Source organism: Burkholderia sp. Ac-20384, from assembly GCF_017104605.1.
GTDB classification, from domain to species: Bacteria; Pseudomonadota; Gammaproteobacteria; order Burkholderiales; family Burkholderiaceae; genus Burkholderia; species Burkholderia lata.
In genome coordinates this window covers 1-46,486 of the sequence record NZ_JAAGPE010000051.1, presented here as the reverse complement: position 1 = coordinate 46,486, position 46,486 = coordinate 1, and the positions used below count along the sequence as shown (strand labels likewise).

Here is a 46,486-nt window from a genome sequence, read left to right as displayed (position 1 = left end):
TCGGCAAGGTGTTCGCGACGCCGCGCGGCCAGGCCGCCGCGCTGCGCGACGTGACGCTCGACGTGCGGCGCGGCGAGGTCTTCGGGATCATCGGCCGCAGCGGCGCCGGGAAGTCGACGTTGCTGCGGCTCGTGAACGGCCTCGAACGGCCGAGCTCGGGCCGCGTGTGCGTGCAGGGCGTCGACGTCGGCGCGCTCGACGAGGACGGGCTCGTCGCGCTGCGGCGTCGCACCGGCATGGTGTTCCAGCATTTCAACCTGCTGTCCGCGAAGACGGTGTTCGAGAACGTCGCGCTGCCGCTGAAAATCGCCGGCGTGCCGAAGGCCGAGCGCGTGCGCAAGGTCGAGGCGCTGCTCGAGCTCGTCGGGCTCGCCGCGAAGCGCGACGCGTATCCGGCGAGTCTGTCGGGCGGACAGAAGCAGCGCGTCGGCATTGCCCGCGCGCTCGTGCACGATCCGGAGGTGCTGCTGTGCGACGAGGCGACGTCGGCGCTCGATCCCGAGACGACGCAGTCGATCCTCGCGCTGCTCGCCGACATCAACCGCCGCCTCGGGCTGACGATCGTGCTGATCACACACGAGATGGAAGTGATCCGCGCGGTGTGCGACACGGTCGCGGTGATCGAACAGGGCGAAGTCGTCGAAACGGGCCCCGTGTGGCGCGTGTTCGGCGATCCGCGCCACGGCGCGACGCGCGCGCTGCTCAGCACGCTCGTGCACGACCTGCCGGCCGAACTGGCCGCGCGCGTGCAGCCGCTGCCCGAGCAGGCCGCGTTGCCTGAAGGCGCACAGGTCGTGCTCGACGTCCGTTATACGGGCGAGAGCGGCGGCGAGCCGGATGTCGGCGCGCTCGCGGCGGCGCTGGGCGGCTCGGTGCGCTTCCTGCACGGCGGGATCGAGCGCATCCAGGGGCATGCACAGGGGCGGCTCGTGATCGCGGCAGCACCGCGCGCGGAAGATGCTGGCCAATCGACGGCCCGCGGTGGTGCGGTGGCGGCGCTGCTCGAACGTGCGCGCCGCCACGCGAATCACGCGGAGGTGCTCGGCTATGTTTGACCTCTGGTGGCCCGAACTGCTCGATGCGATCCGCGACACGCTGTCGATGGTCGCCGCGTCGGCCGCGATCGCCGCGCTGATCGGCATCCCGCTCGCGGTGATCCTCGTGACGACCGCGCCCGGTGGCATCTACGAGCGGCGCGGCGTGAACGCGGTGCTCGGTGCGCTCGTCAACGTGTTCCGCTCGACGCCGTTCATCATCCTGCTCGTCGCGCTGCTGCCGTTCACGCGCGTGCTGATCGGCACGACGATCGGCGTCTGGGCGGCCGTGGTACCGCTGTCGATCGCTGCGATCCCGTTCTTCGCGCGGATCGCCGAGGTGAGCCTGCGCGAGGTCGATCGCGGGCTGATCGAGGCCGCGCTCGCGATGGGCGCGAAGCGCCGCCACATCGTCTGGCACGTGCTGCTGCCCGAAGCGCTGCCGGGCATGCTCGGCGGCTTCACCATTACCGTCGTCGCGCTGATCGGCTCGACCGCGATGGCGGGCGCCGTCGGCGCGGGCGGGCTCGGCGATCTCGCGATCCGCTACGGCTACCAGCGTTTCGACACCACCGTCATGGCGACCGTGATCGTGATCCTGATCGTGCTCGTCTCGGCCGTGCAAATCACGGGCGACCGCCTGGTCCGACGCGTGACCCGGCGTACCTGAGCGACGCCACGAGCGTCCGCTCGCTTCATTCATGATCCTGAGAGAAAGAACCCTATGACCTTGCCCATCGGCGCACCGCGCGAATGGAACGGACAATTCGAGGAAGCGCTGTTTCTCGACGTGGCGCGACGCCATCGTCCTGACTTCCCGGCGAAGCTCGCCACGCCGCCGCGCGAGCCGCGCAACGACGACGAGCGGGCCGCCGTCGCCGATTACTACACGAAGATGGCATCGCACGACCTGTTCATCGTGCAGGTCGTCGCGAAGGCGATCGACACGTTGTTCTGCGACGATCCGCATTTCCAGCTGATCCTGTCGCGCCAGCTCGGCGACGACGGCGCGCATGCGGTGATCGGCCGCGAACGCGTGACCGAACTGACGGGCCGTGATCCGCTGCCGGAAGTCGACCGGCTCGTCGCCGCGCACTGGGCGCGCATCGGCGACATCGCGGTGCGCGACGTCGCGGGCTTCCTCGCGTTCGAATGGCATTACGAGCTGCACATCCTCGCGAAGCTGTGGATCCAGCGCAAGACCGGCCGCATTGGCGATGCCGCGATGCGCGAGCACGGCGAGAACCGGATCCGGCCGGACGAGGAGTGGCATCGCGTGCAGATCGTCCAGTGGTGGTTCGACACGTTGAAGGCGCTGCCGGCAGCCGAGCGTGACGCGCTGATCGATCGCGTGATCGCGGCCGACGAGGAAACGCAGGCGCGGCTCGACGACTATCTGCACGACGAGTACGCGCACACCGCGCACGTGTTCGGTGCGGATGTCGCCGAATACCGCGCGATCTACGACGACTGGCGGCGCGAGATCCTGTCGCGGCTGACCGGCCGCACGCTCGACGCGCTCGTGCCGATATCGGGTGAAGCGGTTGCGCAGGACGCCGTCGCATGAACGATCCACGTGGCCCGGCGACCTTCGCGCCGGATACCGATGCACCCGCCTTCGACCGCGCCGCGCTGGCCCGGACGATCGACGCGTTGCGCGCCACTGCCGCCGCGCGCGACCGCGCGGGCGGTCATGCGGCGCAGGAGAAGCAGTGGCTCGCCGATGCGGGGCTGCTGACGCTCGCGGTGCCGCGTGCGTTCGGCGGGCAGGCAGCCGCGTGGCCGGAGATCTACGACGCGATCCGGCAGGTCGCGCGCGTCGACAGCGCGCTTGCGCATCTCGTCGGGTTCCAGTGCCTGCAGGTGGTGAGCGTCGACGTGTGGGGCAACGCCGCGCAGCGCGAACGCTATCTGCGCGGTACGGTCGAGCAGCACTGGTGGTGGGGCAATGCGGTCAATCCGCTGGACACGCGGCTCGTGGCCACGGCGACGCCTGACGGCGGCTACCGGCTCGATGGCGTGAAGGGCTTCTGTTCCGGTACGCGCGGCTCGCAGCGCATGACGGTGTCCGCGCACGATCCGGACACCGGCCGCACGGTGTTCGGCGTGGTGCCGACCGATCGCGCGGGGATCACGGTCAACGAAGACTGGGATCCGATCGGCCAGCGCCAGACCGACAGCGGCAGCGTGCGCTTCGACGGCGTGGCGCTCGCGGCGGACGAGGTGCTGCATCGTTCCGAGGCACCGCCGACCCCGCGCGCGACGCTGCGCACGCTCGTGTCGCAGCTCGTGCTGACCAACCTGTTCGTCGGGCTCGCGGAAGGCGCGCTGGTGGAAGCGCGCGACTACGTGCTGAAGCATGGCCGCCCGTGGATTCAGTCGGAGGTCGCGCAGGCGAGCGACGATCCGTACACGCTGCAGCGCTTCGGCGACATGCGCGTGCGGGCGATCGCCGCGGCGGCGCTGGCCGATCGTGCGGCTGCCGCGTTGCAGCGTGCGTGGGCGCGGCAGGATGCGCTGACGGCGGACGAGCGCGCCGAGGTGGCGCTCGCGGTATCCGAGGCGAAGATCGTCGCGCAGCGCGCGGCGCTCGAGAATGGCGAGGCGCTGTTCGACGCCTGCGGCGCACGCGCGACGGCCGCGTCGCTCGGCCTTGACCGTTTCTGGCGGAATGCGCGCACGCATACGCTGCATGATCCGCTCGACTACCGGCTGCGTGACGTGGGCCGGTTTGCACTGGCGGGGGAATTGCCGCCGGCGTCGCTCTATACCTGACGGATCGACACCGGAGCGGGCGCGGCCTGCTCCGGGCAAAACCCGACCGGCCTGCTGGACGTCCGAAATGATATGTTATATCGTTGCGATACAATATATCATCCTCTCCTCAACGTCCTCGACCGGAATCGCCCGATGAGCACCGCAACCCACCCGTCCACGCGGCTTCCCGTGACCGTCCTGTCCGGCTTCCTCGGCGCCGGCAAGACGACCCTGCTCAACCACATCCTGAACAATCGCGAAGGCCGGCGCGTCGCGGTCATCGTCAACGACATGTCCGAAGTCAACATCGACGCCGCGCTCGTGCGCGACGGCGGCGCGGGGCTGTCGCGCACCGACGAGAAGCTGGTCGAGATGAGCAACGGCTGCATCTGCTGCACGCTGCGCGAGGATCTGCTGATCGAGGTCGACCGGCTGGCGCGCGAAGGGCGCTTCGACCAGCTCGTGATCGAATCGACCGGCATCTCGGAGCCGCTGCCGGTGGCCGAGACGTTCACGTTCGAAGGCGAGGACGGCCGCAGCCTCGGCGAAGTCGCGCGGCTCGACACGATGGTGACGGTGGTCGATGCATTCAATTTCCTGCGCGACTACGCGTCGCGCGACAGCCTGCAGTCGCGCGGCGAATCGATGGGCGAGGAAGATGCGCGCACGGTCGTCGATCTGCTGATCGACCAGATCGAGTTCTGCGACGTGATCGTGATCAACAAGATCGACCTGATCGACGCAAGCGCGCGCGAGCGGCTCGTCGCGCTGCTGCGCGGCTTGAACCCGCGCGCACGGATCGAGATCGCCGAATTCGGCAAGGTGCCGCTCGAGCGTGTGCTCGACACGGGCCTGTTCGATTTCGACGCGGCGTCGCGCGCGCCGGGCTGGCTGCAGGAGATGCGCGGCACGCACACGCCGGAGACCGACGAGTACGGCATCCGCAGCTTCGTCTATCGCGCGCGTCGGCCGTTCCATCCGCAGCGCTTCTTCGATCTCGTCGAAAGCGAATGGCCGGGCGTCGTCCGCTCGAAGGGGTTCTTCTGGCTTGCCACCCACCCGACCGTCGCCGGTTCGTGGTCGCAGGCCGGCGCGGTCGCACGGCACGGTCCGGCCGGCCATTGGTGGGCGGCCGTGCCGCCCGAGCGCTGGCCGCAGGACGCGGAAGCCGTCGCGCAGATCCGCGCGCGCTGGGACGAACACGTCGGCGATGCGCGGCAGGAGCTCGTGCTGATCGGCATGGACATGGACGAGCCCGCGCTGCGCGCGCGCTTCGACGCGTGTCTGCTGACCGACGCCGAGATGGCCACCGGCCCCGAACACTGGACCACGTGGGACAACCCGTTTCGCGACTGGCCCTGACCTGAACGCGCTTCCTGCATCGATCCGGATGGAGAAGGCGCTCCACCGGATTTCGAGCATGAACGCACCCCTTCCCGATATTTCCCTGACCGATGCCGCGCCGGGCGGCCACCCGCTCGAATGGGTCGGCATGCAGGGCATCGACCTGCCCGTCGCGGTAGTCGAGCCCGGCTGCCGGCGTGACGTGCATGCGCGCGCCGACGTGCAGGTCGATCTGCCTGCGCCGCACGTGAAGGGCATCCACATGTCGCGGCTGTACCGGCTGCTCGACGGGCTCGGCGACGGCGCGGCGCTGTCGCCGGCCGGCCTGCAGCGTGTGCTGCACGCGATGGTCGACAGCCATCGCGACTGCGATACGCGCAGTGCGCGGCTGCGGCTGCGCTTCGACCTGCTGGCGCGTCGCGCCGCGCTGGTGACCGACGGGCTGGCCGGGTGGAAGGCCTATCCGGTCCGGATCGACGCGACGCTGGGCGGCGCCGGGTTCGAACTGCGCGCGCAGGTGACGGTCGTTTATTCGTCGACGTGCCCGTGCTCGGCCGCGCTGTCGCGGCACTGGGTCTAGCAGGCCTTCCTGGCGGCGTTCGGCCGCGACGAGCGCGTGGAACCGGCGGCAGTCGCCGCGTGGCTGAGACGGCACGCGACGGCGGCCACGCCGCATAGCCAGCGCAGCGAAGCCGTCGTCAGCGTGGCGTTGCCCGTCGATGGCGCGACGCTGGGGCTGATCGACCTGATCGATCGCATCGAGCACGCACTCGGCACGCCGGTGCAGACGGCCGTCAAGCGCGCTGACGAGCAGGCATTCGCGGTGCTGAACGGCGGAAACCTGATGTTCGTCGAGGATGCCGCGCGCCGGGTCCAGGCTGCGCTGGACGGCCACCATGCGAACCCGAGCGTGCACGTCCGCCATCTGGAAAGCCTGCATCCGCACGATGCGGTGGCCTGGGCCGCGCCGGTTCGCGAAGGCGCCGACGCATGCTGATCCGCAAGCTGTTCCGGTTCGAGAACGCGCACATCGTGCGCGGCTGCAGCACGCGGCGCTGCTCGCATTCGATCCACGGCCATTCGTACCGCGTCGAACTGCTGCTCGAAGCGCATGCGCTGGATCACGGGCAGATGATCTACGACTTCGGGCTGCTCAAGGGCGACGTGCGCGACCTGATCGATGCGTTCGACCACGCAGTGACGCTGTGGTCGGATGACGACCCGTGCTATGTCGAGAGCATGCGCCGGCATTCCGAGCGCTGGGTGCTGCTGCCCGTGTCGCCGAGCGCCGAGCAGTTCTCGCGCGTGTTCTTCCGACTCGTCGATGCGGCGCTCTCCTGCACGCGCATGGCGAACGGCGAAGCCGACGTGCGACTGCATTCGATCATCGTTCACGAGACCGAGACCGGTTACGCGCAGTGTTTTCGCGACGATGCGTTCAACCCGCGTATGGGCCGCATCGACCTGGACGACATCGTGTTCGCGCCGGCCATCGCCGGACAGTGGCGCGATCCGGGCCTGTTCGAGCGGATCAAGCGCGGCCGTCCCATTTCAAGGCAGGAATCCTGATGATCAGAAAGAACCCGCGCGGCGACCTGCCGCAGATTCACCCGAGCGCCTTCGTCGATCCGACCGCCATTCTGTGCGGGCTCGTGATCGTCGAGGAGAATGTGTTCATCGGTCCGTACGCAGTGATCCGCGCCGACGAAACGGATGCCGGCGGCCGGATCGCGCCGATCGTGATCGGTGCGCATTCGAATATCCAGGACGGCGTGGTGATCCATTCGAAGTCGGGCGCGAGCGTCACCATCGGCCAGCACACGTCGATCGCGCATCGCGCGATCGTCCACGGGCCGTGCAAGGTCGGCAACGGCGTGTTCGTCGGCTTCAACAGCGTGCTGTTCAACTGCACCATCGACGACGGCTGCGTGGTGCGCTACAACGCGGTCGTCGACGGCTGCCACCTGCCACCGGGTTTCTACGTGCGCTCGACCGAGCGCATCGGGCCGGAAACCGATCTCGCCGCATTGCCGCAGGTGACGGCCGACGCGAGCGATTTCTCCGAGGACGTCGCACGCACGAACAATGCGCTGGTGCTGGGCTACAAGCACATCCAGAACGAGTTCTGAGTCATGGACGAGCCCATCCGAAGCGAAGGGGGCGCGAGCGACGCGCTGAAGCGACGTCACGCCGACCTGCTCGTGCACGGCGGCATGGCGATGACGCCCAACGGTGCCGAGCGGATCGACGTTGCGTGCGTGAACGGCCGCGTCGTCGCGCTCGGCGCGTTGCACGGCAACTGGAGCGCCGACGTCGTGCTCGATGCGGGCGGGCTGCACGTGCTGCCGGGCGTCGTCGACAGCCAGGTGCATTTCCGCGAACCGGGCCTCACGCACAAGGAGACCCTCGAGGCCGGCACGCGCGGCGCGGTGCTCGGCGGCGTCACGACGATCTTCGAGATGCCCAACACGCATCCGCTGACGCTGACCGCGCAGGATCTGCAGGCCAAGCTGGATCTCGCGCACGGCCGTGCGTGGTGCGACTACGCGTTCTACATCGGCGGCTCGGCCGCGAACGCGGAACGGCTGCCGGCGCTCGAAAACCTGCCGGGCTGCGCGGGCGTGAAGGTCTTCATGGGCAGTTCGTTCGGCGATCTGCTGGCGGACGACGAAGCGGTGCTGCGCAGGATCGTGCGCAACGGGCGGCGGCGCATGGCCGTCCACGCGGAGGACGAGGCGCGGCTGCGCGAACGCCGGGCGCTCGTCGAAGCGAGCGGCGACGTGCGTGATCACCATCGCTGGCGCGACGAGGAAAGCGCGCTGGCTGCAACGCGGCGCATCGTCGGGCTGGCTGCCGAAGCGGGCCGCCGGCTGCATGTGCTGCACGTGTCCACCGCCGGGGAAATGGCGTTCCTCGCGCGGCACCGGCAGCGCGTGTCGGTCGAGGTCACGCCGCACCACCTGAGCCTGCACGCGCCCGATTGCTACGAGCGGCTCGGCACGTTCGCGCAGATGAATCCGCCGGTACGTGAACGACATCATCAGGATGCGCTGTGGCAGGCCGTTCGCAATGGCGTGGTCGACGTGATCGGCAGCGATCACGCGCCGCATACGCGCGATGAAAAACGCCGGCCCTATCCGCAATCGCCGAGCGGGATGACCGGCGTGCAGACGCTGCTGCCGCTGATGCTCGATCACGTGCATGCGGGCCGCCTGAGCCTCGCACGGCTGGTCGACCTGACCAGTGCCGGGCCGGCGCGGATCTTCGGTATCGCGGGGAAAGGGCGGATCGCGGCGGGCTACGACGCCGATTTCAGCATCGTCGACTTGCGCGCGCGCCGCGTCATCCGGGATGAGTGGATCGCCAGCGTGAGCGGCTGGACGCCTTATGACGGGTGCGCGGTGACGGGCTGGCCCGTGCACACGGTCGTGCGTGGGCGGGTCGTGGTGCGCGACGGCGCGCTGAACGGGGAGCCTGAAGGGCAGGCCGTGACGTTTCTGGACGCCTAGATCGGCAGGCGAACCGTCTGCTTGATGCGCTTCAGGGGAATTTCGGTTTCGACGTTGCGGACGCCTTCGATCTGCGTGAGCGTCTCCATCTGAAAGCGCTGGTAGTCGTCGAGATCGCGCGCGATCACGCGCAGCAGATAGTCGTAGCTGCCGGCCATCAGATGACATTCGAGCACTTCCGGCGCTTGCTCCATTTCGCGCGCGAAGCGTTCGACGGTTGTCTTGTCCTGGCGTTCCAGTGTGACGCGCACGAACGCGGTGAATCGCAGGTCGACCGCAGCCGGGTTCAATAGCGCGACATAAGCGTCGATCACGCCTTGTTCCTCGAGCAGATGAACGCGGCGCAGGCATGGCGTGGCCGACAGCCCGGCCTGTTGCGCGAGTTCGGCATTCGTCTGGTTCGAATTCCGTTGCAATGCACGCAGAATGCGCCGGTCGATCGCGTCCAGTTTGATTGGCATTTTTGACTACCAAAATCCTGAAAGCTAGAGATTAACTCCAAATCGCCGATTTCACGTAGCCAAATACGCATCCAATCTCCACGGAAGGGCACCGATAATCTGACGACCGGCCGGGTGATTCTCGTCCGCCGGCTATCCCTTCAGGAGCTCTCCCATGTCACATCTATCCTGGCTGCCATTCATCGCAACGTCGCTTCTGATCATCGTCACGCCGGGTCAGGACATGGTGCTCGTGATGTCGCGCACGCTGTCCGGCGGCACGCGCGCGGGCCTCGTCACGGCCGCGGGCGTCAGCGTCGGGCTGCTCGTTCATACGATGCTCGCGACGCTCGGCCTGGGCGCGCTTCTTCAGGCATCCGCATGGCTGTTCACGGCGCTGAAGGTGATCGGCGCGCTGTATCTGCTGTACCTGGGCATCGCGTTGCTGCGGTCGTCGGGCGAACTGACGCTCGCGAGCGGCCGCGACGGTGCGCAGGCATCGCGGCTTCGCACGTTCGCGCAAGGCGCGCTTTCCAACGTGTCGAATCCCAAGGTCGCGCTCTTCTATCTGGCGTTCCTGCCGCAATTCGTGCCGGCGGGCACCGCGCATCCGATGCTGTCGCTGTTCGTGCTGGGCGCGACGTTTGCCGGCCTGACGTTTCTCGTCAAGGGGCCCGTCGCACTGTTCGCCGGTCTGCTGTCGGCGTCGATTCGCCGCAACCCGAGCATCCTGACGCGCATGCATCGCGTCAGCGGCGTGGTCCTGCTGGGGCTGGGCGTGAAGCTGGCGCTCGAGCGTCGCTGATCGCGGTGACCTCGTACGCGTGCCGTCGACGCGATTGCGCCGACGGCACGCTTCCCGGCGTCGGGTAAAGCCGCCCGACGCTTCACGGCCCACGTCGATTACCAGCGATAGCCGACGCCCGCACCCGCGCCGAACGAGCCGTGGCCCGACACGGCCGTCGTCACCGAGCCCTTGACCAGCCATTTCGTCGTCGCGAAGGAAAGGCCGACCGCCATCGCGCTCTGACCGCCGTACGTGCCGCCGCCGAGCGCGACGACCTTCTCGCCGGGCAGCACGGCTTGCGGCATGTTGGCCATTGCGATCGCGCTCGCGGTGCCCGCATCCGCATCCTTGCGGTACTTCGACATTTCGTCGCGGACCGAGTTGATCGCGCCGTTCAACTGGCGCAGGTTCACGCCGTCCGTCGGCGCGGTGCCGTCGGCCACGTTGGTCAGCTGGCGCTCGGCGCCCGGGGCACCGATCGACACCGTGTTGTCGCGCGACGCGACCGAATTCGCACCCAGCGCGACCGCATTATTTGCCGGTGCCTGGCTGTTCGCGCCGATCGCCGTCGAATTGTTGCCGGAGACATTCGAGCCGGACCCGATCGCGGTGCCGTTCGTCCCCGTGACTTTCGAGTTCGTGCCGGTGGCGGTGCCGTTCGCCGCGGCGACGGTCGCGTTCACGCCGATCCCCGTGCCGTTGTCGCCCGACACATTCGCGCCGTTGCCGAGCGCCGTGCCGTTTGTCGCGCTGACTGACGTGTTCTTGCCGATCGCGGTGCTCGTGCTGTCCGTCACCGTGCCGCTCGGGACGCTCGACGAAATCTTGCCGACGGTGTTCGTCAGCGTGGCCAGATTATTCGTCAGCGTGGACACCTGGCTGGCGATCGAGAAGAGCTGCGAGCCGTTGACCGCGTCCGTGCTGGTCGCGCTGATGGCGCCGGCCGCGACGTTGACGATCTGGCGTTCCGCGCCGGTGCTGCCCACGCTGACCACGCCGACCGGCGTACCCGCGAAGCCGCTGTAGCCGACGCCGTTCAGCGTCACGCTGCTGACGGTGGTCGCCGCACGCGTGGCCGAATTCGAGCCGAGTGCCACGGAGTTCGCATTGGACGCGTTGGCACCTTCGCCGATCGCGACCGCATTCACCGCCGATGCCGTCGCACGGGCGATCGCGACGCTGCCGGTCGCGGATGCCGAGCTGTCGACGCCGAGCGCGACCGCATCGGCTGCACCGGCGTTGGCCTGGAAGCCGAGCGCCGTGCCGCCGGCCGCGCTGCTGCCTTTGCCGATCGCGGTCGAAAACGTCGTGGTGGCGCTGGCGCCCTGGCCGACTGCCGTCGACTGGTCCACGGCGAATGCGCCCTGGCCGAATGCCGCAGCCGTGGCGCCGTTCGCGACCGCGCCCTCGCCGACTGCCGTCGCGTTGAGGCCGGTCGCAGTAGCAAACGCGCCAACCGCCGTTGCATGATCGCCGGTCGCGACGGAATTGCCGCCGAGCGTCGTCGCTTGCGTACCGGTTGCGACGGACTGCCGCCCGATCGCGATGGTTTCGCTGTACGCGCCGGTCGACGAACCCGAATCGGCGACGGCCGACGGGCCGATTGCGATGTTGTCACAGCCCCGTGCCGTGGCCTGATACGTGTTGGTGCCCGAAATCGCGATGTTGTCCGAGCAACCTGCCACGGTATCGATCGAATTCCCGTTCTGCACGTAGGAGGCCCGCGCCGGTGCGGAAGCCGTGAAGGCGACGACTGCTGCGCTGACGGCGATGGCCAGCGCCGCTTTCGACTTCGCCGGCACGCGCTGCGCCGGGTTCCCCAACCCTCGATGATTCTTGTTCATGTTGTTCCTAGGCTCGATATGAAATTGTGTTGTGGCTAGCGTGTCCGTCTCACGATTTCCCTATCGCATTGGTTCGAGTACGATCCGATTGAAAAGATGTACTAAACAAATTTGACATTCGGCGGAGTGAATCCGAGGGGGAAACGGCGCAGGTGCGGCTGCGTTGCTTGACGTGACCCGGCACGCTCGCGCGTTCCGGATCGGCAACCTGAGATGCGACGACGCATTCTGATCGGCCGCGCCGGCGCCCAGGTTTGCCGTAGCGGTCGATCTCTATGCTTCAGGGGAAATTGTCTGGAGAAATGCGCCGGCGACCGGCGTGGCCGTAGTCGGCCCGGAAGCCGGCGTTCGCGTGCCGGCTTCCGTCAGGCGGGGTGGCGCACGCGCTACTGCGCCGGCAATGCGTCCGCCAGCGCCCGCATCGCCTCTACCGTCTCCGGGTTGGCCGGAAAGAACGCCTCGATCGCGAGTTCAGACAGCGTCACGTCGACCGGCGTGCCGAACACCGTCGTCGTGCTGAAAAACGTCAGTTCGCCGGCTGCCGTGCGCAGCCGCAGCGGCACGGCGATATCCGCGAAGTCGGTGCGCGCATGCGTGTCGTCGGGCTGGCCAGCCGGCGCCGGATATGCGGCGAGTTCGTCGCGCAGCGTGTGCAGCGTGCGGGCGCCGCTCGCATCGATCTGCCGCTGCAGCCGATGCAGGATATGCGCGCGCCATTCGTGCCAGTTGACGATCTGCGACGCGAGCCCGTCCGGATGCAGGCTCAGCCGCAGCACGTTGACGGGCGGCTGAAGCAGCGCCGGGTCGGCCTGCGCGACCAGCGCGCCGAGCATCCGGTTCGCGGCGAGCAGCGTCCAGTGGCGATCGACGGCGAGCGCCGGATAAGGCTCGTGGCCGCGCAGCACGGCTTCGACCGCATGACGCGCGGCATCGAGCTGCGGATCCGAAAACGGTCGTTCGCGAAACAGCGGCGCAAAGCCGGCCGCGACGAGCAACGCATTGCGTTCGCGCAGCGGCACGTCGAGCCGCTCGGCGAGATGCAGCACCATCTCGCGGCTGGGCTGCGCGCGTCCCGATTCGACGAAGCTCAGGTGGCGCGCGGAGACTTCCGCGTCGAGCGCGAGCGCCATCTGGCTCAGGCGCCGGCGTTGCCGCCACGTGCGCAGCAGCGAGCCGATGCCGGAAGCACGGCCGGCGGACGGGGAGGGCGAATGGAGGGCGGCGGTCGAGTTCATGGTGCTGATGATAGGCAATCCCGTGCCCCTTGGGCATTACCTGCGACGTAAGCATCGCGCGGTTCCCGGGCGTGTCGCCGCGCTGCGTTACCATAGCCCCCGTGCCAACTGAGAGACGACGCCGGACCCGCGATTGAAAACGCATGGGCCGACGCCGTGCATATTTACGACAAGGCATTCCAGGGGAATCCAACAATGAAAAAACTTGCCGTCCGGCTCGCCTGCGTGGCGACGCTTGCATTCGCCGCGACCACCAGCCACGCGCAGACCGAAGCTGCGCAGGTGGAAATGAGGGCCGCCGCCGCGGCCGCCAACGACGCGGTCGTGAAGGGCCCGACCGACATCGACGTGAAACACGAAGCCGTGCTGAAGCTGAAAGCCGGCGAATCGTTCGTGCCGGCCGCCGAAGCCGGCCGCTACCTGCGCTCGATGGGCAACTCGATCGACGAATCCAGGCTGGTCGGCCTCGTGCTGCCCGACGATCCCGATGCCGACTGGATCTCGGTCGTGTCGTTCGAGCCGAGCGGCTATATCCGCGACGACGACGCGAAGGACTGGAAGCCCGACGAGCTGCTGAAGAGCCTGCAGGCCGGCACCGAGGAAGACAACCCCGGGCGCAAGGAACGCGGCCTGCCGGAAACCGAGGTGGTCGGTTGGGCGAAGGCGCCCGCGTACGACGCGGCCTCGCACCGGCTCGTGTGGTCCGCGATCATCCGCGACAAGGGCGCGGCGCCGAACGCCGAGAACGACGGCGTGAACTACCGGACGCTCGTGCTCGGCCGTGACGGCTACCTGTCGCTGACGATGGCGTCGACGCTTGCCGACCTGCCGAAATACAAGGTGTCGGCCGACGAGTTGCTGTCGAACATCAGCTTCAACGACGGCAAGCGCTACGCCGATTTCAACAAGTCGACCGACCACGTCGCCGAGTACGGCCTCGCGGCGCTGATCGTCGGTGTCGGCGCGAAGAAGCTCGGCCTGCTCGCGCTGATCGGCGCGTTCGCGGTGAAGTTCTTCAAGATCGGCGTGGTCGCGCTGCTGGCCGGCGGCGCGGCGGTGAAGCGCTTCTTCGGGCGCAAGCCGAAGGCGGCCGCGGTGCCGGCCGTCGCCGATGCATCCAGCGTATCCGACGTGTCCGGCGCGGAGCGCAAGGAATGACGAAGCTGTTGCTGCTGATCTTCGGCGGCCTCAAGCTCGGCAAGGTGCTCATATCGGCGGGCACCATGCTGGCGTCGATCGCGGTCTGCGCGCTGTTCTACGGCTGGCGGTTCGCGGCCGGTTTCGTGGCATTGCTGCTGGTGCACGAGGCCGGCCATTACATCGCCGCGCAGCGGCGCGGGCTCGACGTCGGGCTGCCGACCTTCATTCCGTTCGTCGGCGCGTGGATTCAGTTGAAGGAGATGCCGCACGACGCGGAAACCGAGGCGTACGTCGGGCTCGCCGGGCCGTTCGTCGGCACGCTCGGTGCGCTGGCCTGCTACGCGGCCGCGCGCCACTACGACAGCAACCTGCTGCTCGCACTGTCGTACACGGGCTTCTTCCTGAACCTGTTCAACATGATTCCGCTGTCGCCGTTCGACGGTGGGCGGATCACCGCGGTGCTGTCGCCGCGCATCTGGTTCGCGGGCGTGCCGGTGCTGATCGCGCTGTTCGTGTATCGTCCGAGCCCGTTGCTGATCGTGATGGCGATCCTCGCGCTGCCGCAGCTGAAGCGCGCGTGGCGCTACGATCCCGATGCGCCGGAGAACCGCGTGTACTACGCGACGTCGATCGAGACGAAGACGACGTACGCGCTCTGCTACGTCGGCCTGCTGGCGTTCCTCGCGCTGATGACGTCCGGCGTGCACGACATGCTGCGTGTCGCGCATTCGTCGATCTGACCGCCGACGCCTGATATCCGATGCAACAACGGCGGCCGTTTTCACGCGGCCGCCGTCGTATTGGTTTGAAGCCGAACGTCAGGCGTCGCGATGACGTAGCTCGACGCGCCGGATGTCCTTCACGATCACGAGATAGCTGAACACGGTGACGAGCGCGTTCAGCCCGACGAACACGAGCGCGCCGTTGAACGAGCCGCTTGCGCCGACGAGGTAGCCGATCGCGATCGGCGCGACGATGCCGGCGGTGTTGCCGAACATGTTGAACAGGCTGCCCGACAGGCCGATCGCTTCCTTCGGCGCGGTATCCGCGACGACGGCCCAGCCGAGCGAGCCGATCCCCTTGCCGAAGAACGACACGGCCATCAGCACGATCACCAGCACTTCGCTGTCGACGTAGTTGCAGCCGATGATGACCATCGACAGCGCCATCCCGCCGACGATCGGGATCTTGCGCGCGAGCGTCAGCGACACGCCGCGGCGGATCAGCCCGTCCGACAGCATTCCGCCGAGCACGCCGCCGAGGAACCCGCAGATCGCGGGCAGCGACGTCATGAAACCGGCCTTCAGCAGCGACATTCCGCGCGCCTGCACGAGATAGATCGGGAACCACGTGAGGAAGAAGTACGTGAGCACGTTCACGCAGTACTGGCCGAGGTACACGCCGATCAGCATCCGGTTCGACAGCAGCTGGCGCACGTAGTACCAGCCGGCCACGCGGCTGCTTTCGGATCGCGAGCCGTTGCTGCTGCGCGCGGCGGTGCGCACCAGGCCGCCACCTTGTTCGATGTGGTCGAGTTCCGCGCGGTTCACGGCCGGATGATCGGCCGGGTCCTTCATGACCCGCAGCCACAGGAACGCGAGCGCGATGCCCGCGAGGCCGAGCCACAGGTACACCTGATGCCAGCCGTACGCATGCGTGAGCCACGCCATCAGCGGCGAGAACACCACGGCCGCGAAGTACTGCGCGGCGTTGAAGATCGCCGACGCGGTGCCGCGCTCGGCGGTCGGGAACCAGCTCGCGACGACCTTCGCGTTCGCCGGAAAGGCCGGGGCTTCGGCGATGCCGACCGCGAAGCGCATCGCGAACAGCGCGGCCACCGCGAACGCGGCGCTGCCGCCGAGGCCGATCGTGCTCTGCAGCAGCGTGAACGCCGACCACAGGAAGATGCTGCCCGCATACACGCGCCGCGCGCCGAAGCGGTCGAGCAACCAGCCGCTCGGCAGCTGCGCGAGCACGTATGCCCAACTGAACGCCGAGAAGATGTAGCCCATCGTCACCGGATCGATGCCGAACGCCTTGCGGATCGGCGTGCCGGTGATCGACAGCGTCGCGCGGTCCGCATAGTTGAGCGTCGTGACGACGAACAGCATCGCCAGGATCCAGTAACGCACGGCGGTCCGGCGCGCGGTGCGCGCGAGATCGAGCGGAAGCTCGCGAGAGGAGGTCTGATTAGGCACTTTAATGTACGTCGTCGTATGACATGGCGGCAGTTTATGGGCAATAATCAGACGCGGAAACCTCGGGTTTTCCCTCTGGATGATGACGTGAAAGCGTAAAAATAGCGGCAGTTATCCCGTGAAATAAGGGTTCTGCGCGTTTTGGGTCAGGGCTGGCAGGTGACGTAAATATTGATGCTTGGTGGGCGGACATCATATCTGTTGAGCTACAATGGGCGATCAATTCCCGAACCACGGAGCACACCCCATGCAACTGACTGGAGAGATGCTGATCGGCGCCGACGCGGTGGCCGGCTCGGCCGGTACCTTGCGCGCGTTCGACCCGTCGAAGGGCGCGCCGATCGACGCGCCGGCATTCGGCGTCGCGACGCAGGCCGACGTCGAGCGCGCATGCGAACTCGCACGCGATGCGTTCGACGCGTACCGCGCGCAGCCGCTTGCGGCCCGCGCGGCGTTTCTCGACGCGATCGCGGATGAAATCGTCGCGCTCGGCGACGCGCTGATCGAGCGCGCGCACGCCGAAACGGGCCTGCCCGTCGCGCGGCTGCAGGGCGAGCGCGGCCGCACTGTCGGCCAGCTCCGGCTGTTCGCGCGCGTTGTGCGCGACGGGCGCTTCCTCGCCGCGTCGATCGATCCCGCGCAGCCCGCACGTACGCCGCTGCCGCGTTCGGACCTGCGGCTGCAGAAGGTCGGGCTCGGGCCCGTCGTCGTGTTCGGTGCGAGCAATTTCCCGCTCGCGGTCTCGGTGGCCGGCGGCGATACGGCGCCGGCGCTTGCGGCCGGCTGCCCGGTGATCGTGAAGCCGCACGCGCCGCCCCTCGGCACGCCGGAGCTGGTCGGCCTCGCGATCAGCGCCGCCGTCGCGAAAACCGGCATGCCGGCGGGCGTGTTCTCGCTGCTGGTCGGCCCCGGCCGCGTGATCGGCGCGGCGCTCGTCAGCCATCCGGCGGTCCAGGCGGTCGGCTTCACGGGGTCGCGACAGGGCGGCATGGCGCTCGTGCAGCTCGCGAACGCCCGCCCGCAGCCCATTCCCGTCTACGCGGAAATGAGCAGCATCAACCCCGTCGTGCTGTTCCCGGCGGCGCTCGCCGCGCGCGGCGACGCGATCGCGACGGGCTTCGTCGATTCGTTGACGCTCGGCGTCGGCCAGTTCTGTACCAACCCGGGCCTCGTGCTCGCGATCGACGGCCCCGATCTCGACCGCTTCGAAACCGTCGCCGCGCAGGCGCTCGCGAAGAAGCCGGCCGGCGTGATGCTCACGCGCGGCATCGCCGATGCGTATCGCAACGGCCGCGGCAAGCTGGCCGAACTGCCGGGCGTGCGTGAAATCGGCGCGGGCGAGGCGGCGCAGACCGACTGCCAGGCCGGCGGCGCGCTGTACGAAGTTGGCGCGCAGGCGTTCCTGGCCGAGCCGGCGTTCAGTCACGAAGTGTTCGGTCCGGCGTCGCTGATCGTGCGTTGCCGCGATCTCGACGAAGTCGCGCGCGTGCTCGAAGCGCTCGAAGGCCAGCTGACGGCCACGCTGCAGATGGACGCCGACGACAAGCCGCTCGCGCGCCAGCTGCTGCCGATCCTCGAACGCAAGGCGGGCCGCCTGCTGGTCAACGGCTACCCGACCGGCGTCGAGGTGTGCGACGCGATGGTGCACGGCGGGCCGTTCCCGGCTACGTCGAACCCGGCCGTCACGTCGGTCGGCGCGACGGCGATCGACCGTTTCCTGCGGCCCGTGTGCTACCAGGATTTTCCGGACGATCTGCTGCCGGAAGGGCTGCAGGAGCGTAATCCGCTCGAGATTCCGCGGCTGCGGGACGGGAAGGCGGAGTGATGACGCACCTCGATTGAGGGAGCGATCCGCTGCGGCCGGGGAGCCTGAGTGCTCGCCGGTCGCAACAAAGGAAAAGGCGGAAGTGGCCGGTGAGCCGCTTCCGCCTTTTTTGCATGGCAGGTTTGGGTGGTGCCGATCTCGCCGCGTCAGTGGGCGGGATGCGCAGCGAGCCCCAGGCGGTCTGCTGCGCTCAGCAGGCGCCGGTCGCGTGTCCACAGCGTGCTGCCACCGGTCAGTCGGACCGAGGCGAGCAGGTGCGCATCGACGTAGCCGATGCCGAGCCCGTGAAGCGGCACGACATCGACCAGGCGCTGAACTTCATCGTCAGTTGCCGAGGTGGCGACGGGCAGATCGCGCAGCGCATCCAGTACGGTCTGGCGATCTCGCAGGCTGCCGAGCGCGAGTTCGCCGATCACGAAAGGATGGATCAGTACTCGATCGGTTTCCAGTAGCGCTGTGAGCGTGACGTCACCGGCGCGAAGATGGTCGATCCAGACGGAGGTGTCGACAAGAATCATGCTGGGTCCGACGGGCGGCGCGGGATGGATTCGAGATCAGGCTCGGTGCCGCCGAGTCGGGCGAGCCGACGGGCGCTTTCGCGGGCGATCAACGCGCGCAGCGCCTCTTTCACCAAGGCTGATTTTTCGGTCACGCCGGTCAATTGCTGCGCTTTGGCAAGCAGGGCGTCGTCAAGGGACAAGGTCGTGCGCATGGTGCGCCTCCGGAAAGGATCGAGGCATCAATTATCGCATCAACTGATGCTGATGGTGATGCATGTGCCAGAGGGTGTAATGAATCTGGATCGTGCCGAGGGGACATGGAGGGGGCCGCTGGCCGGGGCGAGCGCCGGCGCCGTCGTGTGGGCAAAAACGGTCGTTGATCTTGCCGGCTTTCCCGCCGCCCGCTTTTCTCCTACAGTACCGAAGCCCCGGGTCGTCCGACCCGCAGGGCGAAACCTGAGAGATCCAGAAAAAGACCAAGAGGGAACGGCATCATGAACATCAGCAAACGTGGCGACCACCTGTTCGCGGCCGGGTTGTGGAAAGCGGTTGGCGACGTCGCGAAATCAGTGCGCACGCAGGTCGGGGAATATAGCGAAGGCCGCGTGCTGGCCAATGCGCTGTTCGAATTGCAGCGCGACCTGGGCGGCAGCGAATTCGACGTGACGATCAACCAGGGGCGGCCCGTTACGGATTCCGATCCGCATTCGCTCCGGTTCGGCCAGGCCGTCAAGCGGTTCAGGCTGGACATGGAGGCGCTGGTGTTCGCGCTGAAGCATCGCCGCAGCATCGACGAACGCGACCCGGGCCTGCGCACAGACGCGCTGACACAGGCCAACAGCCAGCTGGCGACCGCGAAGCAGTACGCGATGCTCACGGTCGGGCGATTCTTCGACGCAGTCGTCGATCCCGACGTGCTCGACCAGATGCTCGCCAGCGACCCGAACACGCGTGCGCGGCGCTCGGCCACCGGCGCGGAGATCGCCGCGACCCGGCTCAGGCTGGGCAGCCTGCGCTACCGGATCGTCGGCACCATCTCGCAGATGTGACGAAAACGGCCGGCCCGCGAAGCGCGGGCCGGCCGTCGAAAGGAGCAAGCGGGGCCAAACATGCGGCGCCGCACCGGCACACACCGAGGCGTGTGCCGGTTGACTGCCCGCCGCTTACTGCGGGCCCATCTTCTTGATCAGCACGTCGAGCTCCGCGACTTCTTCATCGTTGAGGTCGACGAGCGGTGCACGCACCGGGCCTGCGTCATGGCCGACGAGCTTCGCGCCCGCCTTCACGATGCTGACCGCATAGCCCGCGCGGCGATTGCGGATCTTCAGGTACGGCAGGAAGAAGTCATCGATCAGGCGGCCGACCGTGGCGTGGTCGTCCTTCGCGATCGCTTCGTAGAATTCCATCGCCGTCTTCGGGATGAAGTTGAACACGGCCGACGAATACACCGGCACGCCGAGCGCCTTGTACGCGGCGGCATAGACTTCGGCCGTCGGCAGGCCGCCGAGGTACGCGAAGCGGTCGCCGAGGCGGCGGCGGATCGTCACCATGCTTTCGATTTCACCCACGCCGTCCTTGAAGCCGATCAGGTTCGGGCAACGGTCGGCGAGGCGCTCGAGCATGTCGGCGTTCAGCTTCGAATTCGCGCGGTTGTACACCACGACGCCGATCTTCAGCGCGCGGCACACCTGCTCGACGTGGTCGGCGATCCCTTCCTGGCTCGCTTCGGTCAGGTAGTGCGGCATCAGCAGCACGCCGCTCGCGCCGAGGCGCTCGGCCTCCTGCGCATATTCGATCGCGACACGCGTTGCGCCGCCCGCGCCGGCGAGGATCGGCACCTTGCCCTTGCAGGTTTCCGTCGCGACACGGATCACGTCCGAATACTCGCGCTGCGTGAGCGAGAAGAATTCACCGGTGCCGCCGGCCGCGAACAGCGCGCTCGCACCGTACGGCGCGAGCCATTCCAGGCGCTCGGCATAGGTGGACGGGCGGAAGCTGCCGTCGACGTCGAAATCCGTCAGCGGAAACGACAGCAGGCCGTGGGAGATGATCTGTTTGAGTTCTTGCGGTGAAGTCATGGTTGGGTCGTCCGTCTAGCGCGAGTGCTGGGTTCGTCGGGAACGGCATACGTGCCACATTGGCGATGTCGTTGTATGTCATCGTACAACGAGAGGAGGGGTGACGCAAGCGGTTTGCTGGTCGATAAATAGTAGGGTCTTTCCGGATAAGGGTTTACGCAGCATCGCCGATCAAGGTTGAATGTCGTATGATGACTAATGATATGGCCGATAGCCTCCAGGAATTCCGATGACTGCTTCCCCGCTCTATATCCGCGTGCACCCGGACGACAACGTCGCGATCGTCGTCAACGACGGCGGCTTGCCCGAGGGTGCGACGTTCGCCGACGGGCTGACGCTGCGCGAAGGCGTGCCGCAGGGGCACAAGGTTGCGCTGGTCGACCTCGCGGCCGGCGATCCGATCGTCCGCTACAACGTGGTGATCGGCTATGCGCTGGTCGAGCTGCGCCGCGGCAGCTGGGTCAACGAACGCACGATGCGCATGCCCGAACCGCCGGGGCTCGACGACCTGCCGCTCGCAACGCGCGCCGCGCCGCCGCTGCCGCCGCTCGAAGGCTATACGTTCGAGGGCTTCCGCAATGCCGACGGCTCGGTCGGCACGCGCAACATCCTCGCGATCACGACGACCGTGCAGTGCGTGTCGGGTGTGGTCGAGCACGCGGTGAAGCGGATCAAGGCCGAGCTGCTGCCGCGCTACCCGAACGTCGACGACGTGGTCGGGCTCGAGCACACGTACGGCTGCGGCGTGGCGATCGATGCGCCCGACGCCGACATCCCGATTCGCACGCTGCGCAACATCAGCCTGAATCCGAATTTCGGCGGCGAGGTGATGACCGTGAGCCTCGGCTGCGAGAAGCTGCAGCCCGAGCGCCTGCTGCCGCCCGGCACGATTCCCGTCGCGGCCGACGGTGCGGCCGACAACGGCGGCGTGGTGTGCCTGCAGGACGCTGCGCACGTCGGCTTCAACTCGATGATCGACTCGATCATGAAGATGGCCGAAGCGCATCTCGAGCGGCTGAACCGCCGCCGCCGCGAGACGTGCCCCGCGTCGGATCTCGTCGTTGGCGTGCAGTGCGGCGGCAGTGACGCGTTCTCGGGGCTCACCGCGAACCCGGCTGTCGGCTTCGCGGCCGACCTGCTGGTGCGCGCGGGCGCGACGATCATGTTCTCCGAGGTGACGGAAGTGCGCGACGGTGTCGCGCAGCTCACGTCGCGCGCGGCGAACGAGGACGTCGCGCGCGAGATCATCCGCGAGATGGACTGGTACGACCGCTACCTGCAGCGCGGCCGCGTCGACCGCAGCGCGAACACGACGCCAGGCAACAAGAAGGGTGGCCTGTCGAACATCGTCGAGAAGGCGATGGGTTCGATCGTGAAGTCGGGCAGCGCGCCGATCGCCGGTGTCGTGCGTCCCGGCGATCGCGCGAAACAGAAGGGGCTGCTGTACGCGGCGACGCCCGCGAGCGACTTCATCTGCGGCACGCTGCAACTCGCGGCCGGGATGAACCTGCATATTTTCACGACCGGCCGCGGCACGCCGTACGGCCTCGCGCAGGTGCCGGTGATCAAGGTCGCGACGCGCAGCGACCTTGCGCGCCGCTGGCACGACCTGATGGATCTCGATGCGGGGCAGATCGCGACCGGCGCGGCCACGATCGAGGACACCGGCTGGGAGCTGTTCCGGCTGATGCTCGACGTCGCGAGCGGCAAGCGCCGCACGTGGGCCGAGCAATGGAAGCTCGCGAATGCGCTGACGCTGTTCAATCCGGCGCCGGTGACCTGACGCGTGCGGTAGTTGCCGCCAGACGAAGCGGGCGCCCGAGGGCGCCCGTTTTCATTGCGGCGGCCCGGGCACGTGCACCGGCCCGCGCCGCGCGTTCGTTACGCGATGTCGATCGGCAGCGACAGCCCCACCTTCACGCGCGACATCACGACCATCGTCTCGAAGTGACGGATGTTGTGGTGTTGCCGGAACACGCGCGTGGAAAACTCCTCGTAGTGGTCGATGTCGCGCATCGCGATCATCAGCACGAAATCCGCCCGGCCCGTCACCACGTAACACTGCATGACTTCCGGCAGCGATTTCAGGAACCGCTTGAATTCGTCGAGCAGGTCGACCCGTTCGCGCTCGACCTGCACGAGCACGAGCATCGTCAACGGGAGGCCGACCTTGGTCGGATCGACGACGGACACGTCCTGCTGGATGTAGCGCTCGTCGCGCAGCCGCTTCACGCGGCGCAGGCACGCGGGCGGGCTCAGGCCGATCTCGGCGGCGAGCGCCTGGTTGGTGATCTGGTTGTCGTGCTGGAGGCGGGCGAGGATCCGCAGGTCGAAGTCGTCGAGCGGCGCGGCGGCGGGATTCATCGGATTTCCTTCGGGGAGAAAAAACGAAACAAACTCACGAACGAGGCCGCCCGATGTTTATCGGATTTCGCGACGGCTGCCGATAATCGTAGCATCCGTCAACGACGAAGCTGCGAGGAAAACATCATGCGTTCCCGACGTCTGCTGCTGGCGCGGCTCGTGCCGCTCGTGCCACTTGTGTCGCTTGTACTGGCCGTTCCCGCGTCTGGCGCGGATACGGTCGTCGTGGGTTTTGCCGGCGCGCTCACGGGCGCGCAGGCGCATTTCGGCGAGGACAGCGCGCGCGGCATCCGGCTGGCCATCGACGAAATCAACGCGGCGCATCCGAGCGTCGCCGGGCATCCGGTCACGTTCGCGCTCGACGCGCAGGACGACCAGGCCGACCCGAAGGTCGCGACGACGGTCGCGCAGCGCTTCGTCGATACGCACGTCAGCGCGGTGATCGGCCACCAGAATTCGGGGACGTCGATTGCCGTCGCGCGGCTCTATGCGACGGCGAACATCGCGGAGCTGACGCCGTCGGCCACCAATCCCGAATTCACGCGTCTCGGCTATCGCACGACGTTCCGGATGCTCGCGAACGACGACTTCCTCGGGCAGGCCGTTGCCCGCTATGCGGTCGAGCAGCTGCACGCGCGCCGCATCGGCGTCGTTGACGATCGCACGGCTTACGGCCAGGGCATCGCGGACGTGTTCGTCGACGGGCTCGGGAAGACGGGCTCGGCCGTGGTCGGCCGCGAATACACGACCGACAAGGCGTTCGACTTCGGCGCGCCGCTGACGCTGCTCAAGGGCAAGTCGCCCGACGCGATCTTCTTCGGCGGCATGGACACGCAAGGCGGCCCGATGCTCAAGCAGATGAAGAAGTTGCGGATCGCCGCGCCGCTGCTGGGTGGCGACGGTCTGTGCACACACGAGATCCTGAAACTGGCCGGCGATGCGCTCGACGGCAACCTCGTGTGCGCGGATGGCGGCCGAAGCCTCGCGAAGATGCCGGGCGGCCCCGCGTTCGCGGCGCGCTTCACGCAGAAATACGGCGCTCCCGTGCAGCTCTACGCGCCGTATGCGTACGACGCGATGATGGCCGTCTACCACGCGGTGATGCTCGCGCAGTCCACCGATCCCGCGAAGATCGTCGACGCGCTGCATCGCGTCGACTTCCAGGGCGTGACCGGCCGGATCGCGTTCGACGCGAATGGCGAGCTGCGCGATCCGGCGGCAACGATTTCGACGTTCAAAGGAGGCAACAAGGTGACTTTGTCGGAGGTAGTGAAATGAATACGCGGATTCTTCCCGTGGGCACCGTATCGTTGCGCGACGTCGCGCGTCCGGTCGGCGACGTCGCCGATCCCGCCGTGCGTGAAGCGGCCGGCGCACTGCGCGCCGCGCTGCGCGCGTTTCGCGACGAGCACGGTTTCGGCCGCGCGGTCGCCGCGCCGCAGATCGGCGTCGGGCAACGGATGATCGCGCTGGCGCTCGATGGCTGGCCCGACGTGATCGCGAACCCCGAGATCGTGTGGCGCAGCGATGCGCGCATGACGCTGTGGGACGACTGCATGTGCTTTCCCGACCTGTTCGTGCGGGTCGAGCGCCACGCGTCGGTGAGCGTGCAGTACACGACGCTCGACGGCGAGCTGCATCGGCGCGACGCGCTGTCGCCCGATGTGTCGGAGCTGATGCAGCACGAGATCGATCATCTCGACGGCAAGCTGTCGTTCGATCGCGCGGCGGGGCCGAATGCGGTCGTGCATCGCAGCGTGTTCGAAGCCGATCGCGCGTCGTTTGCCGCGCAGGTCGACTACGCGCCGCAGGTTCCCGACGCGGCACGCACGGCGCCGGACGATATTCAGCCTGCCGAAGCGCCCGCGTATCCGCCGGGCGCCGCGTACATGAACGGCCGCTTCATTCCGATCGCCGACGCTCGCGTGTCGGTGCTCGACTGGGGCTTCCTGCATTCCGACGTCACGTACGACACGGTGCACGTGTGGAACGGCCGCTTCTTCCGCCTCGACCAGCACATCGCGCGGTTCAGGCGCTCGCTGGCAAGGCTGCGGCTGAATGTGCCGCTGAGCGACGACGCGCTGCGTGACATCCTCGTCGAATGCGTGCGCCGCTCGGGCTTGCGCAACGCGTACGTTGAAATGCTGTGCACGCGCGGCGTATCGCCCACCTTCAGCCGCGATCCGCGCGACGCGGTGAACCAGTTCATTGCGTTCGCGGTGCCGTACGGCTCGGTCGCGAACGAACGGCAGTTGCGCGAGGGCCTGCATCTGCACGTGGTCGACGACGTGCGGCGGATTCCGCCCGAATCGGTCGATCCGCAGATCAAGAACTACCACTGGCTCGACCTCGTCGCGGGGCTGTTGAAGGGCTACGACGCGGGGGCGGAGTCGGTCGTGCTGAAGTGCACGGACGGCAGCATCGCCGAAGGGCCCGGATTCAACCTCTTCGTCGTGCGCGACGGCGGGCTTCGGACGCCCGAGCGCGGCGTGCTGCACGGCATCACGCGGCAGACCGTGTTCGAGCTGGCGGCGTCGATGGGCATCGACGCGCAGGCCGATCGCATCGACGACGCGCAACTGCGCGACGCGGATGAAGTGTTCATCACGTCGACGGCCGGCGGGATCATGCCCGTCACGCGGCTGAACGGCGCGCCGATCGGCGACGGCCGGCCGGGCCCGATGACGCGCCGGCTGTTCGACGCGTACTGGGCGAAGCACGAGGATCCGGCGTGGAGCCTGGCGGTCGACTACGCGGCCGGTTGATGGCGGGTGGTGGATGGCTGATGGTTGATCACGGCAGCGCGGGCGCGATTTCCTTACCTCGTACGTAATCGACCGCCCGCGCGAGGCCGGCGACGATGACTGCACGCGAACACGAAACACGCCACATTCGCGACATCGTCCTCTCATCGACACAAGGAGCCTCGCCATGAACACCGCCCAATCTGCTTCGTCCGTTTACGCCGACCTGATCGACCGCTACTTCGACGCCTGGAACGAACTCGACGTCGCGCGCCGCCGCGCGCTGATCGATGCGACCTACGCGAGCGACGCGGCGTATCGCGATCCGCTGATGGCCGGCGACGGCCACGCAGGCATCGACGCGATGATCGCGGCCGTGCAGGAGCGATTTCCCGCGTTCCGCTTCCGCCGCACGACGGACGTCGACGGGTTCGGCCAGCACCTGCGGTTCTCGTGGGCGCTCGTGTCGCCCGACGGCGCGGCGATCGTGAAGGGTTCGGACTTCGGCACCGTCGACGCGTCGGGCCGCCTCGCATCGGTCACGGGCTTCATCGACGAAATGCCGGCCGCGGCGTCGTGACGCGAGCGATGCATGCGCAGCGGTCACCGGGATCGGGTAACGTTACGCGTTCGTTCCTGATCCCGGAGACTAGCCGACATGCTGAAGAATCTCGACCCGCTGCTGCACGCCGACATCCTGCACACGCTGCGCGCGATGGGCCATGGTGACGAAATCGCGATCTGCGATGCGAATTTCCCCGCGGAATCCGTCGCGGAGCACACGGTGGTCGGTCGCGCGCTGCGGATCGACGGTGCCGATTCGGCGCGCGTCGTGCGCGCGGTGCTGTCCGTGCTGCCGCTCGACACGTTCGTCGACACGCCCGCGTGGCGGATGGAGGTCGTCGGCGATGCGGCGGCGGTGCCACCCGTGCAGCGCGAGGTGCAGGCCGAGATCGACCGCGCGGAAGGGCGCGCGGTGCCGCTTGCGGGCGTCGACCGGTTCGCGTTCTACGAGCGCGCGCAGCAGGCCTACGCGGTGATCGTCACCGGTGAGCTGCGCGGCTACGGCTGCTTCATCTTCAAGAAGGGCGTGTTGTTGAGCGACGCGGGCTAAACGCCTTTTCATCCCGCCGCCTTCGGGCCGCGCGGCCGCCGCCGTGTAAAGATTTGCTACAACCTTTTTCTTGGACACGGCCGAAACTCTGTCTATGCTGGCCCATTTGCCGCGGGCCCCGCAGGGCTGCGCGGCGCCGAGCCGCCCGGGCGTGCCCCGCGCGGACGGCCGAATTGCACACGAGGAGAGAGGCATGACGCGTTCCGTCGATTCCGGCGTCATTTTTTTCGCGCGCCTGGCGCTGGCGGCGTTGTTCCTGTGGGGCGGCGTGATGAAACTGCTCGGCTACGGCGATTTCATCGGTTACCTGCATGGGCTGAACGTGCCGTATCCGCAGGTGATCGGGCCGATCGTCGTCGCGATCGAGGGGCTCGGCGGGCTGCTGCTGATCGTCGGTTACAAGGTGAAGCCGCTTGCACTGCTGATGGCGTTCTACACGGTCGCGACCGCGATGGTCGGGCACAATTTCTGGGACGCGACGGACGCCGCGGTCCAGCACGACATGGTGATCCATTTCTGGAAGAACATCGCGATCGCCGGCGGTTTCCTGCTGCTGTACGTCACGGGCGCCGGTGGTGCGAGCATCGACGGCCTGCGCCGGCCGAGTACGTCTTACGGCAGCTTGCGCTGATCGTACATACGCGCGCGGCTGCCATTGCGCTGAAGCAAAACAAAAGGGCCGAATCCCACGGGATTCGGCCCTTTGTTCATGGATTGCTTGCGGGGCGCGGGTGCGTTTGGTCATCCGCTGCGGCGGCTGGACGCCACCGCACGCGCACCGTCGCCGCTCAGTGCGGCGAATCCTCTTTCGCATCCTTCGAGAACTGCACGGCGATCGCGCCGAGTACGCAGATCACCGCGACGTACACCACCGGCGCGAGCGGATTCGACTTCATCATCAGCGACACGATCACCGGCGTGAGGCCGCCGAAGATCGCATACGCGACGTTGTACGAGAACGAGATGCCCGAGAAGCGCACGACGGCCGGGAAGCTCTTGACCATCACGAACGGCACCGCGCCGATCGTGCCGACCATGAAGCCCGCGATCCCGTAGTAGAGCGGCAGCGTCGACGCGTCGGCCGCCACCTGCACGAACAGCAGGTAGTAGCACGCGGCCAGCCCGATGCCGCCGATGCCGAGCACGCGCTTCGCGCCGATCCAGCCCGCGAGCGAACCCGCGGTGATGCAGCCGGCCGTCAGGCACAGCGTCGCGACGCTGTTCGCGAACAGTGTCGTCGCGGGCGTCAGGTGGAACTGCTTCTGCAGCAGCGCGGGCGTCATCAGGATCACGACGACGATCGCGGCCGACAGCATCCACGTGAGCAGCATCGACACGATCACCGCGCGGCCATGGTCGCGCAGCACGGCCTTCAGCGGAATCTCGTCCGCGAGCGCTTTCTTCGCCTTCATCTCGGCGAACACCGGCGTCTCGTGCAGCCAGCGGCGCAGGTACACGGAGAACAGGCCGAACACGCCGCCGAGCAGGAACGGGATGCGCCACGCGAACGCACCGACTTCGGCGGTCGAGTAGCGGCTGTTGATGCCGGCTGCGACGAGCGAGCCGAGCAGGATGCCGGCCGTCAGGCCCGCGGTCAGCGTGCCGCACGCATAGCCGATGTGACGGGACGGCACGTGCTCGGACACGAACACCCATGCGCCCGGCACTTCGCCGCCGACTGCCGCGCCCTGCAGCACGCGGAACAGCAGCAGCAACACCGGTGCGAGGATGCCGATCGTGTCGTAGGTCGGCAGCAGGCCCATCAGCAGCGTCGGCACGGACATCATCAGCACGCTCAGCGTGAACATCCGCTTGCGGCCGAACAGGTCGCCGAAGTGCGCCATGATCACGCCGCCGAGCGGGCGCGCGAGATAGCCGGCCGCGAAGATGCCGAACGTCTGCAGCTGGCGCAGCCAGTCGGGAATGTCGTGCGGGAAGAACAGTTGCCCAATCGCCGGCGCGAAGAACACGAAGATGATGAAGTCGTAGAACTCGAGGGCGCCGCCGAGTGCGGCAAGGCCAAGGGTCTTGTAGTCGCTGCGCGTGAGCGCGCGTTCGGCGGCGCGAGGCACGCCGCTCAATTCGGAAGCTTGCATGGTCAGGACGATCGGTTTTCGAATGTTGTTGTCGGTGCTGCGTCTCCAGGGCCCGCTATCGGCATGGACTGACAAGGCGCGGCTTGCATCGTCGAAGCGTGCCGCGTGCCGGGTGAGGCACGCAACACGCACCGCTGCACCGGGGTGAGGCGCGGCGGAGACGAAGCGTCAAAGCGGGTGGGGGGATTCTACAGGAGCGCAAAATGCGCGCGCGCGGGGGCGCGCCGAGGAACGCTTCGGACCGCGAAGCCGAAGCCGAGACAGATGCAGAAGCGCGCGCGGCCGGTGAGCCGCTGACGCGCCGCGCGGGGCAGGGTCTCGCGGATCAGTTGCCGGCGATCGTATCGACCGGCTTGAACGCACCGTGCTCGACCTTGTAGATCGTCACCGGCGCATCCTTCAGGTCGCCCTTCGTGTCGTACGCGATGCTGGGCGCCGACACGCCCTTGACCGACAGCTTGCCGAGATACGGCGTGTACACCTTCGGGTCGGTCGAGTTCGCGTCCTTCATCGCGGTGAGCAGCGCGATCGTGCCGTCATACGCGTACGGCGAGTAGGTGATCACGTCTTCGTTGAAGCGCGCCTTGTAGCGTGCGGCGTAGCCGGCGAAGCCCGGCATCTTTTCCTTCGGCAGCCCGCCCATGTAGACGATCGCGCCTTCGGCCGCGTCGCCGCCGACCTTCAGGAACGTCGGCGAGCGCGACATCTCGCCCGTCACGAACGCCGACTTCATCCCGAGCTGGCGCATCTTGCGGATCATCGGCGACGATTGCGCGTCGCCGCCGCCGTAGAAGATCGCGTCCGGGTTCATCCCCTTGAGGTTGGTCAGGATCGCGGAGAAGTCGAGCGCCTTGTCGTTCGTGAAGTCGCGCTTGATGATCGTGCCGCCCGCCGCCTCGACGGCCTTCGCGAATTCGTCGGCGATGCCCTGGCCGTAGGCCGTGCGGTCGTCGATGATCGCGATGCGCTTGAAGCGCAGCGTCTTCACCGCGTAGGTGCCGACGATGCGGCCTGCCTGCGCGTCGCTCGTCAGCAGCCGGTAGGTCGTCTTGTAGCCGCGCGCCGTGTATTGCGGCGACGTGGCCATCGAGATCTGCGGCAGCCCTGCGCGATCGTACAGGTCGGATGCGGGAATGCTCGTGCCCGAGTTGAAGTGTCCGATGATCCCGCGGACGTTGTCGTCGATCAGCCGCTGCGCGACGGTCGTGCCCGTGCGCGGGTCGGCCTGGTCGTCCTGCGAATCGAGCTGGAACGTGACGGGCTTGCCGCCGATCGTCGGACGCGTCGCGTTGAAATCGGCGATCGCGAGTTGCACGCCCTTCTGCATGTCCGTGCCGTAGTTCGACTGCGGGCCGGTCAGCGGTGCGGCGAAACCGATCTTGACGACGTCGGCGGCAATGGCGTGCGCGCCCGACAGTGCGCAGGCAGCGGCCAGCGCGACGTGCGATACCTTCAGCTTCACTTTCACTTCCCCTTGATGGCGTGGTTGGGCCGCCGCCGGCTGGCGGGCCGGCGCCGGTAAACCGGGCGAGACGGTTCGGTCGGCAGGCCGATGCGAGGGCCGTGCGTGCTTGCCGCGTGCTGCCCGGGCTGTGCTGGAATCGGCGCACATGACGGCCGATCCCGCAGGCCGTGCATGCCGATTGCTGCCGCGACGTGAGGTCGTCTCGTGACCGTGAAGCGAAGTCTAGATAGCGAAAATGCGTGCGTCTTGCGCGTTCGGTGCGCGGCCGGCGACGATATCGGCATATCGTCGATAACCCTGATATATGCCGAAATCGTCACGCCAAATGCGCAAACGCGCCAAGACGCTGCACGTTCGCATTCCTATGCTGGCGAGTTCGGGCGCGCGGTGCCGGTGTGTGAATGCGCCTGTACGCGCGCGGCAAGTCGGCACCGGCGCACGCGTGATTGCCGCGTTGGCGCAAGCGGATTCGCGGCCGGCCGCTGCACGCTCGGCGCAGTAGTTGCGCATGCAACGTATGTCGCCTGTCGCGTGCCGATGCCGGCCGATCGGCGGCGGCGCGATGTGACGGCTGCCGCCAACTTGCCCGCCCTTGCGATTGGCGCGACGCGATCGAAGGGGCGCTTCTATAATCGACGCCATCTGCCACTCGCATTGCGGTTGCCGGGATGACGACCTTGCTTGCCGTACCGCCCATGAGCCTGTCCGAACCGTTGCGCTACCAGTCCGACAACGCCGATTTCGGCGCGATGCTTGCGCACTTCCGCCTGCTCGAACCGGTGTTCGATGCACTGCCGGACGTCGCGTTCTTCGTGAAGGATGCGAGCGGCCGCTACGCGATCGTCAATCGCACGCTGGCGATGCGCTGCGGCTACAAGGACAAGCGCGACCTGCTCGGCAAGACGGCCGACGAAGTGTTTCCGCGCCGCTTCGGCCGCAGCTATTTCGAGCAGGACATGGCGACCATCAACGCCGGCCAGCAACTGATGGACCAGCTCGAGCTGCACCTGTATCCGGGTCGCCAGCCGGGCTGGTGCCTGACCTGCAAGGAGCCGCTGCGCGACGCTGCGGGCAGGGTGGTCGGCCTCGCGGGCATTTCGCGCGACCTGAAGGCGCACGAGGGATCGCACCCGGCGTACAGCCGGCTCGCCGACGTGGTCCAGCACATCCAGGATCACTTCGTGCAGCCGCTGAACCTGAAGCAGCTCGCGCAGATGGCCGGGATGTCGGTCGCGCAGCTCGAACGCTACTTCCACAAGGTGTTCCACCTGACACCGCGACAGGTGCTGCTGAAGACGCGGCTCGATGCGGCCACCGCGTTGCTCGTCACGCACGACAAGGTGACTGACGTTGCGGCGCTATGCGGCTATACGGATCACAGCGCGTTCACGCGCCAGTTCAAGGCGACGGTCGGCGTGACGCCGACGGAATACCGGTTGATGCTGCAGGAGCGGGCAGGGTGACGCGACACGCCGAAAGGGCCGGCGAGTCGCTGGGATCGGGGTGATGCGGGAAAACGGGAAAGGGGTGAAAACGGCGGCTCAGCGGTAGCCGAGCCCTTTCAGGACGGCGGTGCCGTCTTCGGTCAGCCGGAAGCTGGGTGCCGTATCGGCGTCGAGCTTGACCATCTCGACGAGACCGGCTTCCTGCAACGCGGGCAGTTCGGGTTTGGCGTTCGCGCCGATCGGTGCGTGCAGCAGCACGAGCAGCGTCGCGATTTCATGATGACTGAGCAGGCGGCGCAGCATCGTCTTCTTTGCAGGGGGCGCGGCCTGGCGGCCCGCGGGTGCTTCTACGGCGCTCATCGCTTTCCTCCTTTTCAAGATAACCATCGGGTACTGGTTGCGGATGGTGCCGTCGAAGACTTAAGCGATTCTTAAAACCGCACCGGGCGACGGGATGCTGCGCTGCGGTACGGGTTACGGGATGTAACGCCATATGGAATGCGGCTTCCGGCCCGATCGCGGCCAGCCGCGCGGGCGGGTGCGCGGCCGCGTGATTCACCACGATGGTGCGCGCGGGATGTGGCCCTTTGAAGCCGCCGCGGGCTGCGAACGTGATTCGGCCCCAAGATCCCGGTTCAGTTCATTCCCTTATTTCCTGCGCTGCGCCTGTGCGGCGAGCCGCACGGCCGCGTTTGTCGCGCCATAGCCGTCGTATCCGCCGCGCCGCTCGACGATCTCGAGCGAGAAACGGTTGTCGACCAGTTCTGTATACGCATGCAGGAATTCGCCGCCGTGCTCGTCGCGGTCGTACAGCAGGTGATGCGTGCTCAGCGTGTCGATCAGTTCGTCCGACAACGCGTAGCGGGCGGCGAGATCGTCGTAGTAGTTCGGCGGAATGCGCAGGAACGGAATGCCGTCGGCCGCGAACGCGGCGATCGTCTTCACGATGTCGTCCGTGCGGAACGCGACGTGGTTCAGCCCCGTGCCGTGGTAGCGGTCGAGCGATTCGGCCACCGCCGTGTGCCGGTCGACCGACGCGTTCAGCGCGATCCGCACCGAGCCGTCGGCGCTGCGCACCGCGCGGCTGCGCATCAGCCCGTACGGGTCGGGCACGAGCCAGCTGCGCTCGGCCTCGAAGCCGAATGCCGTCTTGAAGAAGAGGATCCACGTATCGAGCGCGTCGGCCGGCAGGGCGAGGCACACATGGTCGATACCGGTCAGCGGCCCGACTTCGCTCGGGCCGTCGATGTCGGTCAGCACGAAATCCGATTCGTACAGCGTCGGCGCGTTCGGCGCTTCGTCGACGAAGTATTCGAGGCTGCCGTCCGGCGCCTGCACGCTCGGCAACACGCGCTCGTTCGGCCCGACGCGGCCGGAGAACGGTGCATAGCCGAAGCCGGCCGCGCGCTCGAACGCCACGTTCGCGTCGTCGACGCGGAATGCCGATGCACACAGCGACAGCCCGTGCTGCTGGAAGAACGCATCGGCGAACGAATCGCGCTCCGCATTCAGCACGATCGACGCGGCGCCGTGCTGGAACAGCGTCACGTCCTTCGACCGATGGCGGCCCGCGAGCCGGAAGCGCATCCGGCCGAGCCATTCGCCGACGGTCGCCGCCGCCTGCGCGTCGACCGCGAATTCGATGAACTGGAACCCGACGTGCGCGGGCGGTGCCGGCGGCGCGAACAGCGGCTGGCTGGCGGCCGGCGCGAGGCCGTCCTGCGCGAGCCGTTCGCGCGTCAGTTCTTCCAGATAGAGCAGCGAGCGATGGCCGTCGGCGGCCGTGATCGCCGTGGGCGCCGCGCGGAAGCCGTCGTTGAAGATCTCGAGCGACAGCGGCCCCGTATAGCCGGACTCGATCACGCGCGCGGTGAAGCGCGCGAGGTCGAAGTCGCCCTGGCCCGGGAACGAGCGGTAATGGCGGCTCCATTCGAGCACGTCCATCGCGAGCTTCGGCGCATCGGCGATCTGCACGAACGCGATCCGGTCGCCGGGGATGTCGGCGATCGCGTCCGGCGAATCGTCGAGCGACAGCGTGTGGAAGCTGTCGAGCGCCAGGCCGAGGTGCGGGCTGTTCACGGCATTCACGAGTTTCCACGCATGGCCGTACCGCTTCACGACCCGGCCCCACGCGAGCGCTTCGTACGCGGCGACCACGCCGGCCTGCCGCGCGGCTTCGGCGAGCGCGCCGAGCTGGTCGACGAGCAGCCCGTCGTCCGCAATCGTGTCGGCCGACACGTTGCTGCACACCAGGATGCGGTCGGTGCCGAGCGCATGCATCACGTCGAATTTGCGCTTGATCCGGTCGAGGTTGCGGGCGAGCTGGGTCGCGCTCACGCCCTCGAAGTCGCGAAACGGCTGGAACAGCACGATGTCGAGGCCGAGATCCGCGGCCATGCGCCGGACGTCGGCCGGCGATCCGTCGAAGTAGACGAGGTCGTTTTCGAAGATTTCGACGCCGTCGAAGCCTGCGGCCTGGATGGCGGCGAGTTTCTCGGCGAGCGTGCCGGACAGTGACACGGTGGCGATCGAGCGCTGCATGGGCGATTCCTGCGGATGAGCGGGGCATGGCGTCGGTCGAATCGACCCTGAATGAACCAGTCGTTGAATTCCTGGTGAACGCCATATCCCGAATTTACTGGGATAGTGATGCGTATTGTACAAACTAACTAGGTGGTACAAATTAGCGAAAACCCGAAAAGACAGCCCGCATTCCCGGGCGCACACTAGCGCCAAATTCCGATGTTTTCGAGGCGATGCCGGTCACGGTCCGCCCCTGTTTTAGGAGCAGAATCACCATGAGCAAGCACAAGGTGCTGGTGCTGAACGGCCCGAACCTGAATCTGCTGGGGACGCGCGAGCCCCATATCTACGGCGCGGAAACGCTCGCCGATGTCGAGCAGCGCTGCCGCACGGCGGGCGAGGCGCTCGGGCTGGAAATCGACTTCCGGCAGTCGAACGCCGAGCACCAGCTGATCGACTGGCTGCACGCCGCGCGTCACGACACGCACGGCATCGTGATCAACCCGGCGGCCTATACGCATACGTCGGTCGCGCTGGCCGACGCGCTTTCCGCGATCGCGAAGCCGGTGATCGAAGTGCATATCTCGAACGTGCATCGCCGCGAGGCGTTCCGTCACCATTCCTACGTGTCGGCGGTCGCCGAAGCCGTGATCTGCGGCTGCGGCACCGAAGGCTACGTATTCGCGCTGCAGCGTCTGGCGACACTGTTTGCGCAGGGAGCCGCACGATGAGCCGCCCGTCGTTTCTGATCGGCCTGATCGGCCAGGGCATCGGCGGCTCGCTGTCGCCCGCGATGCACGAGGAAGAAGGATTCCGCCAGGGGTTCGGCTATGTCTACCGGCGCATCGACCTCGACGCGCTCGGCGTGACCGTCGACGCCTTGCCGCAACTGCTCGATGCCGCGCAGCGGATGGGCTACAACGGCCTGAACATCACACACCCGTGCAAGCAGCGCGTGATCGAGCACCTCGACGCACTGTCGGACGATGCGCGCGCGCTCGGTGCGGTGAACACCGTGCTGTTCAAGGACGGCAAGCGGATCGGCCACAACACCGACTGGTCGGGCTTCGCGAAGTCGTTCCGCCGCGGGTTGCCCGGCGCGTCCCTCGAACGCGTCGTCCAGCTCGGTGCGGGCGGCGCGGGCGCGGCCGTGGCGCACGCGGCGCTGCAGATGGGCGCGGCCGAACTGACGATTTTCGATGTCGACGGCAAGCGCGCCGCCGCGCTCGCGGCCGAACTGCAGCAACGCTTTCCCGCCGCACGGGTCGCGCCCGGCGGCGAACTCGCGAGCGCGATGCGCGCCGCGACGGGCCTGATCCACGCGACGCCGACCGGCATGGCCAAGCATCCGGGCCTGCCGCTGCCGGCCGAGTTGCTCCACGCGGGCATGTGGGTGGCCGACATCGTGTACTTCCCGCTCGAAACCGAACTGATCCACGCGGCGCGCGCGGCCGGCTGCGCCACGTTGCCGGGCGGCGGGATGGCCGTCTACCAGGCGGTCGACGCGTTCGAGATCTTCACCGGACGCACGCCCGACGCCGAGCGGATGTTCGATCACTTTCAGTCGCTCGTCGCGCGCTGACCCCCTTCCAGAAAGAGAGACCAGGAGACGACCATGCAGCACACCACCCACACGAGCGCCGCGCCGGCGCAGGCGTCCGGCACCGTCCGGCGCACTTCGGCGCGCTACAAGATTCTCGCGCTGCTCGCGATCGGCACGATGATCAACTATCTCGACCGCACCGTGCTGGGGGTGGCTGCGCCGCAGCTCACCAAGGAGCTCGGCATCAACGCGGCCGTGATGGGCATCATGTTTTCCGCGTTTTCGTGGACGTATGTGGCCGCGCAGGTGCCGGGCGGCCTCTTTCTCGACCGTTTCGGCAGCAAGGTCACCTATTACTGGTCGATGACGCTGTGGTCGCTGTGCACGTTCCTGCAGGGCTTCGTGCCCGGCGTCGCGACGCTGCTCGCGTGCCGTCTCGGCCTGGGCGTCGCGGAGGCGCCGTGCTTCCCGACCAACAGCCGCGTCGTCGCGACGTGGTTCCCGCAGAACGAGCGCGCGATGGCGACCGGTACCTATACCGTCGGCGAGTACATCGGCCTCGCGTTCTTCAGCCCGGTGCTGTTCGCGCTGATGGGAGCGTTCGGCTGGCGCTCGCTGTTCTGGGTCGTCGGCACGGTCGGCATCGTGTTCGGCCTGGTCTGGTGGAAGTTCTATCACGAGCCGCGCAACCATCCGGGTGCGAATTCGGAGGAGCTGGCGTATATCGAGGCGGGCGGCGGCCTGGTGCACGGCGTGCGCAAGGACGGTGACAAAGGTGGCAAGGGTGCCAAGGGCGAGCAGAAGTCGTTCAGCTGGTCGATGGCCGGCAAGCTGCTGAAGAAGCGCCAGCTCGCGGGCATCTGCCTCGGCCAGTTCGCCGGCAACTCGACGCTGGTGTTCTTCCTGACCTGGTTCCCGACCTACCTCGCCACCGAACGCCACATGGGCTGGCTGAAGATCGGTTTCTTCGCGGTGATGCCATTCATCGCCGCGTCGGTCGGCGTGATGTTCGGCGGGATCTTCTCCGACTGGCTGCTGCGTCGCGGCAAGTCCGCGAACCTCGCGCGCAAGCTGCCGATCATCGCGGGCCTGCTGCTCGCATCGACGATCATTCTCGCGAACTACGTGCAGAGCAACGAGGCCGTGATCGCGATCATGTCGGTCGCGTTCTTCGCGCAGGGGATGGCCGCACTCGGCTGGACGCTCGTGTCGGACATCGCGCCGGACGGCCTGCTCGGCGTCACGGGCGGCATCTTCAACTTCGCGGCGAACCTTGCCGGGATCGTCACGCCGCTCGTGGTCGGCTTCATTGTCGCGTCGACCGGGTCGTTCGTCGGCGCGCTCGTGTTCATCGGCGTGATCGCGCTGATCGGCGCGGCGTCGTACATCTTCGTGGTCGGCGACATCAAGCGGATCGAGCTGTAAGCACCGGCTCCACGCACATCCAGTGCGTTCGCCCGGCAGCCGCAAGGCTGCCGGGCTTTTTTGTTTGTGCGTGCCAGCGGATCTGCCGGCTGGCGCAGCACGGCGGCGCTTATGCGCGCTGCACCGCGATGCCGAGCGACTCGACCGCCTGCGCAATTGCCGCGACCGCGCGGCGGATATCGTTCGAGTCGATCGCGCCGATGCAGCCGACGCGGAACGTCTCGAGCTGCGTGAGCTTGCCCGGATACAGGATGAAGCCCGCGTCGCGCACCGCGTCGTAGAAGCGGCGGAAATCGTAGGCCGGATGGTCGGGCGCGTGGAACGTGACGATCACCGGCGCCTGCACGCTCGCATCGAGGAACGGCTTGAAGCCGAGCGCGTGCATCGATTCGACCAGCGTCCGGCAGTTGTCCACATAGCGCGCGCCGCGCGCGGGCTGACCGCCTTCGGCGAGATACTGGTCGAGTGCGGCGCGCAGCGCGGCGATCACGTGCGTCGGCGGCGTGAAGCGCCACTGGCCCGTCTTGAGCAGGTACGCGTACTGATCGTGGAGGTCGAGCGCGAGCGACGGCGAATTGCCTTCGCTTGCGTCGAGCGCTTCGCGCCGCACGATCGCGAACCCCATCCCCGGCACGCCTTCGAGGCATTTGCCGCTCGCCGAGATCAGCGCGTCGATGCCGCTGCCGGCCAGCTCGATCGGCAGCGCGCCGAACGAGCTCATCGCGTCGACGATCAGCCGCTTGCCGTGGCGCCGGCACACGGCGGCGATGTCGTCGAGCGGGTTCAGGATGCCGGCGCTCGTCTCCAGATGCACCTGCGCGACGTGCGTGATGCGCGGCTCGCGCGCGAACGCGGCTTCGATCGCGGCCGGATCGACGGCCGCATCCTCGCCGAACGGCAACGCGATCGCTTCGATGCCGAGCCGGCCGAGGATCTTCAGGATGCGCGCGCAGTACGCGCCGTTGTCGGGCACCAGCACGACGCCGTCGCGCGGCACCAACGTGCCGAGCGCGGCTTCGACCGAGAACGTGCCGCTGCCCTGCATCGGCACGCACACATACTCGTCGCCGCCGTGCGCGATCGCGACGAGATCCGCGCAGACGCTCGCCGTCAGTTGATTGAAAGCGGCATCCCACGAACCCCAGTCATGTTGCATTGCGTGGCGGGTTGTGGCGGACGTGGTGAGCGGGCCAGGCGTAAGAAGAATCGGATCGGGCATGGTTTTCCTCTGCAAAGTTCGGAAGAAACGCCGGGCGGCATTTCTGAATGACTTGCATGATATTGGCAAAATGTGTCATTTTTTGGAAATTGCCGCATTCGTCACGGGTTTGTCATCGAACGCTGTGATCCTTCGCTTGCCGCGCGAAACCTAACCTCAGCGCGGCAGCGAGGCAGGCCGTCGATCGGCCCTGCCCGGAGATAACAGGAGAGCCGGATCGTGCCCCGGCCATTTGGTGTTCCGCCTACGGAGAAGTCAGATGACACTGCAGAAACCCTCGCGCGCCGCTGCCGGCGCGTTCCGCAAGCTTGCGCTGGCCGCCAGCGTCGCCGGTCTGATGGGCGCCGCGCTGCCCGCACATGCGGCGAGCGCGGTCGTGCTGTATACGGCAGACGGACTCGAGAACCTCTATCGCGATGTGCTGCCGGCCTTCGAGAAGAAGGAAGGCGTCAAGGTCAACATCGTGACGGCGGGCAGCGGCGAAGTCGTCAACCGCGCGAACATCGAAAAGAACTCCCCGAAGGCCGACGTGATCGTCACGCTGCCGCCGTTCATTCAGCAAGCCGGCCAGATGGGCCTGCTGCAGCCGTACCAGAGCGTGAACTACAAGAACGTGCCGGCCATCGCGAAGGCTGAAGACGGCACGTGGGCGACGTTCGTGAACAACTACTTCTCGTTCGCGATCAACCCGGACGTCGTGAAGAACCAGCCGAAGACGTTCGCCGACCTGCTGTCGCCGGCCTACGCCGGCAAGGTCGCATACTCGAACCCGGCCACGGCCGGCGACGGGATGGCCGTGCTGATCCTGACGACGTCGCTGATGGGCGAGGACAAGGCGTTCGACTACCTCGCGAAGCTGTCGCAGAGCGTGAAGTTCCACACGAAGGGCACGGGCTACCTGAACGTGCTGCTGTCGCGTAACGAAATCAGCGTGGCGAACGGCGACCTGCAGATGGACCTCGACGATGCCGAACACGGCGCGCTGTCCGTCAAGCCGATCTTCCTGGCCGCGAAGGAAGGCGACCAGCCGACCACGTTCCAGCTCCCGTACGGCATCGGCCTGATCAAGAGCGGCCCGAACCAGGACGCCGGCAAGAAGCTGATCGACTACCTGATGTCGACGGAAGTGCAGTCGAAGGTGCCGGACATGTACGGCATCCCGGGCCGCACGGACGTGCCGCTGGCCGGCAAGAACGGCGAAGCGGTCAAGAAGGCGATCGCGGGCGTGAAGCTGATCCCGGTCGACTGGACCCAGGTGATGGCGAAGAAGCCGGTGTGGATCGAGCGCTGGAAGAAGGACGTGATCGGCAGCTCGGGCAAGCAGCTCGACGTCGTCAAGCCGAAGTGATCGGCGCACGCCGCCTGTATTTGTGAGCAAGAGGATGAACCCGGTGGAAACCACCCTGACCCATCCCGGCGCATTCGGCGCCGCCGAACCGCAGGCAACGCTGCGGTCCGGCGCGCCGGGCGGCGTGCAGATCGAACACCTGAGCGTGCGCTACGGCGCACGCACGGTGCTGGAAGATCTGTCGCTGTCGATCGGTGCCGGTGAATTTCTGACCGTGCTCGGCAAGAGCGGTTGCGGCAAGACCACGCTGCTGCGCTTCATCGCCGGGTTCGTGAAGGCCGATGGCCTGACCGGCACGCTGACCGTTGCCGGACGCGACCTGACCTACGCGCCGCCGCACAAGCGCAATCTCGGTCTGCTGTTCCAGAATTACGCGTTGTTCCCGCACCTGACGGTGTTCGAGAACGTCGCATTCGGGCTGCGCGCACGCGGCATGGCGTCGTCGGAAGTGACGCGCCGCGTCGCCGACGCGCTGAAGCTCGTGCAGCTCGGCGATGCGGGCCATCACCTGCCCGCGCAACTGTCGGGCGGGATGCAGCAGCGCGTCGCGCTGGCGCGCGCGCTCGTGATCGAGCCGGACGTGCTGTTGCTCGACGAGCCGCTGTCGGCGCTCGATGCCAACCTGCGCGCATCGGTGCGCAGCGAACTGAAGGCACTGCACGAGCGCCTGCCGAACCTGACCGTCGTCTGCGTGACGCACGACCGCGACGACGCGCTCGTGCTGTCCGATCGCGCGCTGCTGATGCGCGACGGCCATATCGCGCAGCTCGGTACGCCGCAGCAGCTGTACGACGCGCCGCAGGACGGCTACGTCGCACGCTATCTCGGCCCGGCGAACCTGCTGCCGCCGCACGTGATCTTCCCGCTCGGCGATCCGCGCCACGAAGTGCGCGGCAAGGTGGCCTGCGTGCGCCCCGAGCGCCTGACCCTGATGCCGCCGGCCGCGGGCGGGCTGCATGGCACGGTGTCGTCCGTCGAATGGCAGGGCGCTGACCTGTCGATCGCGGTCACGATCGATGCGGCCCCCGACGAGCCCGTGCGCGTCACGATGCAACGCGGCCGCGGTGCGGCTCCCGAGCGCGGTGCGCGCGTTTCCCTGCATTGCGAGGCAGACGATGTCGTCCTTATCGAGCCCTGAAGCCGGCCTGCCGCCGCACGTGCTCGCGTCGGCCGCCGCGCACGCTGCCGCCGCGCGGCGCCGCAAGCGCATGGGCGACCTGCACCTGGCCGCGCTCGCGATCATCCTGCTGGGTCCGCTCGTCGTCTATCCGCTGGTGCGGCTCGTGCTGCTGAGCGTGTCGGGCGACCACGGGCTGAGTTTCGCCGCGTACCGCACGTTCTTCGGCAACCCCGACACGCGCGGCGTGCTGCTGACCACACTCGGCGTGCTGTTCGCGAGTGCGGGCACCGCGTCGGTGCTTGGCGTGCTGCTGGCCGCGCTGCTGTTCTTCAGGCCGTTTCCGGGCGCATCGCTCGTCACGCGCTTCTTGGAACTGTACGTCGCGTTCCCGTCGTTCCTCGTCGCGTTCACGCTGATCTTCCTGTACGGCTCGCAAGGCTCGATCAGCATCGCGCTACAGCACCTGTTCCATCTCGAGAATCCACCGCTCGATTTCCTGTTCGGTATCGGCGGCGTGATCCTTGCGCAGACCGTGTTCTATACGCCGTTCGTCGTGCGGCCGACGCTCGCGTCGTTCGCAACGCTCGACTTGCGGCTGATCGAAGCCGCGCGCAGCCTCGGCGCGTCCGGCTGGATGTTGGCGCGCCGCGTCGTGCTGCCGATCGCGTGGCCGGGCATCGCCGCCGGTACCGTGCTGTGTTTCCTGCTGACGCTGAACGAATTCGGGATTCTGCTGGTGCTCGGCAGCGCGCGGCTCGTGACGCTGCCGGTCGCGATCTACAGTAGCGCGACCGTCGACCTCGACCTGCCGACTGCGTCGGCCGGCGCGGTCGTGATGCTTGCGCTGTCGCTGGCGCTGTATGCGGTTTATCGCCGGGTGAACCGGCGTGCGACGGGAGGGAACGATGTCCGCTGAATACCGTATCGGGCAAGCCGTGCCGCGCCACCAGATCGGCTGGGGCGACACGGTGCTCAAGCATGCGTCGCGCGCGGCGCTCGCGCTGGCCGCGTTCGCATGCTTCTGGTTGTTCGTGTTGCCTGTCGTCGTCGTCGCGCTGTCGAGCGTGTCGACGCAGTGGTCGGGCACGATTCTGCCGGCCGGCTACAGCCTGCGCTGGTTCGAGCGGCTCGGGTCGCCGGAATACGACGCGCTGCTGACGAGCCTGGAAATTGGCTTCGGCGTGTCGGCGGTCGGCACGATCCTCGGGCTGTGGCTCGCGTTGGCACTCGAAGGGCGCGACCGGCGTGGCCTCGGCGCGGTGGTCGACGCGCTGGTGATGGTGCCGAACGGTGTGCCGAGCGTCGTGCTCGGGCTCGCGGTGCTGATCGCGTATCACCAGAAGCCGGTCGACCTGTCGAGTTCGGCGGCGATCGTCGTGCTGGTGCAGCTCGCGCTGATTTTGCCGTTCTGCTATCGCTGCGCGGCCGCCGCGCTGCGTCCGGAACTGACCGTACTGCGCGAAGCGGCGGCGAGCCTGGGCGCGCCGCCCGCGATGGTGCTGCGTCGCGTACTGCTGCCGCAGCTCGTGCCGGCGCTGCGCGCGAGCCTCGCACTTGGCTTCGCGTTGTCGCTCGGCGAGCTCGGCGCGACGCTGACGGTTTATCCGCCGGGCTTCGCAACCGTGCCGATCGTCGTGATCGGCCAGGTGGAGCGTGGCTATTACCTTCCGGCATCGGCGTTGTCGCTGCTGATGCTCGGCGCGTCGCTCGCGGCGCTGCTGCTGATCGCTGCGCGCGTGCCGCGCGGCAAGCGGGTGGCATCATGAACGCCGCCTTCTCATTGCGCCAACCCGGCGAAGCGTCGGCAGCCGGCGCATCGACGGATCTCGCGGGGCGCGCCGTCGACGTCAACGGCCGGCACTACCGGCTGCCGGTCGAGCCGACCGTCGTCGTCTGCGTCGACGGCTGCGAGTACGACTATCTCGAACGGGCGGTGGAAGCGGGCGTTGCGCCGTTCATCGGCCGGATGATTTCGGAAGGTACGGCCTGGCGCGCCGATTGTGTCGTGCCGACCTTCACCAACCCGAACAACCTGTCGATCGTCTGCGGCGTGCCGCCGTCGGTCCACGGGATCTGCGGCAACTATTTCTGGGATCCGGCCGCCGACGGCGGGCGCGGTGCCGAAGTCATGATGAACGACCCGGCCTACCTGCGGGCCGGCACGCTGCTCGCGGCGGCGTCCGACGCCGGTGCGCGGGTCGCCGTCGTGACGGCGAAGGACAAGCTGCGCCGGCTGCTCGGCTGGCAACTGAACGGCATCTGCTTTTCGGCCGAGAAGGCGGCGCAGGCGAATCTCGCGGAAAACGGGATCGTCGACGTGCTCGACTGGGTCGGCCTGCCGTCGCCGGACGTCTACAGCGCGGCGTTGTCCGAATTCGTGTTCGCGGCCGGCGTGCGGCTTGCGCAGACGCGACAGGTCGACCTGATGTACCTGTCGACCACCGACTACGTGCAGCACAAGTGCGAGCCGGGCAGTGCCGGCGCGAACGCGTTCTACGCGATGATGGACGGCTATCTCGCGCAGCTCGACGCGCTAGGCTGGGCAATCGGCCTCACGGCCGACCACGGGATGAACGCGAAGCACGATCCCGCGACGGGCCGGCCGAACGTCATCTATCTGCAGGACGCATTCGACGGCTGGTACGGCGCGCAGGCTGCGCGCGTGATCCTGCCGATCACGGATCCGTACGTCGTGCACCACGGCGCGCTCGGCTCGTTCGCGACCATCTATCTGGCGCCGGGCGTCGACCGGGCCGAGGCGATGTGGCGTGTCGGCGGCCTTGACGGCGTCGAGCTCGTGCTCGACAACGCGGAAGCCGCTGCACGTTTCGAACTGCCGGCTGACCGGATCGGCGATCTCGTCGTGATAGGCCGCCGCGACATGACGCTCGGCACGCGCGAGCGCGAACACGATCTGTCGGGCCTCACGGTGCCGCTGCGTTCGCATGGCGGCGTGTCGGAGCAGGAAGTACCGCTGCTGTTTAATCGCCGTATCGAGCCGGTCGATCCCGCGCGTCGCCCGCGCAACTTCGACGTGTTCGATTTCGTGCTGAACCGGGTCGCGACATGATGGCTCATCCCCGACACGATCACCCGGCGTTTCGCGCAGAGGCGCTGCGCTGGTGCGGCACACGCGCGACGCGGGAACGCACGCTCGACGTCATGGACCCATACACGGGCACGCGCGTCGGGACGGCACCGCTGGCGAGCGTCGACGATGTGCGCGCGGCATTCGACTACGCGATGGCGTATCGGCCGAAGCTCACGCGGTACGAGCGTTCGCAGATCCTCGAGCGTGCGGCCGCGCTGCTGCGCGAGCGCACCGAGGAAGCGTCCGACCTGATTACGCTCGAATCGGGGCTGTCGAAACAGGACTCCCGCTACGAGATCGGCCGCGTGGCCGACGTGTTGAAGTTTGCGGCGATCGAGGCACTGCGCGACGACGCGCAGAGTTTTTCGTGCGACCTGACGCCCCACGGCAAGGCGCGCCGCGTGTTCTCGCAGCGGCAGCCGCTCGACGGCGTGATCGTCGCGATCACGCCGTTCAATCATCCGATGAACCAGGTGGCGCACAAGATCGCGCCGGCGATCGCGACCAACAACCGTGTGATCGTGAAGCCGTCGGAGAAGGTGCCGCTGTCGGCGTTCTACCTGGCCGACCTGCTGTACGAGGCCGGGCTGCCGGAGCCGATGCTGCAGGTGCTGACCGGCGATCCGCGTGAGATCGCGGACGAGCTCGTCACGCACCCGCATGCGTCGCTGATTACCTTTACGGGTGGTGTGGCGATCGGCAAGGCGATTGCCGCGCGGGCCGGCTACCGCCGCATCGTGCTGGAGCTGGGCGGCAACGATCCGCTGATCGTCCTCGACGATGCCGATCTCGACCGCGCGACGTCGCTGGCGGTGCTCGGCTCGTACCGGAATTCGGGCCAGCGCTGCACGGCCGTCAAGCGGATGCTGGTGCAGCGCTCGATCGCGCCCGCGTTCACCGAGTTGCTCGTCGAGAAGACGCGGGCATGGAAGTACGGCGATCCGTTCGATCCCGCGAACGAAATGGGCACGGTGATCGACGAGGAAGCGGCGCGGCTGTTCGAGGCGCGAGTGGCTGAGGCGGTTGCGCAGGGCGCGCGCCTGCTGACCGGCAACGTGCGGCGCGGTGCGCTGTATGCGCCAACCGTGCTCGACAACGTCGATCCGTCGATGACGATCGTGCGCGAGGAGACCTTCGGCCCTGTATCGCCGGTGATCACGTTCGACACGATCGACGACGCGATCCGGATCAGCAACGGGACGGCGTTCGGGTTGTCGTCGGGCGTCTGTACGGACAGCACGGCGGCGGTCGTGCGGTTCGTGAACGAGTTGAACGTCGGCACGGTGAATGTATGGGAAGTGCCCGGATACCGGATCGAGCTGTCGCCGTTCGGCGGGATCAAGGATTCGGGGCTCGGTTACAAGGAAGGCGTTCAGGAGGCGATGAAGAGCTTCACGAACCTGAAGACGTTTTCGCTGCCTTGGGAGTGAGTGAATGGCATTGACGGTGGAAGAGATCCACGGGCTGTATCGCGAGCATGGCCATGTGGCCTATAGCGGCGAGCCGGTCACGCAGCTCGAGCACGCATTGCAGAGCGGATTGCTGGCGGAAGAGGCGGGGGCTGACGAAGCGCTGGTCGCGGCAGCGTTCCTGCACGATCTCGGGCATCTGCTGAATCGCCAGGGCGAGACGCCGAGCGCGCGCGGGATCGACGATCTGCATCAGTATTACGTGCTGCCGTTCCTGCGGCCGTTGTTCTCCGACGCGGTGCTGGAGCCGATCCGGCTGCACGTCGACGCGAAGCGCTGCCTGTGCCGCACGGACGCCGGCTACTTCGAGAGCCTGTCGCCGGACTCGGTGCGCAGCCTCGGGCTGCAGGGCGGCATCTTCAGTGAAGAGGAGACGGCGGCGTTCCTGCAGCGCCCGTTCGCGGAGGACGCGCTGCGTTTGCGCCGCTGGGACGATACGGCAAAGGAAGAGGGCAAGGTGACGCCGGACCTCGATCACTATATGGAGATCGTCGCGCGCCAGGTACGCGCGGCCTGACGGTTCGGCTGCTTCTATATAAGGCTCCGCACGCGGAAGCGTGCGGAGCCTTATATTTTTTGAGAAACCCCTTGCGCAGATCGAGGAGGCTGCCTACAATCACGCCTCTTTCGCGCTAACGGAAACACGGCGCGGAAGAGGGAAGCAGGGTTGGTGGTGTGCTGCAGTCTGTAGCGCGCAACTGACCTGGAAGTTGAGCCCCGCAGTCGCAACGATGTAGTGAAAAAAGTTGTTGACGAAATGCGAAACACGGTTCATAATCTCGCTTCTCTGCTGCTGAAAACGCAGCGCTGCTGAGAAACACGAAGTTCC

44 protein-coding genes and 1 pseudogene are annotated in these 46,486 nt (G+C 67.4%); 31 read left to right on the top strand and 14 right to left on the bottom strand.

Annotation, left to right across the window (positions count from 1 at the left end):
- The 9 genes and pseudogenes from G3O00_RS12850 to G3O00_RS12810 all read left to right on the top strand — a co-directional run.
- On the top strand, positions 1-1,055 hold a 1,055-nt coding region (locus tag G3O00_RS12850), incomplete at its 5' end, for an ATP-binding cassette domain-containing protein (RefSeq protein ID WP_206143158.1).
- Entirely contained in the window at positions 1,048-1,704 is a 657-nt protein-coding gene (locus tag G3O00_RS12845) for a methionine ABC transporter permease (RefSeq protein ID WP_206143157.1), read from the top strand. The genes G3O00_RS12850 and G3O00_RS12845, both read left to right, overlap by 8 nt.
- Before the next feature lie 54 nt (positions 1,705-1,758).
- Positions 1,759-2,601 carry a hypothetical protein gene (locus G3O00_RS12840; RefSeq protein WP_206143156.1) on the top strand — a complete coding sequence of 281 codons (843 nt, stop codon included), beginning with the start codon at positions 1,759-1,761 and terminating at the stop codon, positions 2,599-2,601.
- Positions 2,598-3,809 (top strand): acyl-CoA dehydrogenase family protein, encoded by a 1,212-nt coding sequence (locus G3O00_RS12835; protein ID WP_206143155.1) that lies wholly within the window; start codon positions 2,598-2,600, stop codon positions 3,807-3,809. The genes G3O00_RS12840 and G3O00_RS12835 overlap by 4 nt, the downstream gene beginning before the upstream one ends.
- 135 nt (positions 3,810-3,944) lie before the next feature.
- Complete coding sequence (gene zigA / locus G3O00_RS12830) at positions 3,945-5,153, top strand: zinc metallochaperone GTPase ZigA (RefSeq protein WP_206143154.1); 1,209 nt, start codon at positions 3,945-3,947, stop codon at positions 5,151-5,153.
- Between the two features lie 58 nt (positions 5,154-5,211).
- A pseudogene (gene folE2, locus G3O00_RS12825) lies at positions 5,212-6,132 on the top strand (GTP cyclohydrolase FolE2).
- Complete coding sequence (locus G3O00_RS12820) at positions 6,126-6,704, top strand: 6-carboxytetrahydropterin synthase (protein WP_011353932.1); 579 nt, start codon at positions 6,126-6,128, stop codon at positions 6,702-6,704. The pseudogene folE2 and the gene G3O00_RS12820 overlap by 7 nt, the downstream one beginning before the upstream one ends.
- Positions 6,704-7,264, top strand: a complete 561-nt coding sequence (locus G3O00_RS12815; RefSeq protein ID WP_089433370.1) for a carbonate dehydratase — start codon at positions 6,704-6,706, stop codon at positions 7,262-7,264. The genes G3O00_RS12820 and G3O00_RS12815 overlap by 1 nt, the downstream gene beginning before the upstream one ends.
- 3 nt (positions 7,265-7,267) lie before the next feature.
- Complete coding sequence (locus G3O00_RS12810; RefSeq protein ID WP_206143153.1) at positions 7,268-8,644, top strand: dihydroorotase; 1,377 nt, start codon at positions 7,268-7,270, stop codon at positions 8,642-8,644.
- Here G3O00_RS12810 and G3O00_RS12805 read toward each other — a convergent pair.
- Positions 8,641-9,105: an Lrp/AsnC family transcriptional regulator gene (locus tag G3O00_RS12805; RefSeq protein WP_011353935.1), complete on the bottom strand. Its 465-nt coding sequence runs from the start codon at positions 9,103-9,105 to the stop codon at positions 8,641-8,643. The two genes, G3O00_RS12810 and G3O00_RS12805, sit on opposite strands and share 4 nt — an antisense overlap.
- Positions 9,106-9,259: 154 nt before the next feature.
- Here G3O00_RS12805 and G3O00_RS12800 point away from each other — a divergent pair, with 154 nt between their 5' ends.
- Positions 9,260-9,889 carry a LysE family translocator gene (locus G3O00_RS12800; protein ID WP_206143152.1) on the top strand — a complete coding sequence of 210 codons (630 nt, stop codon included), beginning with the start codon at positions 9,260-9,262 and terminating at the stop codon, positions 9,887-9,889.
- A 98-nt stretch (positions 9,890-9,987) separates the two neighbouring features.
- Here the strand turns inward: G3O00_RS12800 and G3O00_RS12795 are convergent, their stop codons facing one another.
- Both G3O00_RS12795 and G3O00_RS12790 read right to left on the bottom strand, forming a co-directional pair.
- Positions 9,988-11,715 (bottom strand): YadA family autotransporter adhesin, encoded by a 1,728-nt coding sequence (locus G3O00_RS12795; protein ID WP_206143151.1) that lies wholly within the window; start codon positions 11,713-11,715, stop codon positions 9,988-9,990.
- Positions 11,716-12,101: 386 nt separating this feature from the next.
- The gene (locus G3O00_RS12790; protein ID WP_206143150.1) at positions 12,102-12,950 is read right to left on the bottom strand and encodes a helix-turn-helix transcriptional regulator; all 849 of its coding nucleotides are present in this window, start codon (positions 12,948-12,950) and stop codon (positions 12,102-12,104) included.
- Between the two features lie 195 nt (positions 12,951-13,145).
- Between G3O00_RS12790 and G3O00_RS12785 the strand changes: the two genes are divergently transcribed.
- Both G3O00_RS12785 and G3O00_RS12780 read left to right on the top strand, forming a co-directional pair.
- Positions 13,146-14,108: a DUF2167 domain-containing protein gene (locus tag G3O00_RS12785; protein ID WP_206143149.1), complete on the top strand. Its 963-nt coding sequence runs from the start codon at positions 13,146-13,148 to the stop codon at positions 14,106-14,108.
- On the top strand, positions 14,105-14,830 hold the full coding sequence (locus G3O00_RS12780; RefSeq protein ID WP_206143148.1) for a site-2 protease family protein: 726 nt from the start codon (positions 14,105-14,107) through the stop codon (positions 14,828-14,830). The genes G3O00_RS12785 and G3O00_RS12780 overlap by 4 nt, the downstream gene beginning before the upstream one ends.
- A 78-nt stretch (positions 14,831-14,908) precedes the next feature.
- On the opposite strand, the gene G3O00_RS12775 is transcribed toward G3O00_RS12780, so the two are convergent.
- Positions 14,909-16,288 (bottom strand): MFS transporter, encoded by a 1,380-nt coding sequence (locus G3O00_RS12775; protein WP_206143147.1) that lies wholly within the window; start codon positions 16,286-16,288, stop codon positions 14,909-14,911.
- Between the two features lie 247 nt (positions 16,289-16,535).
- Between G3O00_RS12775 and G3O00_RS12770 the strand changes: the two genes are divergently transcribed.
- Complete coding sequence (locus G3O00_RS12770; protein WP_206143146.1) at positions 16,536-18,113, top strand: aldehyde dehydrogenase (NADP(+)); 1,578 nt, start codon at positions 16,536-16,538, stop codon at positions 18,111-18,113.
- Positions 18,114-18,259: 146 nt separating this feature from the next.
- On the opposite strand, the gene G3O00_RS12765 is transcribed toward G3O00_RS12770, so the two are convergent.
- Together G3O00_RS12765 and G3O00_RS12760 are read right to left on the bottom strand one after the other, a co-directional pair.
- Complete coding sequence (locus G3O00_RS12765) at positions 18,260-18,631, bottom strand: type II toxin-antitoxin system VapC family toxin (protein ID WP_206143145.1); 372 nt, start codon at positions 18,629-18,631, stop codon at positions 18,260-18,262.
- A complete protein-coding gene (locus G3O00_RS12760) occupies positions 18,628-18,825 on the bottom strand; it encodes a type II toxin-antitoxin system VapB family antitoxin (protein ID WP_011353944.1) in 198 nt (65 codons plus the stop codon). Before G3O00_RS12760 ends, G3O00_RS12765 begins: the two co-directional genes overlap by 4 nt.
- A gap of 282 nt (positions 18,826-19,107) precedes the next feature.
- On the opposite strand from G3O00_RS12760, the gene G3O00_RS12755 reads away from it, so the two are divergent.
- Entirely contained in the window at positions 19,108-19,662 is a 555-nt protein-coding gene (locus G3O00_RS12755; RefSeq protein ID WP_174933402.1) for a hypothetical protein, read from the top strand.
- Positions 19,663-19,776: 114 nt separating this feature from the next.
- Here G3O00_RS12755 and kdgD read toward each other — a convergent pair whose 3' ends face one another.
- A complete protein-coding gene (gene kdgD, locus G3O00_RS12750) occupies positions 19,777-20,691 on the bottom strand; it encodes a 5-dehydro-4-deoxyglucarate dehydratase (RefSeq protein ID WP_206143144.1) in 915 nt (304 codons plus the stop codon).
- Positions 20,692-20,920: 229 nt separating this feature from the next.
- Here kdgD and garD point away from each other — a divergent pair, with 229 nt between their 5' ends.
- Positions 20,921-22,474, top strand: coding sequence for a galactarate dehydratase (gene garD / locus G3O00_RS12745; protein ID WP_174933406.1), 1,554 nt, complete (start codon positions 20,921-20,923; stop codon positions 22,472-22,474).
- A 98-nt stretch (positions 22,475-22,572) separates the two neighbouring features.
- On the opposite strand, the gene G3O00_RS12740 is transcribed toward garD, so the two are convergent.
- The gene (locus tag G3O00_RS12740; protein ID WP_166956571.1) at positions 22,573-23,055 is read right to left on the bottom strand and encodes an Lrp/AsnC family transcriptional regulator; all 483 of its coding nucleotides are present in this window, start codon (positions 23,053-23,055) and stop codon (positions 22,573-22,575) included.
- A gap of 126 nt (positions 23,056-23,181) precedes the next feature.
- On the opposite strand from G3O00_RS12740, the gene G3O00_RS12735 reads away from it, so the two are divergent.
- From G3O00_RS12735 to G3O00_RS12715, 5 genes are all read left to right on the top strand, one after another.
- Entirely contained in the window at positions 23,182-24,333 is a 1,152-nt protein-coding gene (locus G3O00_RS12735; RefSeq protein ID WP_206143143.1) for a branched-chain amino acid ABC transporter substrate-binding protein, read from the top strand.
- Positions 24,330-25,820 carry an aminotransferase class IV gene (locus G3O00_RS12730; RefSeq protein WP_206143142.1) on the top strand — a complete coding sequence of 497 codons (1,491 nt, stop codon included), beginning with the start codon at positions 24,330-24,332 and terminating at the stop codon, positions 25,818-25,820. The genes G3O00_RS12735 and G3O00_RS12730 overlap by 4 nt, the downstream gene beginning before the upstream one ends.
- Positions 25,821-25,986: 166 nt before the next feature.
- Positions 25,987-26,379: a nuclear transport factor 2 family protein gene (locus G3O00_RS12725; RefSeq protein ID WP_206143141.1), complete on the top strand. Its 393-nt coding sequence runs from the start codon at positions 25,987-25,989 to the stop codon at positions 26,377-26,379.
- A gap of 78 nt (positions 26,380-26,457) precedes the next feature.
- Complete coding sequence (locus tag G3O00_RS12720; RefSeq protein ID WP_166890090.1) at positions 26,458-26,913, top strand: RbsD/FucU family protein; 456 nt, start codon at positions 26,458-26,460, stop codon at positions 26,911-26,913.
- A gap of 193 nt (positions 26,914-27,106) precedes the next feature.
- Positions 27,107-27,544, top strand: a complete 438-nt coding sequence (locus G3O00_RS12715) for a DoxX family protein (protein WP_011353950.1) — start codon at positions 27,107-27,109, stop codon at positions 27,542-27,544.
- 157 nt (positions 27,545-27,701) lie between these two features.
- On the opposite strand, the gene G3O00_RS12710 is transcribed toward G3O00_RS12715, so the two are convergent.
- Both G3O00_RS12710 and G3O00_RS12705 read right to left on the bottom strand, forming a co-directional pair.
- Entirely contained in the window at positions 27,702-29,009 is a 1,308-nt protein-coding gene (locus tag G3O00_RS12710; RefSeq protein WP_011353951.1) for an MFS transporter, read from the bottom strand.
- 325 nt (positions 29,010-29,334) lie between these two features.
- Positions 29,335-30,471: a branched-chain amino acid ABC transporter substrate-binding protein gene (locus tag G3O00_RS12705; protein WP_174933414.1), complete on the bottom strand. Its 1,137-nt coding sequence runs from the start codon at positions 30,469-30,471 to the stop codon at positions 29,335-29,337.
- A 671-nt stretch (positions 30,472-31,142) separates the two neighbouring features.
- On the opposite strand from G3O00_RS12705, the gene G3O00_RS12700 reads away from it, so the two are divergent.
- Positions 31,143-31,937 carry an AraC family transcriptional regulator gene (locus G3O00_RS12700; protein ID WP_174933416.1) on the top strand — a complete coding sequence of 265 codons (795 nt, stop codon included), beginning with the start codon at positions 31,143-31,145 and terminating at the stop codon, positions 31,935-31,937.
- Positions 31,938-32,015: 78 nt separating this feature from the next.
- Here the strand turns inward: G3O00_RS12700 and G3O00_RS12695 are convergent, their stop codons facing one another.
- Positions 32,016-32,279 (bottom strand): hypothetical protein, encoded by a 264-nt coding sequence (locus G3O00_RS12695; protein WP_174933418.1) that lies wholly within the window; start codon positions 32,277-32,279, stop codon positions 32,016-32,018.
- Positions 32,280-32,567: 288 nt separating this feature from the next.
- Positions 32,568-34,460: a sugar phosphate isomerase/epimerase and 4-hydroxyphenylpyruvate domain-containing protein gene (locus G3O00_RS12690; protein WP_206143140.1), complete on the bottom strand. Its 1,893-nt coding sequence runs from the start codon at positions 34,458-34,460 to the stop codon at positions 32,568-32,570.
- Positions 34,461-34,717: 257 nt separating this feature from the next.
- Here G3O00_RS12690 and aroQ point away from each other — a divergent pair, with 257 nt between their 5' ends.
- Genes aroQ through G3O00_RS12675 form a run of 3 tightly spaced genes read left to right on the top strand, consistent with a single transcriptional unit; the run spans position 34,718 to position 37,410 of the window.
- On the top strand, positions 34,718-35,173 hold the full coding sequence (aroQ, locus tag G3O00_RS12685; RefSeq protein ID WP_011353958.1) for a type II 3-dehydroquinate dehydratase: 456 nt from the start codon (positions 34,718-34,720) through the stop codon (positions 35,171-35,173).
- Positions 35,170-36,024 (top strand): shikimate dehydrogenase, encoded by an 855-nt coding sequence (locus G3O00_RS12680; protein WP_206143139.1) that lies wholly within the window; start codon positions 35,170-35,172, stop codon positions 36,022-36,024. The genes aroQ and G3O00_RS12680 overlap by 4 nt, the downstream gene beginning before the upstream one ends.
- A gap of 33 nt (positions 36,025-36,057) precedes the next feature.
- Positions 36,058-37,410 carry an MFS transporter gene (locus G3O00_RS12675; protein ID WP_011353960.1) on the top strand — a complete coding sequence of 451 codons (1,353 nt, stop codon included), beginning with the start codon at positions 36,058-36,060 and terminating at the stop codon, positions 37,408-37,410.
- A 109-nt stretch (positions 37,411-37,519) separates the two neighbouring features.
- Here G3O00_RS12675 and G3O00_RS12670 read toward each other — a convergent pair whose 3' ends face one another.
- Entirely contained in the window at positions 37,520-38,629 is a 1,110-nt protein-coding gene (locus G3O00_RS12670; protein WP_206143138.1) for a 2-aminoethylphosphonate--pyruvate transaminase, read from the bottom strand.
- Positions 38,630-38,888: 259 nt separating this feature from the next.
- On the opposite strand from G3O00_RS12670, the gene phnS reads away from it, so the two are divergent.
- The 7 genes from phnS to G3O00_RS12635 are packed head-to-tail and all read left to right on the top strand — an operon-like array spanning position 38,889 to position 46,174.
- The gene (gene phnS / locus G3O00_RS12665; protein ID WP_174942176.1) at positions 38,889-39,977 is read left to right on the top strand and encodes a 2-aminoethylphosphonate ABC transporter substrate-binding protein; all 1,089 of its coding nucleotides are present in this window, start codon (positions 38,889-38,891) and stop codon (positions 39,975-39,977) included.
- A gap of 34 nt (positions 39,978-40,011) precedes the next feature.
- The gene (phnT, locus tag G3O00_RS12660; protein ID WP_011353963.1) at positions 40,012-41,115 is read left to right on the top strand and encodes a 2-aminoethylphosphonate ABC transport system ATP-binding subunit PhnT; all 1,104 of its coding nucleotides are present in this window, start codon (positions 40,012-40,014) and stop codon (positions 41,113-41,115) included.
- The gene (gene phnU / locus G3O00_RS12655; protein WP_011353964.1) at positions 41,093-42,013 is read left to right on the top strand and encodes a 2-aminoethylphosphonate ABC transporter permease subunit; all 921 of its coding nucleotides are present in this window, start codon (positions 41,093-41,095) and stop codon (positions 42,011-42,013) included. Before phnT ends, phnU begins: the two co-directional genes overlap by 23 nt.
- A complete protein-coding gene (gene phnV, locus G3O00_RS12650; protein ID WP_175035859.1) occupies positions 42,003-42,863 on the top strand; it encodes a 2-aminoethylphosphonate ABC transport system, membrane component PhnV in 861 nt (286 codons plus the stop codon). The genes phnU and phnV overlap by 11 nt, the downstream gene beginning before the upstream one ends.
- Entirely contained in the window at positions 42,860-44,167 is a 1,308-nt protein-coding gene (gene phnA / locus G3O00_RS12645; RefSeq protein WP_206143137.1) for a phosphonoacetate hydrolase, read from the top strand. The genes phnV and phnA overlap by 4 nt, the downstream gene beginning before the upstream one ends.
- The gene (gene phnY / locus G3O00_RS12640) at positions 44,164-45,618 is read left to right on the top strand and encodes a phosphonoacetaldehyde dehydrogenase (RefSeq protein ID WP_174933434.1); all 1,455 of its coding nucleotides are present in this window, start codon (positions 44,164-44,166) and stop codon (positions 45,616-45,618) included. The genes phnA and phnY overlap by 4 nt, the downstream gene beginning before the upstream one ends.
- Positions 45,619-45,622: 4 nt before the next feature.
- Positions 45,623-46,174 carry a phosphonate degradation HD-domain oxygenase gene (locus G3O00_RS12635; RefSeq protein WP_011353968.1) on the top strand — a complete coding sequence of 184 codons (552 nt, stop codon included), beginning with the start codon at positions 45,623-45,625 and terminating at the stop codon, positions 46,172-46,174.
- A 99-nt stretch (positions 46,175-46,273) separates the two neighbouring features.
- Here the strand turns inward: G3O00_RS12635 and G3O00_RS12630 are convergent.
- Positions 46,274-46,486: hypothetical protein (locus G3O00_RS12630; RefSeq protein ID WP_206143159.1), on the bottom strand; the 213-nt coding region annotated here is incomplete at its 5' end.

What these genes read in the sequence shown, in the direction of transcription:
- G3O00_RS12755 (WP_174933402.1), top strand. Translation starts at nt 19,108, where the DNA reads ATGAACATCAGCAAACGTGGCGACCACCTGTTCGCGGCCGGGTTGTGG.
- aroQ (WP_011353958.1), top strand. Translation starts at nt 34,718, where the DNA reads ATGAGCAAGCACAAGGTGCTGGTGCTGAACGGCCCGAACCTGAATCTG.
- G3O00_RS12785 (WP_206143149.1), top strand. Translation starts at nt 13,146, where the DNA reads ATGAAAAAACTTGCCGTCCGGCTCGCCTGCGTGGCGACGCTTGCATTC.
- zigA (WP_206143154.1), top strand. Translation starts at nt 3,945, where the DNA reads ATGAGCACCGCAACCCACCCGTCCACGCGGCTTCCCGTGACCGTCCTG.
- G3O00_RS12725 (WP_206143141.1), top strand. Translation starts at nt 25,987, where the DNA reads ATGAACACCGCCCAATCTGCTTCGTCCGTTTACGCCGACCTGATCGAC.
- G3O00_RS12695 (WP_174933418.1), bottom strand. Translation starts at nt 32,279, where the DNA reads ATGAGCGCCGTAGAAGCACCCGCGGGCCGCCAGGCCGCGCCCCCTGCA.
- G3O00_RS12675 (WP_011353960.1), top strand. Translation starts at nt 36,058, where the DNA reads ATGCAGCACACCACCCACACGAGCGCCGCGCCGGCGCAGGCGTCCGGC.
- G3O00_RS12740 (WP_166956571.1), bottom strand. Translation starts at nt 23,055, where the DNA reads ATGAATCCCGCCGCCGCGCCGCTCGACGACTTCGACCTGCGGATCCTC.
- G3O00_RS12845 (WP_206143157.1), top strand. Translation starts at nt 1,048, where the DNA reads ATGTTTGACCTCTGGTGGCCCGAACTGCTCGATGCGATCCGCGACACG.
- G3O00_RS12670 (WP_206143138.1), bottom strand. Translation starts at nt 38,629, where the DNA reads ATGCCCGATCCGATTCTTCTTACGCCTGGCCCGCTCACCACGTCCGCC.
- G3O00_RS12840 (WP_206143156.1), top strand. Translation starts at nt 1,759, where the DNA reads ATGACCTTGCCCATCGGCGCACCGCGCGAATGGAACGGACAATTCGAG.
- phnY (WP_174933434.1), top strand. Translation starts at nt 44,164, where the DNA reads ATGATGGCTCATCCCCGACACGATCACCCGGCGTTTCGCGCAGAGGCG.
- G3O00_RS12770 (WP_206143146.1), top strand. Translation starts at nt 16,536, where the DNA reads ATGCAACTGACTGGAGAGATGCTGATCGGCGCCGACGCGGTGGCCGGC.
- phnU (WP_011353964.1), top strand. Translation starts at nt 41,093, where the DNA reads ATGTCGTCCTTATCGAGCCCTGAAGCCGGCCTGCCGCCGCACGTGCTC.
- phnV (WP_175035859.1), top strand. Translation starts at nt 42,003, where the DNA reads ATGTCCGCTGAATACCGTATCGGGCAAGCCGTGCCGCGCCACCAGATC.
- G3O00_RS12720 (WP_166890090.1), top strand. Translation starts at nt 26,458, where the DNA reads ATGCTGAAGAATCTCGACCCGCTGCTGCACGCCGACATCCTGCACACG.
- G3O00_RS12795 (WP_206143151.1), bottom strand. Translation starts at nt 11,715, where the DNA reads ATGAACAAGAATCATCGAGGGTTGGGGAACCCGGCGCAGCGCGTGCCG.
- G3O00_RS12820 (WP_011353932.1), top strand. Translation starts at nt 6,126, where the DNA reads ATGCTGATCCGCAAGCTGTTCCGGTTCGAGAACGCGCACATCGTGCGC.
- G3O00_RS12760 (WP_011353944.1), bottom strand. Translation starts at nt 18,825, where the DNA reads ATGCGCACGACCTTGTCCCTTGACGACGCCCTGCTTGCCAAAGCGCAG.
- phnA (WP_206143137.1), top strand. Translation starts at nt 42,860, where the DNA reads ATGAACGCCGCCTTCTCATTGCGCCAACCCGGCGAAGCGTCGGCAGCC.
- G3O00_RS12715 (WP_011353950.1), top strand. Translation starts at nt 27,107, where the DNA reads ATGACGCGTTCCGTCGATTCCGGCGTCATTTTTTTCGCGCGCCTGGCG.
- G3O00_RS12635 (WP_011353968.1), top strand. Translation starts at nt 45,623, where the DNA reads ATGGCATTGACGGTGGAAGAGATCCACGGGCTGTATCGCGAGCATGGC.
- G3O00_RS12815 (WP_089433370.1), top strand. Translation starts at nt 6,704, where the DNA reads ATGATCAGAAAGAACCCGCGCGGCGACCTGCCGCAGATTCACCCGAGC.
- G3O00_RS12700 (WP_174933416.1), top strand. Translation starts at nt 31,143, where the DNA reads ATGACGACCTTGCTTGCCGTACCGCCCATGAGCCTGTCCGAACCGTTG.
- kdgD (WP_206143144.1), bottom strand. Translation starts at nt 20,691, where the DNA reads ATGACTTCACCGCAAGAACTCAAACAGATCATCTCCCACGGCCTGCTG.
- G3O00_RS12780 (WP_206143148.1), top strand. Translation starts at nt 14,105, where the DNA reads ATGACGAAGCTGTTGCTGCTGATCTTCGGCGGCCTCAAGCTCGGCAAG.
- G3O00_RS12790 (WP_206143150.1), bottom strand. Translation starts at nt 12,950, where the DNA reads ATGAACTCGACCGCCGCCCTCCATTCGCCCTCCCCGTCCGCCGGCCGT.
- phnT (WP_011353963.1), top strand. Translation starts at nt 40,012, where the DNA reads ATGAACCCGGTGGAAACCACCCTGACCCATCCCGGCGCATTCGGCGCC.
- G3O00_RS12835 (WP_206143155.1), top strand. Translation starts at nt 2,598, where the DNA reads ATGAACGATCCACGTGGCCCGGCGACCTTCGCGCCGGATACCGATGCA.
- G3O00_RS12690 (WP_206143140.1), bottom strand. Translation starts at nt 34,460, where the DNA reads ATGCAGCGCTCGATCGCCACCGTGTCACTGTCCGGCACGCTCGCCGAG.
- garD (WP_174933406.1), top strand. Translation starts at nt 20,921, where the DNA reads ATGACTGCTTCCCCGCTCTATATCCGCGTGCACCCGGACGACAACGTC.
- phnS (WP_174942176.1), top strand. Translation starts at nt 38,889, where the DNA reads ATGACACTGCAGAAACCCTCGCGCGCCGCTGCCGGCGCGTTCCGCAAG.
- G3O00_RS12680 (WP_206143139.1), top strand. Translation starts at nt 35,170, where the DNA reads ATGAGCCGCCCGTCGTTTCTGATCGGCCTGATCGGCCAGGGCATCGGC.
- G3O00_RS12730 (WP_206143142.1), top strand. Translation starts at nt 24,330, where the DNA reads ATGAATACGCGGATTCTTCCCGTGGGCACCGTATCGTTGCGCGACGTC.
- G3O00_RS12810 (WP_206143153.1), top strand. Translation starts at nt 7,268, where the DNA reads ATGGACGAGCCCATCCGAAGCGAAGGGGGCGCGAGCGACGCGCTGAAG.
- G3O00_RS12800 (WP_206143152.1), top strand. Translation starts at nt 9,260, where the DNA reads ATGTCACATCTATCCTGGCTGCCATTCATCGCAACGTCGCTTCTGATC.
- G3O00_RS12765 (WP_206143145.1), bottom strand. Translation starts at nt 18,631, where the DNA reads ATGATTCTTGTCGACACCTCCGTCTGGATCGACCATCTTCGCGCCGGT.
- G3O00_RS12735 (WP_206143143.1), top strand. Translation starts at nt 23,182, where the DNA reads ATGCGTTCCCGACGTCTGCTGCTGGCGCGGCTCGTGCCGCTCGTGCCA.
- G3O00_RS12805 (WP_011353935.1), bottom strand. Translation starts at nt 9,105, where the DNA reads ATGCCAATCAAACTGGACGCGATCGACCGGCGCATTCTGCGTGCATTG.
- G3O00_RS12710 (WP_011353951.1), bottom strand. Translation starts at nt 29,009, where the DNA reads ATGCAAGCTTCCGAATTGAGCGGCGTGCCTCGCGCCGCCGAACGCGCG.